Source organism: Streptomyces longwoodensis (assembly GCF_001514125.1).
GTDB lineage: Bacteria > Actinomycetota > Actinomycetes > Streptomycetales > Streptomycetaceae > Streptomyces > Streptomyces longwoodensis.
Genome location: NZ_KQ948550.1, coordinates 664,776 through 722,446 on the forward strand (window position 1 = coordinate 664,776; position 57,671 = coordinate 722,446).

48 protein-coding genes (2 of these 48 cut by a window edge) are annotated in these 57,671 nt (G+C 73.7%); 24 read left to right on the top strand and 24 right to left on the bottom strand.

Annotated features, from left to right (window positions below):
* From AQJ30_RS39755 to AQJ30_RS07795, 8 genes are all read right to left on the bottom strand, one after another.
* On the bottom strand, positions 1–1,289 hold the 5' portion of the coding sequence (locus AQJ30_RS39755; RefSeq protein WP_067230276.1) for an FAD-dependent oxidoreductase. The gene continues 691 nt to the left of window position 1, outside the view; the window shows 1,289 of its 1,980 coding nt (coding positions 1–1,289); the start codon lies at positions 1,287–1,289; its stop codon lies beyond the left edge, outside the window.
* Positions 1,286–2,539, bottom strand: coding sequence for an MFS transporter (locus AQJ30_RS07770; protein WP_067230279.1), 1,254 nt, complete (start codon positions 2,537–2,539; stop codon positions 1,286–1,288). The genes AQJ30_RS39755 and AQJ30_RS07770 overlap by 4 nt, the downstream gene beginning before the upstream one ends.
* A 53-nt stretch (positions 2,540–2,592) precedes the next feature.
* Entirely contained in the window at positions 2,593–3,039 is a 447-nt protein-coding gene (locus AQJ30_RS40075) for an SAM-dependent methyltransferase (protein ID WP_067231000.1), read from the bottom strand.
* Between the two features lie 388 nt (positions 3,040–3,427).
* Entirely contained in the window at positions 3,428–4,225 is a 798-nt protein-coding gene (locus AQJ30_RS07780; protein WP_211278939.1) for a class I SAM-dependent methyltransferase, read from the bottom strand.
* Positions 4,226–4,253: 28 nt separating this feature from the next.
* Positions 4,254–4,970, bottom strand: a complete 717-nt coding sequence (locus AQJ30_RS07785; protein WP_067230282.1) for an alpha/beta fold hydrolase — start codon at positions 4,968–4,970, stop codon at positions 4,254–4,256.
* Positions 4,971–4,974: 4 nt separating this feature from the next.
* The gene (locus AQJ30_RS07790) at positions 4,975–6,456 is read right to left on the bottom strand and encodes a coproporphyrinogen-III oxidase family protein (RefSeq protein ID WP_079083911.1); all 1,482 of its coding nucleotides are present in this window, start codon (positions 6,454–6,456) and stop codon (positions 4,975–4,977) included.
* A gap of 167 nt (positions 6,457–6,623) precedes the next feature.
* The gene (locus tag AQJ30_RS38385; protein WP_158690554.1) at positions 6,624–6,782 is read right to left on the bottom strand and encodes a hypothetical protein; all 159 of its coding nucleotides are present in this window, start codon (positions 6,780–6,782) and stop codon (positions 6,624–6,626) included.
* Between the two features lie 115 nt (positions 6,783–6,897).
* Complete coding sequence (locus AQJ30_RS07795) at positions 6,898–8,262, bottom strand: radical SAM/SPASM domain-containing protein (protein WP_067230284.1); 1,365 nt, start codon at positions 8,260–8,262, stop codon at positions 6,898–6,900.
* A gap of 147 nt (positions 8,263–8,409) precedes the next feature.
* On the opposite strand from AQJ30_RS07795, the gene AQJ30_RS07800 reads away from it, so the two are divergent.
* Positions 8,410–8,874 carry a DUF6278 family protein gene (locus AQJ30_RS07800; protein ID WP_067230286.1) on the top strand — a complete coding sequence of 155 codons (465 nt, stop codon included), beginning with the start codon at positions 8,410–8,412 and terminating at the stop codon, positions 8,872–8,874.
* Between the two features lie 704 nt (positions 8,875–9,578).
* Here AQJ30_RS07800 and AQJ30_RS07805 read toward each other — a convergent pair.
* Positions 9,579–10,343: a hypothetical protein gene (locus AQJ30_RS07805; RefSeq protein WP_211278940.1), complete on the bottom strand. Its 765-nt coding sequence runs from the start codon at positions 10,341–10,343 to the stop codon at positions 9,579–9,581.
* Between the two features lie 149 nt (positions 10,344–10,492).
* Here AQJ30_RS07805 and ggt point away from each other — a divergent pair, with 149 nt between their 5' ends.
* Positions 10,493–12,292, top strand: a complete 1,800-nt coding sequence (ggt, locus tag AQJ30_RS07810) for a gamma-glutamyltransferase (protein WP_067231009.1) — start codon at positions 10,493–10,495, stop codon at positions 12,290–12,292.
* 12 nt (positions 12,293–12,304) lie between these two features.
* Here ggt and AQJ30_RS07815 read toward each other — a convergent pair whose 3' ends face one another.
* Positions 12,305–14,854 carry an ATP-dependent Clp protease ATP-binding subunit gene (locus AQJ30_RS07815; RefSeq protein ID WP_067230289.1) on the bottom strand — a complete coding sequence of 850 codons (2,550 nt, stop codon included), beginning with the start codon at positions 14,852–14,854 and terminating at the stop codon, positions 12,305–12,307.
* 154 nt (positions 14,855–15,008) lie between these two features.
* The gene (map, locus tag AQJ30_RS07820; protein ID WP_067230291.1) at positions 15,009–15,779 is read right to left on the bottom strand and encodes a type I methionyl aminopeptidase; all 771 of its coding nucleotides are present in this window, start codon (positions 15,777–15,779) and stop codon (positions 15,009–15,011) included.
* A 32-nt stretch (positions 15,780–15,811) separates the two neighbouring features.
* Between map and AQJ30_RS07825 the strand changes: the two genes are divergently transcribed.
* The 9 genes from AQJ30_RS07825 to AQJ30_RS07865 all read left to right on the top strand — a co-directional run bounded on the left by AQJ30_RS07825 (position 15,812) and on the right by AQJ30_RS07865 (position 27,219).
* The gene (locus tag AQJ30_RS07825) at positions 15,812–16,063 is read left to right on the top strand and encodes a helix-turn-helix domain-containing protein (protein WP_067230293.1); all 252 of its coding nucleotides are present in this window, start codon (positions 15,812–15,814) and stop codon (positions 16,061–16,063) included.
* 121 nt (positions 16,064–16,184) lie between these two features.
* The gene (locus AQJ30_RS07830) at positions 16,185–17,849 is read left to right on the top strand and encodes a hypothetical protein (RefSeq protein WP_067230296.1); all 1,665 of its coding nucleotides are present in this window, start codon (positions 16,185–16,187) and stop codon (positions 17,847–17,849) included.
* A gap of 188 nt (positions 17,850–18,037) precedes the next feature.
* The gene (locus tag AQJ30_RS07835) at positions 18,038–18,880 is read left to right on the top strand and encodes a nitrilase-related carbon-nitrogen hydrolase (protein ID WP_067230298.1); all 843 of its coding nucleotides are present in this window, start codon (positions 18,038–18,040) and stop codon (positions 18,878–18,880) included.
* Positions 18,877–20,160 carry an aspartate aminotransferase family protein gene (locus AQJ30_RS07840; RefSeq protein WP_067230300.1) on the top strand — a complete coding sequence of 428 codons (1,284 nt, stop codon included), beginning with the start codon at positions 18,877–18,879 and terminating at the stop codon, positions 20,158–20,160. The genes AQJ30_RS07835 and AQJ30_RS07840 overlap by 4 nt, the downstream gene beginning before the upstream one ends.
* A 61-nt stretch (positions 20,161–20,221) precedes the next feature.
* Positions 20,222–21,856 (top strand): PucR family transcriptional regulator, encoded by a 1,635-nt coding sequence (locus AQJ30_RS07845; protein ID WP_067230303.1) that lies wholly within the window; start codon positions 20,222–20,224, stop codon positions 21,854–21,856.
* A 161-nt stretch (positions 21,857–22,017) separates the two neighbouring features.
* Positions 22,018–22,860, top strand: coding sequence for a nitrilase-related carbon-nitrogen hydrolase (locus AQJ30_RS07850; protein WP_067230305.1), 843 nt, complete (start codon positions 22,018–22,020; stop codon positions 22,858–22,860).
* A gap of 220 nt (positions 22,861–23,080) precedes the next feature.
* Positions 23,081–24,484: a dihydropyrimidinase gene (gene hydA, locus AQJ30_RS07855; protein ID WP_067230307.1), complete on the top strand. Its 1,404-nt coding sequence runs from the start codon at positions 23,081–23,083 to the stop codon at positions 24,482–24,484.
* Positions 24,485–24,495: 11 nt separating this feature from the next.
* Positions 24,496–25,518: a TIGR03842 family LLM class F420-dependent oxidoreductase gene (locus AQJ30_RS07860; RefSeq protein ID WP_067230309.1), complete on the top strand. Its 1,023-nt coding sequence runs from the start codon at positions 24,496–24,498 to the stop codon at positions 25,516–25,518.
* Between the two features lie 147 nt (positions 25,519–25,665).
* Positions 25,666–27,219: an NCS1 family nucleobase:cation symporter-1 gene (locus AQJ30_RS07865; RefSeq protein ID WP_067230312.1), complete on the top strand. Its 1,554-nt coding sequence runs from the start codon at positions 25,666–25,668 to the stop codon at positions 27,217–27,219.
* A 3-nt stretch (positions 27,220–27,222) separates the two neighbouring features.
* Here AQJ30_RS07865 and AQJ30_RS07870 read toward each other — a convergent pair whose 3' ends face one another.
* Complete coding sequence (locus AQJ30_RS07870) at positions 27,223–27,927, bottom strand: hypothetical protein (protein ID WP_067230314.1); 705 nt, start codon at positions 27,925–27,927, stop codon at positions 27,223–27,225.
* 152 nt (positions 27,928–28,079) lie between these two features.
* Entirely contained in the window at positions 28,080–29,138 is a 1,059-nt protein-coding gene (locus tag AQJ30_RS07875) for a carboxymuconolactone decarboxylase family protein (protein WP_067230316.1), read from the bottom strand.
* A gap of 166 nt (positions 29,139–29,304) precedes the next feature.
* Between AQJ30_RS07875 and AQJ30_RS07880 the strand changes: the two genes are divergently transcribed.
* From AQJ30_RS07880 to AQJ30_RS07930, 11 genes are all read left to right on the top strand, one after another.
* Positions 29,305–30,474: a sensor histidine kinase gene (locus AQJ30_RS07880; RefSeq protein ID WP_067230318.1), complete on the top strand. Its 1,170-nt coding sequence runs from the start codon at positions 29,305–29,307 to the stop codon at positions 30,472–30,474.
* On the top strand, positions 30,471–31,142 hold the full coding sequence (locus AQJ30_RS07885; RefSeq protein ID WP_067230320.1) for a response regulator: 672 nt from the start codon (positions 30,471–30,473) through the stop codon (positions 31,140–31,142). Before AQJ30_RS07880 ends, AQJ30_RS07885 begins: the two co-directional genes overlap by 4 nt.
* Positions 31,143–31,224: 82 nt before the next feature.
* Positions 31,225–33,009: a gamma-glutamyltransferase family protein gene (locus AQJ30_RS07890; protein WP_067230323.1), complete on the top strand. Its 1,785-nt coding sequence runs from the start codon at positions 31,225–31,227 to the stop codon at positions 33,007–33,009.
* 129 nt (positions 33,010–33,138) lie between these two features.
* On the top strand, positions 33,139–33,981 hold the full coding sequence (locus tag AQJ30_RS07895; protein ID WP_067230326.1) for an inositol monophosphatase family protein: 843 nt from the start codon (positions 33,139–33,141) through the stop codon (positions 33,979–33,981).
* 165 nt (positions 33,982–34,146) lie between these two features.
* On the top strand, positions 34,147–35,559 hold the full coding sequence (locus tag AQJ30_RS07900) for a phytoene desaturase family protein (protein WP_067231011.1): 1,413 nt from the start codon (positions 34,147–34,149) through the stop codon (positions 35,557–35,559).
* 63 nt (positions 35,560–35,622) lie between these two features.
* The gene (locus tag AQJ30_RS07905; RefSeq protein WP_067230328.1) at positions 35,623–36,132 is read left to right on the top strand and encodes an O-acetyl-ADP-ribose deacetylase; all 510 of its coding nucleotides are present in this window, start codon (positions 35,623–35,625) and stop codon (positions 36,130–36,132) included.
* Positions 36,133–36,310: 178 nt separating this feature from the next.
* Positions 36,311–40,180: a glycoside hydrolase family 2 TIM barrel-domain containing protein gene (locus AQJ30_RS07910; RefSeq protein WP_067230331.1), complete on the top strand. Its 3,870-nt coding sequence runs from the start codon at positions 36,311–36,313 to the stop codon at positions 40,178–40,180.
* Between the two features lie 164 nt (positions 40,181–40,344).
* Positions 40,345–41,757, top strand: a complete 1,413-nt coding sequence (gene lpdA / locus AQJ30_RS07915) for a dihydrolipoyl dehydrogenase (protein ID WP_067230334.1) — start codon at positions 40,345–40,347, stop codon at positions 41,755–41,757.
* Between the two features lie 113 nt (positions 41,758–41,870).
* A complete protein-coding gene (locus AQJ30_RS07920; protein WP_067230336.1) occupies positions 41,871–42,350 on the top strand; it encodes a DUF7144 family membrane protein in 480 nt (159 codons plus the stop codon).
* 76 nt (positions 42,351–42,426) lie between these two features.
* Positions 42,427–43,914: a DNA-3-methyladenine glycosylase 2 family protein gene (locus tag AQJ30_RS07925; RefSeq protein ID WP_281200922.1), complete on the top strand. Its 1,488-nt coding sequence runs from the start codon at positions 42,427–42,429 to the stop codon at positions 43,912–43,914.
* Between the two features lie 10 nt (positions 43,915–43,924).
* Positions 43,925–44,413: a methylated-DNA--[protein]-cysteine S-methyltransferase gene (locus tag AQJ30_RS07930; RefSeq protein WP_067230339.1), complete on the top strand. Its 489-nt coding sequence runs from the start codon at positions 43,925–43,927 to the stop codon at positions 44,411–44,413.
* Here the strand turns inward: AQJ30_RS07930 and AQJ30_RS07935 are convergent.
* From AQJ30_RS07935 to AQJ30_RS07945, 3 genes are all read right to left on the bottom strand, one after another.
* A complete protein-coding gene (locus AQJ30_RS07935; RefSeq protein WP_067230342.1) occupies positions 44,410–45,144 on the bottom strand; it encodes an SIR2 family NAD-dependent protein deacylase in 735 nt (244 codons plus the stop codon). The two genes, AQJ30_RS07930 and AQJ30_RS07935, sit on opposite strands and share 4 nt — an antisense overlap.
* Positions 45,145–45,224: 80 nt before the next feature.
* The gene (locus tag AQJ30_RS07940; protein WP_067230344.1) at positions 45,225–45,716 is read right to left on the bottom strand and encodes an NUDIX domain-containing protein; all 492 of its coding nucleotides are present in this window, start codon (positions 45,714–45,716) and stop codon (positions 45,225–45,227) included.
* A gap of 59 nt (positions 45,717–45,775) precedes the next feature.
* Positions 45,776–46,849 (bottom strand): ADP-ribosylglycohydrolase family protein, encoded by a 1,074-nt coding sequence (locus tag AQJ30_RS07945; RefSeq protein WP_067230347.1) that lies wholly within the window; start codon positions 46,847–46,849, stop codon positions 45,776–45,778.
* A 208-nt stretch (positions 46,850–47,057) separates the two neighbouring features.
* On the opposite strand from AQJ30_RS07945, the gene AQJ30_RS07950 reads away from it, so the two are divergent.
* Positions 47,058–48,176 (top strand): glycerate kinase, encoded by a 1,119-nt coding sequence (locus AQJ30_RS07950; RefSeq protein ID WP_067230349.1) that lies wholly within the window; start codon positions 47,058–47,060, stop codon positions 48,174–48,176.
* A 46-nt stretch (positions 48,177–48,222) separates the two neighbouring features.
* Complete coding sequence (locus tag AQJ30_RS07955) at positions 48,223–49,050, top strand: helix-turn-helix domain-containing protein (RefSeq protein ID WP_067230352.1); 828 nt, start codon at positions 48,223–48,225, stop codon at positions 49,048–49,050.
* A 105-nt stretch (positions 49,051–49,155) separates the two neighbouring features.
* On the opposite strand, the gene pssA is transcribed toward AQJ30_RS07955, so the two are convergent.
* The 8 genes from pssA to AQJ30_RS07995 form a co-directional block, all read right to left on the bottom strand.
* Positions 49,156–50,007 (bottom strand): CDP-diacylglycerol--serine O-phosphatidyltransferase, encoded by an 852-nt coding sequence (gene pssA / locus AQJ30_RS07960; RefSeq protein WP_067230354.1) that lies wholly within the window; start codon positions 50,005–50,007, stop codon positions 49,156–49,158.
* Entirely contained in the window at positions 49,994–50,650 is a 657-nt protein-coding gene (locus AQJ30_RS07965) for a phosphatidylserine decarboxylase (RefSeq protein WP_067230356.1), read from the bottom strand. Before AQJ30_RS07965 ends, pssA begins: the two co-directional genes overlap by 14 nt.
* A gap of 171 nt (positions 50,651–50,821) precedes the next feature.
* Positions 50,822–52,027 carry an acyl-CoA dehydrogenase family protein gene (locus AQJ30_RS07970; RefSeq protein WP_067230359.1) on the bottom strand — a complete coding sequence of 402 codons (1,206 nt, stop codon included), beginning with the start codon at positions 52,025–52,027 and terminating at the stop codon, positions 50,822–50,824.
* A 2-nt stretch (positions 52,028–52,029) separates the two neighbouring features.
* A complete protein-coding gene (locus AQJ30_RS07975; RefSeq protein ID WP_067230363.1) occupies positions 52,030–52,542 on the bottom strand; it encodes a MaoC family dehydratase in 513 nt (170 codons plus the stop codon).
* A 2-nt stretch (positions 52,543–52,544) separates the two neighbouring features.
* Positions 52,545–53,510 carry an HpcH/HpaI aldolase/citrate lyase family protein gene (locus AQJ30_RS07980; RefSeq protein ID WP_067230366.1) on the bottom strand — a complete coding sequence of 322 codons (966 nt, stop codon included), beginning with the start codon at positions 53,508–53,510 and terminating at the stop codon, positions 52,545–52,547.
* The gene (locus AQJ30_RS07985; protein WP_067230368.1) at positions 53,507–55,552 is read right to left on the bottom strand and encodes a protein meaA; all 2,046 of its coding nucleotides are present in this window, start codon (positions 55,550–55,552) and stop codon (positions 53,507–53,509) included. Before AQJ30_RS07985 ends, AQJ30_RS07980 begins: the two co-directional genes overlap by 4 nt.
* Before the next feature lie 19 nt (positions 55,553–55,571).
* Entirely contained in the window at positions 55,572–56,909 is a 1,338-nt protein-coding gene (gene ccrA, locus AQJ30_RS07990; RefSeq protein WP_211278953.1) for a crotonyl-CoA carboxylase/reductase, read from the bottom strand.
* 431 nt (positions 56,910–57,340) lie between these two features.
* Positions 57,341–57,671, bottom strand: partial view of a TetR family transcriptional regulator gene (locus AQJ30_RS07995; protein WP_067231017.1) — the end only. The gene runs 479 nt beyond the window's last position; 331 of the gene's 810 nt are visible here — the last part of the coding sequence; the start codon falls outside the window, past its right edge — the gene reads right to left on this strand; the stop codon is at positions 57,341–57,343.

Genomic DNA, 57,671 nt, shown 5'->3' on the forward strand with positions numbered 1-57,671 from the left:
GTGAGGTCGAGCAGCAGGAAACGGCCGTCGCGCATCAGCTCGTAGAGGCGGACCGGGGTCGCGCCCGGGCGGCGTACCGTCAGGTCCGGCACCCGCTGCCCGGCGCGCAGCGCGCGGCCGCCGCCGCGGCGGGCGTAGTCCGAGCGCAGCCCGGAGATCGCCTCGCCGGCGACGCGGCGGACCCGGCGGCTGCCGAGGAGCCGGGCCAGCGCGGTGCGCCGCAGCGCGGTGAGCGCGGGGGAGGGGCTGGTGGCGATCCAGGTGGCCCGGTCGGTGGCCCGCAGGATCCGCGCGGCCTGCGGGCGGCGCTCGGCCTCGTAGGAGTCGAGCAGCCCGGGCGGGGCCCAGCCCTGTATGCGCGCGGCGAGCTTCCAGCCGAGGTTGACGGCGTCCTGGATGCCGAGGTTGAGCCCCTGGCCGCCCAGCGGCGAGTGCAGGTGCGCGGCGTCCCCGGCGAGCAGCACGCGCCCGGTGCGGTAGTGGTCGGCCAGCCGCTGGTGGATCTTGAACCGGGCCAGCCAGGCCGGTTCGTACGGCTCCGGGTCGAAGCCCAGCGAGAGGGACATCAGCTCGCCCAGCTCCTCCAGCGTCACCGGCTCCCGGGTCCAGGGCCGGTCCCGGCGGGCGACCGCCACCCGGTACAGGCCGTCACCGTAGGGCACGGTGACCATCACCGCGCCGTTCCCGGCGAGCACCACCACGTCGTCGACGGGCGGCGGCTTGCGCAGCCGCACGTCCGCGAGGACCGGTGCGATGTCGTACGTCCGGCCGCGGAAGGCGATCCCGGACAGTTCTCGGACCGCGCTGTGCGCGCCGTCGCAGCCGACGACGTAGTCCGCGGTCTCCTCCCACTCCTCGCCGCCCGCGCGGACCTGGAGGGTGACGCCGCTGTCGTCCTGCTCCAGGCCGAACACCTCCGCGTCGCGCACCAGGGTGACGCCGAGCTTCAGCGCGTGGTCCTGCAGCACCTCCTCGGTGCGGCTCTGCGGCACGACGTGCAGGGCGGGGAAGCGGGTGTCCAGCTCGGTGAAGTCGACGACGGCTCCGCGCGCGGGGTGCAGCCGGCCCACGGGGCGTCCGTACGCGGTCAGCGCGTCGGCGTGGCCGCGCAGGTCCAGCACCTCCAGCGTGCGCGCGTACAGGCCCATCGCGCGGGACTGCGCGGAGGTGGTGAGCCGGCGTTCCAGCACCGTGCAGGAGACGCCGGCGGCGGCCAGTTCGCAGGCCAGGGCGAGGCCGGTGGGCCCCGCCCCGACGACGATGACGGAGTGGTCGGGAGTGGTGGTCATGGTTTCCTCCTGGAGACGTCGGGCAGGGGCAGGGCAGGCGCGGCGGCCCCGGCGGGCACGGCCGGCTCGCGTCCGATCCGGGCCGCCCAGGCGCCGGCACCGAGCACCAGCGCGCCGAGCAGCAGCCAGCCCGGCGCGCCCTGCCGGACCACCAGGAAGGTGACGACCAGCGGTCCGTAGGTGTTGCGGGCGGCGTTGCCCAGGCTGAAGAAGGCCAGGTAGACCTGGCGGCGGTCGTCCGGGGCGAGGTCGTAGGAGATGGCCCAGGACCCCGCCTGCTGGTGCATCTCCGCGAACGCCTGGAACGCCACGGCGACGAGCAGGACGGCCACGGCGGCGGGCGTCGGCAGTGCGCCGGTCAGGGCGAGCCCCGCGCAGCACACGGCCAGCAGCAGCCCGCTCAGCCGGAGCGCCCGGCCGCCCTCCTCGGCGGTGCGGGTGGATCGGGTGGCCCGCACCTGGAACAGCACCACCACCGCCGTATTGAGCACCAGCGTCCAGGCGATCACCGGCCGGGGCAGCGCGTCGTGCGCCAGCACCCACAGTGGTACGCCCGCCGTCAGCACGGTCACGTGCAGGCTGACGGCGGAGTTGAGCGCGGTCAGCGCGGCGAACCGGCGGTCGCGGAACACCCCGAGCCGCCGCCGCAGCGGCAACGGGCCCCCGCCACGCGCCCGTTCGCCCTCCGTGGTGCGCAACCGGGCGACCAGGACGGCGGCGAGCACGAACGACAGCGCGTTGGCGAGGACGACGGCCACGTACACGGCGTCGGCGTCGCGCACCAGCGCCGCGCCCGCGCCCAGCCCGCCGAGGGCCAGCCCCAGGTTCTGCAGGGACCGCGCCCGGCCCATCGCCCGCACCCGCTCCGCCTCGCCCACCGCGACCGCGAACAGGCCCTGCACCAGCGGGGAGGCGGCCCGGTCGGCGACGGCGAGCAGCGCCACCACGACCAGGAAGGACCCGAAGCCGGGCACGAACGGGTAGCAGACGAGCAGCGCCGCCCGCGCCAGGTGCGCGGCGACGAGCGTACGGCGGGGCCCCACCCGGTCGGCCAGCACCCCGGTGGGCACCAGCAGCGCGAAGGACGCCGCGCCCGCGACGGACAGGCCGACGCCCACCTGGCCCGCGCCCAGGCCGAGGTAGCGGGTGAAGAACACGACGGAGACGGACATGTACAGCCCGCTGCCGAGCGCGTCGACGAAGACCGCGACGAGCAGGGCCGTCGCGGTCGTGCGCACCGGGGTCCTCATGTCCCCTCCGTTCACTGTCGTCCGGGTGGCTGCCGCGCACGCGGTGCGGCCGGTCAGTAGTAGCGGCGCATGACCTCGTCCGCCCACGCGGGCTGGAAGACCTCCTCGCGCGGCCCGAACTCCCTGAGCCACGGCTTGAGGTCGAGCACCGGGGTGCCGTCCACCGCGTCGAGCCCGGCGACGTGCACGTCGAGTCCGGCGACCTTCAGCAGCCGGCAGCGCGAGACGCCGATCCGGTTGGGCCGGTTCTTGCCGCGCTGGGCGAAGATCCCGGTCAGCGGCCAGTCGGGGTTGCCGCGCGGGTGCCGGGCGCCGGTCTGCACCTGGTGCGGCGGCACCCGGTGGAAGCGGAAGACGACCTCGGCGTGGGAGAACGTGTCGAGGCCGAGCAGCGCCTCGGGCGTGAAGCGGGCCGCGTCGAGCCGGACGACCGAACGGACGTCTCCCCAGTCGTCGTCGGTGAGTTCACGCCGCTCGCTGTGCACGAACCCGATGGGCAGCACGTCGGTGAGGGCGTCGGGAGCGGAGGGCTCCCCTGCCCCGATCCCGTCGCGCACCAGCAACTCGCCCGCCGCGGCCCGCTGCACGGTCAGGTACACCTCCTCCGGGCGCACCCCGAGCAGGTCGACCAGCCGCCGCTGCAGCAGCCGCAGCAGCGCCCCGACCTGCTCGGTCCCGTAGGTCTCCCGGCACGTCACGAAGCCGACCGGGGCGGCGGAACCGGCCCGCCACTCGGGCCGGTGGGCCTCGTCGGGATCCAGCCGGTGCCACCACACCCAGCAGTGCCCGGCGGGCAGGCCCAGCAGCGCGGTGACCTCGTCCGCGAGCCGGCCGAGGGCGGCGCCGCCCGGTCCCGCGGCCGGCGAGTACAGCCTGATCACCGGCATCTCAGCGCACCTCGTTCAGCGCTTTGACGCCGATCACCATGCAGGTGCGCACCGGGATCAGGAACTCCCCGCCGTCCTCGCGGATGCCCAGCGCGTCCCGGTGGGCGGCGGGCGCCGCGGCCAGCCGGGCGCGGATCGCCCGCTCGGCCTCCTCACCGGACGACGCGATCTGGCACCAGCGGGCCACCGGCACGCCGGTGCGGCTCTCGGCCTGACCGCCGCGCGCGACCGGCACGTTGAGGCCGGCGCCGAGCAGGGCGTCCACCCACTCGGTGAGGGTGTGGCTGCGCACGTGCGTGGGGTCGTGCAGGACCTCCAGCTCGTGGTTGAGGGCGTCGACCTCCGGGTCCTCGTGGCCCTCCAGGTCGATCACGGCGAGCCGGCCGCCCGGGCGCAGCAGCCGTGCCATCTCGCGCACGGCGAGCGGCAGGCTGGGGAAGTGGTGGGGCGCGAGCCGGGACACCACCAGGTCGAACGAGGCGTCCGGGAAGGGCAGTTCGTCGACGGTGGCGCGCACGGCCTCCACCTCGGCGCCCCGCTCGGCGGCGAGCGCGCGGAAGGAGTCGAGCATCGAGGGCGCCGGGTCCACGCCCACCAGCCGGGCGGGCCCGTCGGCGGCGAAGGACAGCGCCAGGTGGCCGGCCCCGCAGGCGACGTCACAGATCGCGGCCCCGGTCTGCGGGCCGAGCGTCTCGTGCAGCGCCTCCATCGTCGGGCTCGACCGGTGCACCTCGCTGGTCGCGAAGTTCGCGGCGATCTTGTCGAACCGCCTGCTGGAGAGCGTCTCACTGCCGGGCATGGGTCCCCTTCCGTCGTCCGGCCGGATCTCAGGTGGCGGCGCCCGCGAGGGCCGCGAGCGTCGTGAGCGGGTCCCGGGCCGGACCGGGACCGCACGGGTGGAGGGTGTGCCCGAGCCCCGCGAGCACGTGGACGCGCACGCCCAGCGGGCGGGGCCCGATCAGCCGGCGGGCCGACCAGTCGGCGTACAGCAGCGGCTCGAAGACGGCGGGCGGCAGCGTGGCGTCGTGCTCGTCGGCGAGGTAGCCGACCAGGTCGTGGCCGCCGTAGACGAGGTCGAGCGTGTCCACGCGGGAGGTGACGAAGGCGTCCTCCTCGATCACCGTGCCGACCAGGACGACGCGTTCGGCCCGTGGCGGCGTGCCGGTGCACAGCAGCCGCAGCAGGGCATGCCCGCCCAGGGAGAAGCCGATCAGGGTCAGCGGGCCGGCCAGGAGGTGGCGGTGCGCGTCGAGGAGCCCGGCGAGACGGGCGGCGCGGGCGTCGCGGTCGGCCTCGGTGGCGGGCGCGCGGCGGTCGCGGGCGGGCATGTCGCACTGGAGCACCTGGGCACCGGAGGCGACCAGACGGTCCGTCAGCCGGGCCAGCAGCAGGTCGTCCCGGCCGTCGCCGTCCAGGACGGAGACGCTGCCGGGGCCCGCGAGCAGCACGGTGGCGCACGCCGGTCCGGGCGGGAAGGTCCGGCCGAGGCGGTACGTCGGTCCGGCCGGGTCGGTGCGCCAGGTCAGGCGCCGGTGCGCGCTCACCGGCTCACCGGCGGCAGACGGCCTCGGCGAAGTCGCCGATGCGCTGGTGGAAGTAGACGCTGATGATCTCCTCGTGCAGGGCCTCGCCGTCCAGCGTCGGCACCACGGCCTCCGGCTCGTCCGGCACCGGTGCGACGAACCCGCGCTCGGCGAGCTCGGCGAAGACGGAGGCGAACGGCTCGTCGTGGAAGATCTCGACGCCGAACCGGCGGCGGAAGCGCTCGGCGCGGATCGGCTGGTTGGCCTTGAACGCGAACCCGAGGACCATGCCCATGGCCTGGTGGCCCGTCAGTCGGCGTCCCGGCGCGAGGGGCAGGCCGGGGCCCGCCTTCATCCGGCGGGCGTAGCCGGTGATGTCGGCGGTGTTGTGGGTCTGCACGACCGTGTCGTCGTCGCGGGTCAGCCAGCCGTAGGCGCCGGGCCCGAAGGCGATCATCGTGTCGTGGCGCTGCCACTTGTTGCGCGAGACCCGCGGGATGTTGCCGTCCGGGTAGGTGCCGGGCCGGTTCCACCAGCCGCACGGGCTCGGGTGGTACCCGGCGTCCAGCAGCAGCTCCACGACCGCCTCGCGCATCGCGTAGGTCTCGCCCACGCTCGGGAAGGCGTACTGCGCGTCGAGGCGGCTCTTGACGCTCGGCACGTTCCACACGGCCCGGTTGCCGATGCCCATGCCGGCCCGGTCCGCGTTGCGCAGCCGGTAGACGGTGATGGTGGGCACGCCGAGGTCGACCAGCCGCCGGATGTCGTCGGCGACCGTCGCGGTGGTCTGCTGCGGCAGCCCGAACATCATGTCGACGTTGTACGGCTTGCCGGTCGCCCGCAGCTTCTCGATCGCGCGCAGCGACATCACCGCGTCGTGCCCGCGGCCCGCGAACGCGTTGACCTCGCTCTGCAGCGACTGCACGCCGACGCTGAACCGGTTGAAGCCCAGCGCGCACGCCTCGGCCAGCTCGTCGCCGAGGAAGTTGTCGGGGTTGCCCTCCAGGGAGATCTCGCAGTCGTCGCCGAGCCGGTAGTGCTCCCTCATGTGCGCGACCAGCCGCGCCAGTTGCTCGGTGCCGAGCAGCGAGGCGGTGCCGCCGCCGAGGTAGACCGACTCGATGGGCGCCCGCTCCAGCCAGGGGGCGTGGGCGAGGCGGCGGGCGGACTCCTCGAGGAGCAGGTCGGTCCACACCCGCGGGGCGCGCGCGCCCTCGGCGCCGTCGGGGACCTTGCGCTTGACGTAGTTGCAGAAGTGGCAGACGTACGCGCACAGCGGGACGTGGAAGTACAGGTGGGCCGGCCGGCCGGCGCCCGGGTGGGTGCGCAGGGCCTCGGCGACCTCGTCCTCGGAGAGCCGTTCGCCATAGTTGGCGGTGACGTTGATGTTGTAGTCGTCCTGGTCGATGCGCAGGGCGGGGTTCTCCCGGAGCAGCCGCGCCAGTCCGGTGCCGGGGCGCGCGGCCGGGGTGCGGCGCACGGCGGTGGTGGTGCCGGTGGTGCTCATCGCGACCTCGTCTCCTTCGGGGCTGTGCGCGACGGTCGCCCTCCCGGCCCGCGCCAGGGAGGCGGGCCGGGAGGGAGGCGCCGTACGCCGACGGGGGGTCGGAGACGTACGGCGGCCTCTTCACGGCCCGTCCCTCAGCGGGCCGCGAAGTCTTCGGCGAGCGCCGGTCAGACCTCGACCTCGATGACCGTGGCCTCGGTGATGTTGGTGGCCTCGACCAGCGTCTCGGCGGGCGCGGTGGCCGACGCGGCGCCCACCGCGCTCAGCGTCACGCCCTCCTGGCCGGGCTCCAGGTGGATGCGGATGACCTTCTTCTCCTCGGGCATGGCTCGTTCCCTTTCGTGGTGGGGCGGCACGGGTGGTGCCGCCCGGACAGGGGCCCGCTCACGTCGTCGGGAGCGGGGGCGCTGGGCGCCCGGCCGGTCGCCGGGCGGCTGCGGCCTACGGCGTAGCGGCCGGACGCGGGGTGAGCGTCAGCGTGACGCCCCGCTCCCGGCGTTCGCGCCAGTAGCGGCCGGCCCGCAGAGTGAACTCCTGGAGGTACTCGGTGGCCCCGCAGCCCTTCTCGTCGCCGGTGATGTTGCGGGCCAGCGGCGGGCAGCGGAACTGGCACCAGATGTCCTCCCGCGCGACGGGGCAGGTGCCGCACACGGTGTGGTCCTCGAAGCGGATGTCGCGGAAGGCGTCGAAGCCGTTCTCCCAGATCTCGGCGAACGGCTGCCGGGTGACGTTGCCGGCCCGGTGGAGCTGGCCGGACATGCAGTTGCTGCACGGGTAGACGTCGCCGCGGCTGTTGACGTAGACCACCGAGCGGCCGCACTTCTCCTGGCCGACGGCGCGTTCGAGGCGCTGGCAGAACTGGATGGTGTCCACCCCGCGGATCTCGTCCGCGGCCCGCCGCGCGGCGGGGGCCCGCGGGCCGTCCGGGGCCGGCGGTCCGGCGGGGACGGAGACGTCCTCGGACGCGCCCTCGGACGCGTCCTCGGGCTCGCCCGAGTAACGGTCCATGCAGCGCCGGTAGACCGCGAACACCTCGTCGAGGTCGCCGGGGCGCAGCAGCATGTCCGGGTGGAGCAGGGCCCGGCCCACCGGGTGGGTCTCCAGCCACTGCGGCCGCGGATAGCCGTTGCGGGCGCACCAGTCGAAGATCTCCTCGGCGTCCTGGATGTTGTGCCGGTGCACGGAGATCGCCGTGCGGAACACGTGCCCGTGCGCGCGCATCGCCTCGAACGCCCGCTTCAGCTTGGGGAAGTCCATCCGGCCGCGCACGGTGCGCTCGGGGTCGGCGGTGTCGAAGCTGATGAAGAACGACTGGCCCGGCGGGATCGCCGCGAGCTTCTCCTCGGTGACCAGCAGTCCGTTGGTGAAGATCTGCGTGCTGAACGGCTTGCTCCGCGCGTGCCGGATGATCTCCACGGCGTCGCGGTGGGAGAAGATCTCACCGCCCGTCAGGAACACCTGGAGCACGCCCGCGTCGGCGAAGTCGTCCAGCAGCGATGTGATCATCGGGGTGGACATCTCGTCCGGCCGCTTGAGCGCGGAGTCCGCGTAGCAGTGCCGACAGCGCAGGTTGCACAGGTTGGTCGTCTCCACGAACGCGATGGCCGGGGCGGGCAGGTGGAACCGGTCCAGCGTCACCAGTGGATCGCTCAGCGCGTGGGTCATCAACTCCTCAGCGGGCACCGGCGATCCGCCGTTGTGGCGGTGGATCAGCGGCTCGGCCGAGGCGGCGAGGAACTCGACGTGCCCGTTCGGCAGGAGGGCGACCAGGCCGCCCTCGTTCACCTGGAAGGGAATCTTCTGCACGAGCCCTGCCTTCCGGCCACATGAAGTCAACAGGTGTTGAACTCATTACGTGTTGAACTCTACGAGCCGGGCATTCCCTTGGCAAGGGCCCCGCCACGGCTCGCGCGCCTGTGGTGTGCGCGGCGGTACGAATGCCACGCTGGATCCATGGACCTCCCTTTTCTGTCCAAGTGGCGCAAGAGGCGTGAGACGGCCACCGCGGTCGCGGTGTTCCCGGACAGCGACAGCGGCGGCGACGCAGACGGCGGGGCCGGTCGTGGCGGGTACGCCGCACTGCTCGGCGAGTGCGAACTGCTGCGCTCCCTGGCGTCCCGCGCGGGGGTCCGGCTCGACCACACCCCGGCCTCGCTGGAGGCGCTGGACCAGCTGGTGCCACGCTGGCGCGACGACGAGGAGATGCTGCCCTGGCTCGGCAACGACGCGGGCCTCTACCTCGGCACCGTCGTCGTGCGCACCGTGCCCGGCGCCGGCTGGCGGATCCTGCCGGAGGGGCGCCCGGTGGTCCGGCTGGCCTCCGGCCGGGAGGTCGACGTGGTCCTCGAGGGCCGTACCTGGGCGATGACCGGCAGCCCCGAACTCTTCCAGGTGTACGCCGAGATCGCGGAGGCGTGACACCGTGCCGACGCGGGGGAGCGGGAGTCGGTGAACCCCTGGCCCGATCTGCGGCTTAAATACGGCTAATGCCTGAAAAGTGCGTGTCGTGCCTGTGGGTCCTCCCGGGCTGGATAGTTTGCGGCAGCACGACACAGCTGAGAGTGAGTAGGGCCGGGCATGGCTGTCGATCGTTTGATCGCGTCGCGTGACGTCAACGAGCACTCCGGGGAGCCATCGGGCGACATCGAGGACCGCCGCAGCACGCATCACGGGCACTGTCCGGGGCCCGTGCGCCCACGCTGTCCGTGCCGCGCGTGTGTTCCGTGCCGCCGCCGTGCACAACGAGCGCCGTGCGCCCGTCAGTTGGGGGCCAGACCTTTCGCCGCGCCCCGCCCGCCCCTGGGGGCCGGCGCTGCCGGTGTCCGCCCGAGCAGGACCGTCGCGCCGGGCCTCGACTAGGATGTGCCGTTCATCCCTGTGGTGGGGGTGATGTCGCCGGTCCTCCGGGAAGGGCGACGGGGAGACTGCCGCCGGGGAGGGGACCCTCGCGCAGGGGGGCGGCAGTTCACGAGAGCCATACCCGCCCGGTCGCGCGGCCGGAGATCACTGCTCGCGTGGCGGGACCGTCGGACACGGCGGATCGCCGCCGGCGAGGAGAAGGTCAGCCGCGCGCCGGTCGGGTTGCGCTCGAAGGAGTGCCCCGGTGCCGCCGGGGTGCGCCGTCAGGACGCCCGGTGCGAGGCCCGGTTCGGGGTGGCCGTGCGGTCCGGCAGCGCGGTTCGGGCCGCCTGGGTCACGTCCGCCACCAGCTCCACCACGTCCGGCCCGTACGCCTGCGAGTTGACGACCCTCAGCAGCAGGGCGAACGAGGAGTTGCCGTACTTGCGGGCCAACCACTCGTGGTGGCGGGCCAGGTAGCGGGTCGCCGCCTGGTTGGTGATCGCGCGCTGCCCGCAGAACAGGAACACCGGCCGCGCCTCCCGCCGCTCACCGGCCGTCAGCCGGGCCAGCAGCACGTACTCGCTCACCCCCGGCTCCATCCGGTACCGCTCGCCGCCGATCTGGAACGCCCCGCGGTCCGGGCCGGGTTCCGGGTCCACGTTGACCCGCACGCCCGGCAGCAGCGACGCCAGGTGGGCGAGCATCCGCCGGTTGGAGGCGGGACCGCCCACGCAGAACTCGGTGCGCTCGCCGAACCCCTGCTGGGCCGCGTCGTGCGCGACGACCTGCGCGTGCGCGCGGCAGTCCTTGATCAGCGCGGCCAGTTCGAGCAGCGCGAAGACGTCGAAGCGGGTCACCGTGAGGTCGGGGCCGCCCGCGTCGCGGTTGACCACCAGCAGTGACTCGGAGTTGTCCGGCAGGCCGAAGAAGGCCTGTTTGCGCCGCAGCCTGCGCTTCCAGAGGTAGGTGCGGGCCACCCAGCCGAGCGCGGCCGATATGCCCGCGGCCACCACGCCCAGGACGATGTTGCGCACGTCGTCGTTCATGGGCGCGCATGCTAGCGGTCACCCGCGCCTCGGACGTACCCGTGTTCGACGTGTGGCGGTCGTATGACAGAGCCCGGGAGGGTCTGTCCGGACCGGGGCGGATGTCGTTACGCTGCGCTGACGTTCCTGCACTGGAGGTACGGATGCGTCTGCGTCGCCCTGTCGCGCGGAAACTGTCGGTACTGGCGGTCTCGGCCGCCGTCGTCTCGGTGGGAGCGGCGGCGCCGCCCGCCGCCCAGCGAACGGCCGGGGAGAAGGTCCCGGTCGCCGTCGGCTACGGCGGCGCCGTCTCCAGCGTCGACGCCGACGCGTCCGCGGCCGGCATCGAGGTACTGCGCAAGGGCGGCAACGCCGTCGACGCGGCCGTCGCCACCGCCGCCGCCCTCGGTGTCACCGAGCCCTACTCCGCCGGCGTCGGCGGAGGCGGCTACTTCGTCTACTACGACGCCAAGTCCCGCACCGTGCACACCATCGACGGCCGCGAGACCGCGCCCCTGAGTGCCGACCAGAACTTGTTCACCGAGAACGGCAAGCCCCTCGCCTTCGCCGACGCCGTCACCAGCGGCCTGAGCGTCGGCACCCCCGGCACGCCCGCCACCTGGGCGACCGCGCTGTCCCACTGGGGCAGCAGGAAGCTCGGCACCGTGCTGCGGCCCGCCGAGCGCCTCGCCCGCGACGGGTTCACCGTCGACAGCACCTTCCGCAGCCAGACCGCCGCCAACGAGACCCGCTTCCGCTCCTTCCCGGACACGGCGGAGCTGTTCCTGCCCGGCGGGGCGCTCCCGGTCGTCGGCTCGACCTTCAAGAACCCCGACCTCGCCCGCACCTACGAGGAACTGGGCCGCAAGGGCGTCGACGCCCTCTACCGCGGCGACCTCGGCCGGGACGTCGTCGCCACGGTGAACAAGCCGCCCGTGGACCCGGCGTCGGGCTGGAACGCCCGCCCCGGCCGGCTGACCACCGCCGACCTCGCGGCCTACCGCGCCAAGCTCCAGGCGCCCACCAGGACCAACTACCGCGGGCTGGACGTCTACTCCATCGCGCCCTCCTCCTCCGGCGGCACCACCGTCGGCGAGGCCCTCAACATCCTGGAGCGGACCGACCTGTCCAGGGCGAGCGAGGCGCAGTACCTGCACCGCTACATCGAGGCCAGCCGCATCTCGTTCGCCGACCGCGGGCGCTGGGTCGGCGACCCCGCCTTCGAGGACGTCCCGACCAGGGAACTGCTCTCCCAGCGCTACGCCGACTCGCGCGCCTGCCTGATCAAGGACGACGCGGTGCTCACCAGCCCCCTCGCCCCGGGCGACCCGCGCCACCCGGCGGCCTGCGCCGGCCCCGGCACCGCGGCGCCGACGACGTACGAGGGCGAGAACACCACGCACCTCACCGTCGCCGACAAGTGGGGCAACGTCGTCGCCTACACCCTCACCATCGAGCAGACCGGCGGCAGCGGCATCACCGTCCCGGGACGCGGCTTCCTGCTCAACAACGAGCTGACCGACTTCTCCTTCGCCCCGGCCAACCCGGCCGTCCACGACCCGAACCTGCCCGGCCCGGGCAAGCGGCCGCGGTCCTCGATCTCCCCGACGATCGTCCTGGACCGCCACGGCCGGCCGGTCGTCGCGCTCGGCTCGCCGGGCGGCTCCACCATCATCACCACCGTGCTCCAGGTGCTCACCGAGTTCCTCGACCGCGGCCTGCCGCTCGTCGACGCCATCGCCACTCCCCGCGCCAGCCAGCGCAACGCCGCCCAGACCGAACTCGAACCCGGCCTCTACGACAGCCCGCTGCGGGCACAACTGGAGGGGATCGGCCACTCGTTCAAGCTCAACCCGGAGATCGGGGCGGCCACCGGCGTGCAGCGGCTGGCGGACGGCCGGTGGCTGGCCGCCGCCGAGACCGTGCGCCGCGGCGGCGGCTCCGCCCAGGTGGTGCGCCCGGCGCGGTAGGGGACCCGCTGGTCACAACTCCGGTGCGGGGACGGAGGGTTCGTCGGTGCGGAAGACGAGCCCTGCGTCCCCCACGTCCACCGTGACCCGGTCGCCCTCCTTGACCCGCCCGTCGAGCAGCAGCCGCGACAGCTGGTTGTCGACCTCCCGCTGGATCGTGCGGCGCAGCGGGCGGGCCCCGTACTCCGGCTGGTAGCCGCGCCCGGCCAGCCAGTCCACGGCCGCCGCGGTGAAGGTCGCGGTGATGCCCTGCGCCTGGAGCAGCCGGCGGGTCTTCTCCAGCAACAGGTCGGTGATCCGGCGCAGTTGCTCGGTGGACAGCTGCCGGAACACCACGATCTCGTCGATCCGGTTGAGGAACTCGGGCCGGAAGTGGTCGCGCAGCGGCCGCAGCACCTGCTCGCGCCGCGCCTCCTCGTCCGCGTCGGTGCCGCCCGCGCCGAACCCGATCCCGGCGCCGCGCCGGGTGATCGCCTCCGAGCCGAGGTTGCTCGTCATCACCACGACCGTGTTGGTGAAGTCCACCGTGCGGCCCTGCGCGTCGGTGAGCCGTCCGTCGTCCAGCACCTGCAGCAGGACGTTGAAGACGTCCGGGTGCGCCTTCTCCACCTCGTCGAGCAGCAGTAGCGAGTACGGGTGCCGGCGCACCACCTCGGTGAGCTGGCCGGCCTCCTCGTGGCCGATGTACCCGGGCGGGGCGCCGACCAGGCGGCTGACCGTGTGCCGCTCCTGGTACTCGCTCATGTCGAGCCGCACCATGCGCTCCTCGCTGCCGAACAGCGCCTCGGCGAGCGCCCGGGCCAGCTCGGTCTTGCCGACGCCGGTCGGCCCGAGGAACAGGAAGCTGCCGATGGGGCGGTCGGGGCTGGCGAGCCCGGCCCGCGAGCGCAGCACGGCGTCGGACACCACCCGCACCGCCTCGTCCTGGCCGACCACCCGCTGGTGCAGGTGCTCCTCCAGGCCCAGCAGGCGGTCCTTCTCCTCCTGGGTGAGGCTGCTGAGCGGGATGTGCGTCAGCCGCGAGACGACCTCGGCGACGGCCTCCGCCGTGACCTCCAGCTCGTTGCCCTCGTCCACCGTGCCGTCCTGGGCGGCGTCCGCGATGCGCTGCTTCAACTCGGTGATGCGGTCCCGCAGTTGGGTCGCCGTCTCGTACTGCTCGTCGGCGACCGCCTGGTCCTTGTCCAGGGTGAGCTGCTCGACCTCGCGCTCCATGGCGCGCACGTCGGTGCCCTTGCTGCGGGCGCCCAGCCGTACCCGCGCCCCGGCCTGGTCGATCAGGTCGATCGCCTTGTCCGGCAGGCGTCGGTCGGTCAGGTAGCGGTCGGACAGCTCCACCGCCGCCACCAGCGCCTCGTCGGCGTAGCGGACCTGGTGGTGGGCCTCGTAGCGGTCGCGCAGGCCCCGCAGGATCTCGATGGCGTCCGGCACCGACGGCTCCGGCACCAGGATCGGCTGGAAGCGGCGGGCCAGCGCCGCGTCCTTCTCGATGCGCCGGTACTCCTCCAGCGTGGTCGCCCCCACGATGTGCAGCTCGCCGCGGGCCAGCGCCGGCTTGAGGATGTTCCCGGCGTCCATCGACCCGCCCTCGCCGCCCCCGCCCGCGCCGACGACTGTGTGCAGCTCGTCGATGAAGACGATCAGCCGGTCGGAGTGGGCGCGGATCTCGTCGACGATGGTGGTGAGCCGTTCCTCGAAGTCGCCGCGGTATCGGGTGCCGGCCACCACGCCCGTCAGGTCCAGCGCCACCACCCGCCGTCCGGCGAGGATGTCGGGCACGTCGTTGTCCGCGATGCGCTGCGCGAGGCCCTCCACGATCGCGGTCTTGCCGACGCCGGCGTCACCGATCAGCACCGGGTTGTTCTTGCCGCGCCGGGACAGCACCTCGATCGTCTGCTCGATCTCCTCGTCCCGGCCGATCACCGGGTCGATGCGGCCCTGGCGGGCCATGTCGGTGAGGTCGCGGCCGTACTTGTCGAGGGTCGGCGTGGACGTCGGGCGCTGCCCCTGGGCACGGGCCGCCGCGGGCGGCGCCTCGGGCGTCTCGGCGGGGCCGCCGGGCGCGAACCGGGCCTGGTTGAGGATGTGCCCCGCCGCCGAGTCCGGGTTCGCGGCCAGCGCGCTCAGCACGTGCTCCGGGCCGATGTAGCCCGCGCCGCGGGACCGGGCCAGGTCGTGGGCGTCCAGCAGGGCGCGCTTGGCGGCCGGGGTGAGGGACAGCGAGGTGGGCGGCGGCGCCTCGGCCGGCGGCTGCTGCGCCGGGCCCGAGCGCTCGTCGATCTCCGAGGCGAGCGAGTCGGGATCGGCGCCGGCCCGGCTGAGCAGCGACCTGGTCGGCTCCGCCGCGAGCGCCGCCCGCAGCAGGTGCTCGGTGTCCAGGTCGCGGCTGCCGTGCTCGGCGGCGTACTGGGCGGCGCCGCGCACCAGTTCCCTCGCGGGCTGGCTGAGGAGCTGGCCTATGTTGATCTGCCGGGGGCCGGGGCGGGGCCCGCCGAAGAAGCGGGCCAGGAACTCGCCGAAGGGGTCGCCGTAGCCCTCCGGGCTGGTGAAGCCGCTGGTCATGGCGTTCCGTTCGTTGACTGCGCGGGCTGGCCGGGTGCCCGGTCCGTGCCGGACTTACACCACCATGGCACGGTACGTACGGAACGGCGCGTCCTGCCTGGTGGGGCGCCGTGCGCCCCGGTCGGCCGGGGCTCTCGGTGCCTCTCAGTGCCTCTCAGTGCCGCTCGGTCAGCACCCTCGGGCCGCTCTCGGTGATCGCCACCGTGTGTTCCGCGTGGGCCGCGCGCGAGCCGTCGTTGGTGCGCAGCGTCCAGCCGTCCGGGGCCACGTGGTAGTCGTCGCGGCCGCCCGCGAGCAGCATCGGCTCGATCGCCAGGACCATACCGGGGCGCAGCGGCAGCCCGCGGCCGGGGCGGCCCTCGTTGGGCACCGGCGGGTCCTCGTGCATACGACGGCCGATGCCGTGGCCGCCGAAGTCGTCCAGGATGCCGTAGCCGGCCGAGCGGCAGACGGTGCCGATGGCGTGGCCGATGTCGCCCATGCGGTTGCCCGGCACGGCGGCCGCGATGCCCGCGGCCAGGGCCCGCTCGGCCGTCTCGACGAGGCGGGCGTCCTCCGGGCGCGGCGTGCCCACCACGAAGCTGAGCGCGGAGTCGCCGGCCCAGCCGTGCAGCTGGGCGCCGAAGTCCAGCGAGACCAGGTCGCCGTCGCGCAGCCGGTAGCCGGTCGGGACGCCGTGGACGATCGCGTCGTTCACGGAGGTGCACAGCACCGCCGGGAACGGTGTCGGCGCGAAGGACGGCCGGTAGCCGAGGAACGGCGACGTCGCGCCCGCCTCCCGCAGCACCCCGTGGGCCAGCTCGTCCAGCTCCAGCAGGGAAACGCCCACGTCGGCGGCATCGCGCGCGGCCGTCAGGGCCCGGGCGACGACCTGGCCCGCCTCGTACATCGCGTCGATCGAGGTCTTCGTCTTCAGTTCCACCATGACAATTATTATACCGGTATTAGAATGGTGGCATGGTGCGCACCCCCTTGACCCCCGAAGAGCGTGAACGCGGCGAGCGGCTCGGCCGTTTCCTCCGTGAGGCCCGCGGTGGGCGGAGCATGGCCGACGTCGCCGCCGCCGCGGGCGTCTCCGCCGAGACCCTGCGCAAGATCGAGACCGGCCGGGCCCCGACGCCCGCCTTCTTCACGGTCGCCGCGCTCGCCGGTGCCCTCGGCCTGTCCATGGACGAGCTGGCGGGGCGGTGCGCGTTCGTGGGGGCGTGAACGCGCGGGCCGCGCGCCGCCCGGGTGCGTTCGCGTCCCCTTCGAAAACTCCCCGTAGCCGGTCCGTAACACGGCTGGTGTTTTCTCGGAGCTGAGTGTTCCGGTCGGGTGGGGGACGGCGATGACGGTGGATCAGCTCCCGGAGGAGGCGCGGGAGTTCGCGCTCCGCCTGGGCGGCCTCTTGGCGCGCGTCGACCAGGACGCCGGCTGGGCCGGGGTGTTCTGGCGGCGCGACCCCGACGGCATGCGCGAGTGCGTGGAGGGACGCGAGGTGCCGCCCTGGGACGTGGTGGAGGCGCTGCTCCAGGACGTCGCCGCGGCCTACGGCGCCCGGGCCGCCGAGCAGGAGGCCGAGCGGCTCCGCCCGCTGCACGCCGCCGCGCTCGTCGCCCACGACGACCGGCCCGGCGGCCGCGACGCCCTGGGGGACCGCCTCGACGTCATGCTCCGCGAGCAGCGCTACGCCGCCGAGCGCCAGGCCGAACTCGGCCGCCTCCTCGCCGCCGCGACCACCCCCGAGGAGAGCGAGGCCCTCCGCCTCGACCTGGCCTGGGCCCAGGACGACCACGCACGCGCCACGGCCCGCTGCGCCGAGCTCCGCCGCCGCATGGCGCAGTGGGACGACCGCGCCAGGGAGCACCCCGGCCGGCGCGCCGACCCCGGCCGCACACCCCCGGCCCACCCCACCGCCCCGCCGGCCGCGAGCGGCCCATGGGACCCGGCGTACGGGGCGGGGACCGGCGGACCGGCGGAGGCGCCGGACGTCACCGGCGGCTACGCGGCCCCCGGCACCGACCGGTCGGCTGCGGCTCGGCACGCCGCCGCCCAAGCAGGTCGGGTCGCCGCGCACGCGTACGGCGTCACCGCGGACGACCGGCCGACCGGGGGCGGCCCCGCGTCCACCGGCCCCGACCGGACGCGTGCGGACGCAGACCCGGACGCGGCCCGCAGGGACGCCGGACACCCACCCCACCCGCACACGGACGGCCCCCACGGAACCCCCGCCGAACCCCCCACCCCCACCGTCCCCAAGCAGCGCAAGCGCCGGCGGGGCAGTGCCCGGTTCGCCGGAATGGCGGAGGACGTAGCCGTGGCCGTACCGGCGCAGGCGGACGGGAACCCCGCGCTGCCCGGGCTCGGGCCCGCACCCGCCCCCGTCGGCCGCCGTGGCCTGCGGGGCGCGCGCTTCGCCGGGGCCGCCGCCGAGCCGGAGACGCCGTCGGCCCCCGGGCCGCGGGAGACCGGACCGGGGGACGACCGGGCGCGGCAGGAGGCGGCCGAGGCCGTGCAGCGGCTGGTGGCGCTGCGGGCGCGGGGGCTCAGCGGCGAGGCGCACGCCCTGCTCGTGGAGCTGGCGTACTGGCCGGCGGCCCGCGTGCCGCTGCTCGCCGCGGAGCTCCAGCACGCCGGGCTGGGCGCCGACTGGGCCACCCTGCTGTGGGAGGCGGCGTCGCTGCCGGTCGAGCGGCTGGTCGCGGCCGCGGACGCGCTGCTCGCGGCCGGGCGCGCGGACGACGCCGAGCGGATCCTGCGGCAGGGCGTCGGCCGCCCCGCCGAGGAGATGGGGCAGGCCGTACGGGACCTGGCCGCCCAGAGCCGCCACCGCGAGGTGCGCGCGCTGCTCGACGCGTACGTCCGGGTCCGCGCCCCCGAGGAGGCCGCCCGCAGTGCCGCACCCGACCCGCGCACCCTGGTGCCGCTGCTGCTGGAGGCCGCCCGGGACGTCTCGGACGCCCGGTACCTGGACCTGGTGCACGCGCTCCGGGTGGCGGGCCACCACACCTGAGCAGCCGGGGCGGCCACGGTGCGTACGCCGTACGCCCCACGGCTCACCCACCGGAGTGTGAAACGCGATCGACTCACCGGGTTGACGACGATGGTCTTGGCAAGGCCGTCCGAGAGGCTTACGTTCGTCCCTCTAAGGCCTGTTCTACGGGCGTAGAGGCTCTGACGGTCCCGTCGAAGGAGCAGCTCATGGCCAACGTCGTACGTGCCGCACTGGTCCAGGCCACCTGGACCGGCGACACCGAGTCCATGGTGGCGAAACACGAGGAGCACGCCCGCGCGGCGGCCCGGCAGGGCGCGAAGGTCATCGGCTTCCAGGAGGTCTTCAACGCGCCCTACTTCTGCCAGGTGCAGGAACCGGAGCACTACCGCTGGGCCGAGCCGGTGCCCGACGGTCCGACCGTCCGCCGGATGCGGGAGCTGGCGCGCGAGACCGGCATGGTGATCGTGGTCCCGGTCTTCGAGGTCGAGCAGTCCGGGTTCTACTACAACACCGCCGCCGTGATCGACGCCGACGGCTCCTACCTCGGCAAGTACCGCAAGCACCACATCCCGCAGGTGCGCGGCTTCTGGGAGAAGTACTACTTCAAGCCCGGCAACCTCGGCTGGCCCGTCTTCGACACCGCCGTCGGCAAGGTCGGCGTCTACATCTGCTACGACCGCCACTTCCCCGAGGGCTGGCGCCAACTCGGCCTGAACGGGGCCCAGCTGGTCTACAACCCGTCGGCCACGCACCGCGGCCTGTCGTCCTACCTGTGGCGGCTGGAGCAGCCCGCCGCGGCCGTCGCCAACGAGTACTTCGTCGCCGCGATCAACCGCGTCGGCCAGGAGATCTACGGCGACAACGACTTCTACGGCACGAGCTACTTCGTCGACCCGCGCGGCCAGGTCGTCGGCGACACCGCCAGCGACACCAAGGAGGAACTCCTCATCCGCGACCTCGACTTCGACGTGATCGAGGAGGTCCGGCAGCAGTGGGCGTTCTACCGCGACCGCCGGCCCGACGCCTACGAGGGGCTGGTGCAGCCGTGAACGACCTGTACGCCCGCCACCGCACCGTCCTGCCCGACTGGCTGGCCCTCTACTACGAGGACCCGCTGGAGATCACCCACGGCGAGGGCCGGTACGTCTGGGACGCCCACGGCAACCGGTACCTGGACTTCTTCGGCGGCATCCTCACCACGATGACCGCGCACGCCCTGCCCGAGGTGACCAAGGCGGTCGCCGAACAGGCGGGGCGGATCGTCCACTCCTCCACCCTCTACCTGAACCGCCCGATGGTGGAACTCGCCGAGCGCGTCGCCCAGATCAGCGCCATCCCCGACGCCCGGGTCTTCTTCACCACCTCCGGCACCGAGGCCAACGACACCGCGCTGCTGCTCGCCACCACCTACCGGCGCAGCAACACGGTCCTGGCGATGCGCAACAGCTACCACGGCCGGTCCTTCAGCGCGGTCGGCATCACCGGCAACCGCGGCTGGTCGCCCACCTCGCTGTCCCCGCTGCAGACGCTCTACGTCCACGGCGGCGTCCGCACCCGCGGCCCGTACGCCCACCTCGACGACGAGGCGTTCACCGCCGCCTGCGTCGAGGACCTGCGCGACCTGCTCGGCCACACCCGTCCGCCCGCCGCGCTGATCGCCGAACCGATCCAGGGGGTCGGCGGGTTCACCTCGCCCCCCGACGGCCTCTACGCCGCCTTCCGCGAGGTGCTGCACGAGCGGGGCGTGCTGTGGATCGCCGACGAGGTGCAGACCGGCTGGGGCCGCACCGGCGACCACTTCTGGGGCTGGCAGGCGCACGGGCGCAGCGGTCCGCCCGACATCGTGACCTTCGCCAAGGGCATCGGCAACGGCATGTCCATCGGCGGCGTCATCGCCCGCTCCGAGATCATGAACTGCCTCGACGCCAACAGCATCTCCACCTTCGGCGGCACCCAGATCACCATGGCGGCGGGCCTGGCGAACCTGACGTACCTGCTGGAGCACGACCTCCAGGGCAACGCGCGGCGCGTCGGCGGGCTGCTCCTGGAGCGGCTTCGGGCCGTCGCCGCGCAGGTCGACGGGGTGCGCGAAGTGCGCGGCCGCGGCCTGATGATCGGAATCGAGCTGGTCAGGCCGGGCACCGACCGGGCCGACCCGGACCGGGCCGCCGCAGTGCTGGAGGCGGCCCGCGCGGGCGGGCTGCTCATCGGCAAGGGCGGCGGGCACGACACCAGCGCGCTGCGCGTCGCGCCGCCGCTGTCCCTGACCGTCGCGGAGGCCGAGGAGGGCGCCGCGATCCTCGAGGACGCCCTGCGGAGCACGCAGTAGCGCGGCACGGGCTCCGGCGCCCGTCGGGCGCCGCGGGCCACGGAAGCGAAGGGGAACCGTCATGACGGCCACGTCGGATTCCTGGGGACGCACCGAACGGGAACGCGCCGAACGGGGCCGCGCCGAACCGCTCGACGCGCTGTCGGTCCGTCAGGTCCTGTCCCTGGAGCGGGTCCTGGCCGGGGAGCCGGAGGTGGTGGCCGGGGCGGCGCACCTGGACCGGCCCGTGCGCTGGGTGCACGTCGCCGAGGCCGCCGACGTCGGCGTGATGCTCAGCGGCGGCGAGATGGTGCTCACCACGGGCGTCCTGCTCGCCGGGGACGAGGGCAAGCAGACCGAGTACGTGCGGTCCCTGCACCGCGCCGAGGCGGCGGCCGTCGTCCTCGGCCTGGGACGGGCGTTCCCCGCGCCGCCGGACGCCATGCGCCGGGCCGCCGAGCGGTGCGGGCTGCCCATGGTCGTGCTGCACCGGCCGTTCCCGTTCGCCGAGCTGACCGAGGAGGTGCAGTCCCGGCTGGTGCGGCGCAAGTTCGCCGCCGTCAGCCTGTCGGAGTCGGTGCGCACCGCCCTCACCCGGCTGATCACGGCGGGCGCCCCGCTGCAGCGCCTGCTCGACGAGGTCGCAAGGCACAGCGGCTGCCCCGTCGTCGTCACCAACCTCGCCCACCGTGTGCTGGCCACGGCGGGGGAGCGGCCGGCCGTCGACGACGTGCTGCGCGACTGGGAGCGCATCGCCCGCCAGGCCGGGGGCAGCGAGGGCGACGGCTGGATCCGCGCCGAGCTGGGCGGGCGCGGGGAGCAGTGGGGCCGCATCACGTTGTGCGGCTACCGCGGCGACGGTGCGGGCGGGCGGCTGCTCGCCGACCGGGCCGCCGAGGCGCTCGTGCTGCACCGCATGCTCGGCGGCGGCTCCGCCTCCTCGTGGGAGGAGCAGTCCGCGCAGGGCCTGCTCACCGACCTGGTCTCCGGCGCCGTACCGGCCCGCCAGCTGCTGCCGCGGGCGCGGGCGGCCGGGCTGCCCGTGAACCGCCGCACCTTCCTCCCGTTGGTCGTCCGCGACGGCGACCCCGCCCGGCTCGACCGGACGCTGCGCCTGCTGGGCCTGCCCGGGCTGGTCGCCGACCTGGGCGACGGGGCCACCGCCGTCCTGCTCAGCCTCGCCCGCGACCAGGACGCCGACGCGCTGGCGGCCCACTTCGCGGCGCGGCTGCGCGGCGGGGCGGACGAGCCGCGCCCGGTCGTCGCCGCGGCCGGACCGCGCACCGCCTGGGACGACGTACCGGCCGGGCTGCGCGAGGCCCGGCACGTCGCCGAGGCCGTCGCCGACTCCGCCGCCGCCCTCGACCTGCCGCCCGTGGTCCGGCTGCGCGACGTCCACCTGCGCGGCCTGGTACGGCTGTTGCGCGACGACCCGCACGTGCAGTCCTTCGCCGAGCGGGAGCTGGACGGGCTGCTGCGGGCCGGCGACGACGACCTGCTGTCCGTGCTGCGCACCTATCTCGCGACCGGCCGCAACAAGTCCCGCACCGCCCAGCTCCACCACGTCTCCCGCCCCGCCCTGTACCGCCGGCTGGAGGCGATACGGGCCCGCCTCGGCGTCGACCTCGACGACTTCGAGCAGGCGGCCTCCGTCCACATCGCGCTCCTCGCGCACGACGCGCAGCAGGGCGGCACCGCCCCCGCGCAACCGCACTGAAACACCGAACCACCTGGGAAAACGACGGTGAAACATGGTCCCTCGCGAGCGTGACACGGTGACATGCCGCACGGGTGCGGACGTGACACGCTGCACCTCAAGGACGACCTCCCCGGTTCCTACGCTCCTTCAGCGAGCACACCGAGCGACCGGAGGTCCCGATGAGCAGAGTGATCCGCGCCGCCGTCTTCCAGACCGCGTGGACGGGCGACAAGGAGTCGATGATCGAGGTGCACGAGCAGGCCGTGCGCGACGCGGCCGCCCAGGGCGCCCAGGTGCTGTGCTTCCAGGAGCTGTTCTACGGGCCCTACTTCTGCCAGGTCCAGGACCCGGCCTTCTACGCGTACGCCGAACGCGTCCCCGACGGGCCGGTCGTGGAGCGCTTCCGGGCCCTCGCCCGGGAGCACGGCATCGTCCTGGTCCTGCCGGTGTACGAGGAGGAGCAGCCCGGCGTCCTGTACAACACGGCGGCCGTGATCGACGCGGACGGCTCCTACCTCGGCAAGTACCGCAAGCACCACATCCCGCAGGTGCGGGGCTTCTGGGAGAAGTTCTACTTCAAGCCGGGCAACGCCGGCTGGCCCGTCTTCGACACCGCCGTCGGCAAGGTCGGTGTCTACATCTGCTACGACCGCCACTTCCCCGAGGGCTGGCGGGCGTTGGGCCTCGCGGGCGCCGAGATCGTGTTCAACCCGTCGGCCACCTCGCGCGGACTGTCCCGCTACCTGTGGCAGCTGGAGCAGCCGGCGGCGGCCGCGGCCAACGAGTACTTCGTCGGCGCGATCAACCGGGTCGGCGTGGAGGACCTGGGCGACAACGACTTCTACGGCACGAGCTACTTCGTCGACCCGGAGGCCCAGTTCGTCGGCGAGGTCGCGAGCGACAAGGAGACCGAGCTGGTCGTGCGCGACCTGGACCTGGGCAAGCTGCGCGAGGTGCGCGACCGCTGGCAGTTCTACCGGGACCGCCGCCCGGAGGCGTACGAGCCGCTGACCGCGCCGTAGCCGGGCCCGGCCGTGCGGACCCTCCCGGACGTCTCCCGAGACGCCCGTCCGGGCACCGCACCGGACCTCCCCCCGCGTCCCCGCCGGGCCGGGCGCCCGCGGGGACGCGGGGACCCCCGCGACCGGCCCCCGCAGGACCGGCACCCGGCCGGCCCCCCGCCCTTGGTCCCCTCCTCTCCCTCCCGCGTCCTGCCGACCCCGACCCAGCGGAGCGTCCCGCATGAGCAGCCGTACCGTGATCCGCGGTGGCCTCGTCGTCACCGCGTCCGACGAGACCCACGCCGACGTCCTGATCGAGGACGGCCGTGTCGCCGCCCTCGCCGCCTCCGGCACCCCGGCCGCCGCGGCCTGGACCGGCGACCGCGTCATCGACGCCACCGGGAAGTACGTGATCCCGGGCGGCGTCGACGTCCACACCCACATGGAGCTGCCGTTCGGCGGCACCTTCGCCTCCGACACCTTCGAGACCGGCACCCGGGCCGCCGCCTGGGGCGGCACCACCACGATCGTCGACTTCGCGGTGCAGGGCGTCGGCCGCTCCCTGCGCGAGGGCCTGGACGCCTGGCACGCCAAGGCGGAGGGCAACTGCGCGATCGACTACGGCTTCCACATGATCGTCTCCGACGTCAACCAGGAGACGCTGAAGGAGATGGACCTCCTCGTCGAGGAGGGCGTGACCAGCTTCAAGCAGTTCATGGCCTACCCGGGCGTCTTCTACTCCGACGACGGCCAGATCCTGCGCGCCATGCAGCGCTCCGCCGAGAACGGCGGCCTGATCATGATGCACGCCGAGAACGGCATCGCCATCGACGTGCTGGTGGAGCAGGCCCTGGCCCGCGGCGAGACCGACCCCCGGTACCACGGCGAGGTCCGCAAGGCCCTGCTGGAGGCCGAGGCCACCCACCGCGCCATCCGGCTCGCCCAGGTCGCGGGCGCGCCCCTGTACGTCGTGCACGTCTCGGCCATGGAGGCGGTCGCCGAGCTGGCGCGCGCCCGCGACGAGGGGCTGAACGTCTTCGGCGAGACCTGCCCGCAGTACCTGTTCCTGTCCACGGACAACCTCGCCGAACCGGACTTCGAGGGCGCCAAGTACGTGTGCTCCACGCCCCTTCGCCCCAGGGAGCACCAGGCCCGGCTGTGGCGGGGCCTGCGCACCAACGACCTCCAGGTGGTCTCCACCGACCACTGCCCCTTCTGCTTCGTGGGCCAGAAGGAGCTCGGCCGGGGCGACTTCTCCAAGATCCCCAACGGCCTGCCGGGTGTGGAGAACCGCATGGACCTGCTCCACCAGGCCGTCGTGGACGGGCACATCTCCCGGCGCCGCTGGATCGAGATCGCCTGCGCCACCCCGGCCCGCATGTTCGGCCTGTACCCGAAGAAGGGCACCCTCGCCCCGGGCGCCGACGCCGACGTCGTGATCTACGACCCGCACGCCGAGCAGGTGCTGTCCGCCGAGACCCACCACATGAACGTCGACTACTCGGCCTACGAGGGCAGGCGCGTCACCGGCCGCGTCGAGACCGTCCTGTCACGCGGTGAACCCGTCATCGACCAGCGGGAGTACACCGGACGCGCCGGCCACGGCGCCTACCTCCCGCGCTCGACCTGTCAGTACCTCACCTAGGAGCGGCGCCCATGGACTTCGGACTCGTCCTGCAGACGGACCCGCCCGCATCGAGGGTCGTCGACCTCATGCGGCGGGCGGAACGCAACGGCTTCACCTACGGCTGGACCTTCGACTCCGCCGTGCTCTGGCAGGAGCCGTTCGTCATCTACAGCCAGATCCTCGCCCAGACCGAGCGGCTGACCGTCGGCCCGATGGTCACCAACCCCGGCACCCGCACCTGGGAGGTCACCGCCTCCACCTTCGCCACCCTGAACGACATGTTCGGCAACCGCACGGTGTGCGGCATCGGCCGGGGCGACTCCGCGATGCGCGTCGCGGGCCGCAAGCCCAACACCCTGGCCCGCATCAGCGAGGCGATGAAGGTCATCCGCGCCCTCGGCGGGGGCGAGGAGGCCGACCTCGGCGGCGGCACGGTCGTGCGGTTCCCGTGGATCAGGCCGGGCGCCCGCCTGCCCGTGTGGATGGCGGCGTACGGCCCCAAGGCGCTGAAGATGACCGGGGAGGAGGCCGACGGGTTCATCCTCCAGCTCGCCGACCTCTACCTCACCGAGTACATGGTGAAGGCCGTCAAGGACGCGGCCGCGGCGGCCGGACGCGCCCCGTCCGAGGTCACCGTGTGCGTCGCCGCCCCCGCCTACGTCACCGCGGACGACTCGCCCGAGGCGCTCGCCCACGCCCGTGAGCAGTGCCGGTGGTTCGGCGGCATGGTCGGCAACCACGTCGCCGACCTGGTCGCCAAGTACGGCGAGCACTCGGCGGCCGTCCCCGACGAACTCACCGACTACATCAAGGCCCGGCAGGGCTACGACTACGCCCACCACGGCCGCAGCGGCAACCCGGACACCCAGTTCGTGCCAGACGAGATCGTCGACCGGTTCTGCCTGATCGGCCCCGTCGAGCGGCACGTCGAGAAACTGAGGGCGCTGCGCGACCTGGGCGTCGACCAGTTCGCCGTCTACGACATGCACGACGCGCAGGAGGCGGTCATCGACGCCTACGGCGCCGAGGTGATCCCGGCGCTGCAGACCTGACCGACCGTCACCCCCCCCCTTCCGCCTCCCACTGTTGGTCTCCCCTTCCCGTCCCGTGGCGGGAAGGGGGCACAGGGCGCTCCCCACGCGCGCACCCCCTCACGCCCGCACCGGCCTCTCCCGTCCCACCTCCTGATTGGCCTGCCCATGACCGACACCGCTCCCACGGCGATACCGCCGTCCGCACAGGTCACCCTCCCCGACGGCCGGGTGGAGCTCGCCCCCGGCACACCGCCGCCCAGCGGCCCCTACGCCAACGAGGACCTGCTCCCGGTCCCCGTCGAGAAGCGCACCTGGACCACGTACAACTTCTCCGCGCTGTGGGTCGGCATGGCCCACAACACGGCCTCCTGGACGCTGGCCTCCGGGCTCATCGCGGTCGGCATGGACTGGAAGCAGGCGGTGTTCACCATCGCCCTCGCCAACGTGATCGTCCTGGTGCCGATGCTGCTCACCGGCCACGCCGGACCCAAGTACGGCATCCCCTTCCCGGTGTTCGCCCGGGCCTCCTTCGGGGTGCGCGGCGCCAACCTGCCCGCCGTGGTCAGGGCGTTGGTGGCGTGCGGCTGGTTCGGCATCCAGACCTGGATCGGCGGTGAGGCGATCTACTTCCTGGCCGGCAAGCTGATCGGCGACAGCTGGGCCGACGCGGGGCGGATCGGCGGCTACGCGTGGACGATGTGGCTGTCGTTCGCGCTCTTCTGGGCGCTCCAAGTGGCCATCATCCACCGGGGCATGGAGACGATCCGCCGCTTCGAGAACTGGGCGGCGCCCTTCGTCCTGGTGGGCGCGTTCGTCATGCTGTGGTGGATGAGCAGCAAGGCCGGCGGCCTCGGTCCGCTCTTCGACCAGCCCTCCCGGCTCGGCTGGGGCGGCGACTTCTGGAAGCTGTTCTGGCCGTCGCTGATGGGCATGATCGGCTTCTGGTCGACGCTCTCGCTGAACATCCCCGACTTCACCCGGTACGGCCGGAGCCAGAAGGCGCAGACCCGCGGCCAGGCCCTCGGCCTGCCGACCACGATGACGCTGTTCGCCTTCCTGTCGGTCCTCGTCACCTCCGGCTCCCAGGCCGTCTACGGCGAACCCGTCTGGGACCCGGTGCAACTGGCCGCCAAGACCGACAACGTGGTGGGCCTGCTGTACGCGCTGGTGACCGTCCTGGTGGCGACGCTCTCCGTGAACATCGCGGCCAACCTGGTCTCGCCGGCCTTCGACTTCTCCAACGTCGCGCCCCGCAAGGTGAGTTTCCGCGCCGGCGCGCTCGTCACCTCCGTGCTCGCGGTGCTGATCTTCCCGTGGAAGCTGTACTCCGACCCGCAGGGCTACATCTTCACCTGGCTGGGCCTGGTCGGCGGCCTGCTCGGCACCGTCGCCGGCATCCTCATCGCCGACTACTGGCTGCTGCGCCGCGCCCGACTGCACCTGGCCGACCTGTACCGCGCCGGCGGCCGCTACTGGTACGCGGGCGGCTGGAACTGGCGGGCCGTCGTCGCCTTCGTGGTCGGCGGCGTCCTCGCGATCGGCGGCGCGAGCTTCAGGCCGCTGGTCGACGGCCGCCCGATCCCGGCCCTGGAACCGCTCGCCGACTACGGCTGGGCCGTGGGCCTGGGCACGTCGATGCTCCTGTACCTGCTCCTCATGCTCCCGCGCGCGTCCCGCGAGCGGGAGCCGGCGCCGACGGACGCCGTGGACGCGTCGTAGCGGTCAGCTGTCGGCGGCGGGCGGCGTGCTGCTGCCCGCCGCCGCCCCCGCGCCGCTCCTGAGCGCGGCCACCGCGTCCTTCGCCGCCTTGATCGCGCCCTTGTTGATCTCGTCCGTGCTGGGCGCCTTCTTCGACTCGAAGTCGCTGCCGTTGTACGTGATGACGACCAGCGCGTTGGCCGCGCGCACGATCACCACGCCCTCCCGGGTCTGCTGCTTGTCCTCGGTCGTCAGGTCCACCACCGAGTACGCCTCGTCGCCGAGGCCCGGCACCGCCCCGCCGCCGCTCTTCTCGGCGATCCGGTCCCGGTACGAGCCGGCCGCCGCGTCGTCCGAGCCCATGATCTCGAAGGAGACGTCCAGCCAGCGGTAGTCGTACCCCTTGAGCGCGTTCCACGAGCAGGTGCGGCGCAGGTCCGTGTCGGTGGACGGTATCTCCTTGCCGGCCGTCTTCGCCCCCGGCACCAGCGCGGACACCGTCTTCACCGCGACGCTCCCGCAGGGCGGGGGCGCGGCGGAGTACGTCTTCGACACGGCCGTCGAGGAGGGCGCGGACGACGACTGCGCCTGCGGTCTGTCCACGTCCCGGGCCCCGGCGTCCTTCGCGGGGGCGAGCGGCCCCGACGACAGGGCCCAGCCCATGCAGGCGAGTACGGCCACCGGTGACAGGCGCGCGGTCAGGGCGAGCGGCAGGGGGAGAGAACGCACGGCGCACTTCTTCGTGGGGGAGGGTGCGGAGCCAGTCCACACTGCGGACAGGTGGACGCCAGTGAAGCACGACTCCCCGGGGCACGGAAGGGTCACCTCGCTCCGTACCCGGGCGGTCACAACGCCCCGCCCCTGACGGGCTGTCTGTCCGGTTATGTCCCCGGGGGTGTCCGGGCCGGGGAGCGGCCGGGGGCGCGGCCGAGGGTCGATTCCAGTCGGTCCACCGCGAGGAACGCGCCGAAGGCCACGAGGCGGACCAAGGAGTCGTCGAAGGCCACGAGGCGGACCGGGGAGTCGTCGGAGTGTCCCGGCCGGCGCCAGGCCGCCACGTCCTCGTCCGTGATCCGGTACGGCGCGAGGGCCGCCAGCAGCGCGAGGCGCGCCCCCGGCCGCTCCCGCCGGTCAGGGAACCCCGTCAGGGCGAGCGGCGGGTGCGAGCCGTCCCAGTCGTGGAGGACCTCCTCCACGAGGTCCTGGTCGTCGGTGTCCAGCAGGCCCGCCCCCGCCATGGCCGCCCGCAGCAGCGCCGCGTACGCCAGGCCGACGGGGGTGCCGCCCGCCCACGCGGGGGCCTCGCCGGGTTCGGGCCGGTCGAGCAGCGCCAGGGCGTCGCCCGGCGCGGCGGTGCGGCGCACGGTCCGCGCCAGCGCCCGGCCGCCGAGGCTGCGCACCGGCCGCAGCCGCTGGGCGCCGCCCGGCAGCAGGCTCTCGCCGACCAGGGCGGAGACGACACGGTTGATGAAGTGGAAGGCCAGTGCCGTGCCCAGGTACCCGGGCAGGTGCGCGCGCGGGAAGGGGTACGGCCCGTCGTCGAGGGCGCCGGGCACCCGGGACCGCTCGCCCCACTCCAGCACGCGCGCGTGACGCTCGTCGGCGGGGCGTTCCCCGCGGGCCAGGCGTTCGGCGAGGGCGTGGTCGCCGGTGGCGTGCAGCAGCATGGTGTGCGCGTCGACGCAGAACGGGCACCGGTTGGCGAGGGACACCCCGAGTGCCACCAGCTCCTTGCCCGTGCGGTCCCCGGGGCCGGCGATCAGCGACTCGCGCATCAACGCCCACACTCCGGTGAGCAGTTCGGGGGCGGACGAGAGTACGACGAAGGTGTCCGGGGCCCGCAGGCCGAAGTCGCGGGCCAGTTGCCCGTACACCTCGGCGACGCGGCCCGTGGCCGCCCGGGGAGACGGGGGTGCGGTGAAACGGAAGCGTGTGGACATGGACCGCAGCCTGCGCCCCGGGGGCGGCCCGGGTCGTCGTACGGCCGGAGTGGATCGGCGCTGCTGCGCGGGAGGCCGGGACGGCGCCGGCTACTTCCCCGGGAGTAGTCCGGGAGCCGTCCCCAGGTCGGACGCCGCCCCCGGCGACGGCCCCTAGGGTGGCACCATGGGCGGGCTTCGGGCGAAGAAGGTGACGGACGGGACGAGGGAGCGGATCACCGACGCGACCCTCGCCGTCGTGGTGGGCGCGCTGACCCTCGGCGTCGCCGCGGCCGACCCCGACACCACGGCCCTCGACGTCGTCCTCCTCGCCGTCGCCTGCGCCGCGCTGGCCCGCTACCGGACCGCCCCGCGCGCCGTGCTGGCCGTCGCAACCGCCGCCGGCACGGCCCACGTCCTGCACGCCCACCCCGGCCCGCTCGCCGCCCTGCCCGTCCTCGGCGCCGTGCACACCGCGGCCCGCGCCGGACACCGGGGCCTGGCGGCCGGCGCGGGCGCGGTGTTCCTCGCGGGCTGCGTCGCGACCGGACCCGGCACGCACATGGTGCTCGAACGCACCGCGCTGCTGACCGGCTGGTTCCTGTGCGCCGTGGTCACCGGCCTCGCCGACCGCAACTGGCAGGCCTACCTGCGCCAGACGGAACAGCGCGCCCTGGAGGCCGAACGCACCCGCGAGGAGGCCGCGCTGCGCCGCGCCGGGGAGGAACGGCTGCGCATCGCCCGCGAGTTGCACGACTCGCTCACCCACAGCATCTCCATCGTCAAGCTCCAGGCCGGCGTCGCCGTGCACCTGGCCCGCAAGCGCGGCGACGAGGTGCCCGCCCCGCTGCTCGCCATCCAGGAGGCGAGCGGCGAGGCGATGCGCGAACTGCGCGCCACCCTGGAGGTGTTGCGCACCGACGAGCCGAGCGGGACGCCCGCGCTGCTGGTGGAGCGCGCCCGCGCCGCCGGACTCGCGGCCGCACTGACCGTGACCGGCAGGGAACGCCCCCTGCGCGCACCGGTGGAGCGGGCCGCGTACCGGATCGTCCAGGAGGCGCTGACCAACGCCGCCCGCCACGCCGGGCCCGCCGAGGTCGCCGTGCACCTCGCCTACCACGACGACCGGTTGACGGTCCGCGTCGAGGACGACGGCCTCGCCGACCCGGACCGCCCGCCGGTCCCCGGGATCGGCCTGACCGGCATGCGCGAGCGCGTCACGGCCCTCGGCGGCACTCTGGAGGCGGCGCCCCGCCCGGGCGGCGGCTTCCGCGTGCACGCCGAACTGCCCCTGGACGGCGCGGAGGCGGGGGCACCGGACGACCGGGACCCCGCGCCGGCCGAGGTCCCGCGGTGATCAGGGTCGCCCTCGTCGACGACCAGGCACTGATGCGCGCGGGCTTCCGCGCCCTGCTGGACGCCGAGGACGGCATCGAGGTGGTCGGCGAGGCCGCCGACGGACGGGCCGGCCTGGACCTGGTCCGCGCCGAGGTGCCCGACGTCGCGCTGATCGACGTGCAGATGCCGGTGATGACGGGCATCGAGGTGACCCGCCGCATCGTCGCCGACCCCGCGCTGGCCGGCGTGCGGGTCGTCATCCTCACCAACTACGGCCTCGACGAGTACGTCTTCGACGCCCTGCGCGCGGGTGCGAGCGGCTTCCTGCTGAAGGACACCGAGCCGGCCGACCTGCTCCAGGCGATCGAGGTCGTCGCGCGCGGCGAGGCCCTGCTGTCCCCGGCCGTCACCCGCACCCTCATCGGGGAGTTCGTCTCCCGGCCCCCCGACCGCGCCGACGCCCCCGGCCTGGAGTGCCTCACCCGCCGCGAACGCGAGGTCACCGCGCTGGCCGCCCGGGGCCTGACCAACGAGGAGATCGCCGCCCACATGGTCATCAGCCCCCTGACGGCCAAGACCCACATCAGCCGCGCCATGACCAAGCTGGGCGCCCGCGACCGGGCCCAACTGGTCGTCTTCGCGTACGAGTCGGGCCTGGTCACGGCGCGCGGCCGGGCCGGCACCTGAGACCCGAAGGGCCCGCGGGGGCCGGGTAGCCTGACCGGCGACCGGTCCGGCCGACGCACCACCACAGCGAGGTGACAGCCCCGTGTTCACCACCCGCCCCACGCTCCAGGGCACCCACGGCATGGTCTCGTCCACGCACTGGCTGGCCTCCCAGTCGGCGATGGCCGTGCTGGAGGACGGCGGCAACGCCTACGACGCCGTGGTGGCCGGCGCGTTCGTGCTGCACGTCGTCGAGCCGCACCTCAACGGCCCGGCCGGGGAGGTGCCGATCCTGCTCGCCCCCGCGGGCGGCCGGGTGCGGGTGCTGTGCGGGCAGGGCGTCGCACCGGCCGGGGCGAGCGTCGCCCACTACCGCGGCCTGGGCCTCGACCTGGTGCCCGGCACCGGGCCGCTCGCCGCCGCCGTGCCGGGCGCCTTCGACGCCTGGATGGTGCTGCTGCGCGACCACGGCACCCGCTCCCTGGACGACGTCCTGAAGTACGCCGTCGGCTACGCCGAGCACGGCCACGCGCCCGTGGAGAACCTCGGCGCCACCGTCGAGACCGTCCGTGAGCTGTTCGAGACCGAGTGGACGTCGTCCGCCGAGCTGTACCTGCCCGGCGGACGGCCGCCCCGGCCCGGACGGCTGCTGCGCAACCCCGCCCTCGCCGCCACCTGGCGCAGGCTGCTCGCCGAGACCGCGGGCGCCGGTGACCGCGAGGCGCGCATCGAGGCAGCGCGGGAGGTGTGGCGGTCCGGGTTCGTCGCCGAGGCGCTGGTCCGCCAGGCCGCCCGGCCCACCCTCGACACCAGCGGCGCCCGCCACACCGGCACGCTCACCGCCGACGACCTGGCCGGCTGGTCCGCGGCCTACGAGACGCCGGCGACGTACGACTGGAACGGCTGGACCGTGTGCAAGGCCGGGCCCTGGAGCCAGGGCCCGGCGCTCCTGCAGCAACTGGCGCTGCTCCCGCCCGAGCTGCCCGAGCCCGGCTCCGCGGACTACGTCCACCTGCTGGTCGAGGGCTGCAAGCTCGCCATGGCCGACCGGGAGGCCTGGTACGGGGACGCGGCGCCGGTGCCGCTGGCCGAGCTGCTGTCGCCGGAGTACAACGCCGGGCGGCGGGCCCTCGTCGGCGCCGGGGCGTCGCTGGAGCTGCGGCCCGGCAGCCCCGGCGGGCGGGCGCCCCGGCTGAGCGCGCACGCGCACGTGGTCGCCGACGACGACCCCGGCTTCAGCCCCATGGGCGTCGGCGAGCCCACGGTCGCCCGCAACGGACGCGTCGCGGGGGACACCTGCCACATCGACGTGGCCGACCGCTGGGGCAACCTGGTCGCCGCCACACCCAGCGGCGGCTGGCTCCAGTCCAACCCCGTGGTGCCCGAGCTGGGCTTCCCGCTCGGCACCCGGCTGCAGATGACCTGGCTGGAGGACGGCCTGCCGAACTCCCTCACGCCCGGCCGCCGCCCCCGCACCACCCTCACCCCGTCGATCGCCCTGCGCGACGGGGTGCCGGTGCTGGCGTTCGGCACGCCCGGCGGCGACCAGCAGGACCAGTGGCAGCTGCACTTCTTCCTGGAGGCCGCCCGGCGCGCGCCCGTGCGCGGGGGACTCGACCTCCAGGGCGCGATCGACGCACCGAACTGGCACACCGACGGCTTCCCCGGCTCGTTCTGGCCGCGCGGGATGCGGCCCGGCAGCCTCACCGTCGAGTCCCGCACGCCCGCCGCCGTGGTCGAGGAGCTGCGGCGCCGCGGCCACCGGGTGACCGTCGGGCCCGCCTGGTCCGAGGGCCGCCTGTGCGCGGTCGCCCGCGACCCGGAGACCGGCGTCCTGTCGGCGGCGGCCAACCCGCGGGGCATGCAGGGGTACGCGGTGGGCCGCTGAGGGCCGTCCTCGGGGGCCGGGTGCCGGACGGTCCCGCCGGTACGCGCCGAAGACGGGAGTTCATGCGTTTTCCACCCGGTGTACACGGGCCCGGCGGGGATTGTCAGTGGGCCGTGTTCTCATGGAGGCATGATCGTGAACACGGAAACCATCGACGAGTTTCTCGCCCGCCGCTCCGCCGACGTCGAGGACGCCGTCCGCACGGCGGCCGAGACCGAGATCCTGCCCCGCTTCCGGCACCTCGCGCAGCACGAGGTCGACCAGAAGACCGGCCCGCACGACCTGGTCACGGACGCCGACCGAAACGCCGAGCTGTACCTGACCGGAGTGCTCGGCGCCCTGCTGCCCGGCTCCATCGTCGTCGGCGAGGAAGCGGTCCACGCCGACCCCGCCGTCTACGGCGCGATCCAGGGCGACGCGCCCGTCTGGATCGTCGACCCGGTCGACGGCACCCGCCAGTTCGTGCACGGCGACGACGGCTTCTGCACCCTGGTCGCGCTGGCCCGGCACGGCGAACTGCTCGCCTCCTGGATCCACGCCCCGGCCCGCGGCCAGCTGGCCACCGCCGTGCGGGGCGGCGGCGCCTTCCTGAACGGCGAGCGGCTGCACGCGGGTCCGCCCGCGGCCGGCCGCGACCTGGAGGTGGCCACCTCCCACCCCGACTTCACGACCGACGAGCAGAAGCGCGCCCTGCTCGCCCTGCGGACCGACGGCGTGGCCCCCCGCCCCTGCGGCTCGGCCGGCCTGGAGTACCTGGCCGTCGCCCGGGGCCTGTTGGACGCCACCGTGTTCTCCTGGGAGGCCGCCTGGGACCACGCGGCCGGTCTGCTGCTCGTCGAGGAGGCGGGCGGCGCCCACCTCACCCTCACCGGCGAGCCCTTCCGCATCACCGGCGGCAACGCCCTGCCGTTCACCACGGCCCGCGACGAGGCCACGGCCAAGCGGATACGGGGGCTGCTGACGGCCTCGTGAGGCCCGGGCCGTCCGCTCCCCACCCCGCTCCCCGCCCTCGCCCCGCCCCGCCCCGCACGCCGACGCGTGCGCCGTTCGCCCCCCGCCCCGCGGGTGCCGTTCCACCCCCGGCATATCCTGATCCCCCAGAGGCCACCGGCTGACGAAGGGGTCCAAGTGCCGTCGATGCTCGATGCGGTCGTGGTGGGAGCGGGGCCGAACGGACTGACCGCTGCCGTGGAGCTGGCCCGCCGCGGGTTCTCCGTGGCCCTCTTCGAGGCGCGCGACACCGTGGGCGGGGGAGCCCGCACCGAGGAGCTCACCCTGCCGGGCTTCCGGCACGACCCGTGCTCGGCCGCCCACCCCCTCGCGGTCAACTCGCCCGCGTTCCGCGCGATGCCGCTGGAGCGGTACGGCCTGCGGTGGCTGCACGCCGAGCTGCCCATGGCGCACCCCTTCCCGGACGGCACGGCCGCCGTGCTGGCCCGCTCGGTCGCCGAGACGGCCGCCTCCTTCGGCCCGCGCGACGCGGGGGCGTACCGCAGGCTGGTCGAGCCCTTCCTCGCCAAGTGGGACACGCTGGTCCGCGACTTCATGTCCCTGCCCTCCACCGGGCTGCCCCGCGACCCGCTGACCCTCGCCCGCTTCGGCCTCGCCGGCCTGCCCCCGTCGACCTGGCTGACCAGCCGGTTCCGCGACGAGCGGGCCCGCACCCTGTTCGCGGGCCTGGTCGCCCACGTCATGGCCCCGCTGAACGGTGTCGCCACCGGCGCGGTCGGCCTGGTCTTCGCGCTGTCCGCGCACGCCCGCGGCTGGCCCCTGGCCCGCGGCGGCTCCCAGTCGATCTCCGACGCCCTCGCCGCCTACCTGACGGACCTCGGCGGCAGCATCCACACCGACTACGAGGTCAAGCGCCTCGACGACCTGCCCCCGGCCCGCGCCTACGTCTTCGACACCTCGCCCACCGCACTCGCCCGGATCGCCGGCTTCGGCCGCTACTACGACGGCTTCCGGTACGGCCCCGCCGCCTTCAAGGTCGACTACGCCCTCGACGGCCCCGTCCCCTGGACCGCGCCCGAGGCGCGCGCCGCGGGCACCGTGCAGATCGGTGCGAACAGCGCGGAGATCGGCGCCGCCCTGCGCGCCGCGTCCCGGGAGGGCCGCGCCCCCGACCGGCCGTTCCTGATCACCGTGCAGCCCAGTGTGGTGGATCCCACCCGCGCCCCCGAGGGCAAGCACGTGTTCTGGGCGTACGGCCACGTGCCCAACGGCTGGACCGGCGACCTCACCGACGCCCTGGAGGCCCAACTGGAGCGGTTCGCACCGGGGTTCCGGGACCGCGTCCTGGCCCGCGCCGTCGCCGGCCCCGCCGAGCTCGCCGCCCGCAACGCCAACTACGTCGGCGGCGACATCGCCACCGGCGCGGCGTCCGGACTCCAGCTGCTGCTGCGCCCCAAGCTGTCCCTCTTCCCGTACGGCACCCCGCACCCGGCGGTCTTCCTCTGCTCCTCGGCCACCCCGCCGGGCCCCGGCGTGCACGGCATGTCCGGCCACAACGCGGCCAAGGCGGTGTGGCGGCACCTGCGCCGGCAGGGCTGACGGCGCCGCCGCGACCCCGGGAAAGGACGGGCGCTCCCGGTCGCCGCGGGCTACAAAGGGCCCATGACCACCCTCACCCTGGTCCAGGGCGACATCACCCGGCAGTCCGTCGACGCGATCGTCAACGCGGCCAACTCCTCCCTGCTCGGCGGCGGAGGCGTCGACGGCGCCATCCACCGCCGCGGTGGCCCCGACATCCTCGCGGAGTGCCGCCGGCTGCGCGCCTCCCGGTACGGCCGGGGCCTGCCCACCGGCCGGGCGGTCGCGACCACCGCCGGGAACCTGGACGCGCGCTGGGTGATCCACACCGTCGGCCCCGTCTGGTCGGACACCGAGGACCGCTCCGAGCTGCTGGCGTCCTGCTACCGCCAGTCCCTGCGCGTCGCCGACGAGCTGGGCGCCCGCACGGTGGCGTTCCCGGCCATCTCCACCGGGATCTACGGCTGGCCGCTCGACGACGGGGCCCGGATCGCCGTCGCGACGGTACGTGCCGCGGACACGGCCGTCGAGGAGGTCCGCTTCGTCCTCTTCGACGAGCGTGCCCACGCCGCGTTCGCCCGCCAGGCCGGCTGACGCGCCGCCCCGGTCACCGGCCCGCGGGAACCGGCCACCAGCTCAAGAAGCGGTTGCGCACACAGAGTTGAAATCCGGTCAGGTCGGCGCGTTGATGGTCGTTTCATCAACACAATCCGACAAGATCTGACTGCCGTACTCAGTGCTGCACAGTCCGCCCCCGAGGAAGGCCACGGTCATGCCGCACCCCCACGTGTCACCCGTGCACCGTTCCGTCAGCCGCCGCCGTCTGCTGGAGGGCTCCGCCGCCGTGCTCGGCGCCCTCGCCCTGTCCGCGCCGACCGGCGGCCGGCCCGCCCGGGCGGCGGAGCCCGGCCCCGAGTGGAACGGCCGCATCGACCTCTTCCGGGTCGGCACCCAGCCCCCGCACACCACCCTCATGCCGTACGCCGACCTCGCCCAGGCCCTGGCCGCCGACCGCACCCGCTCGCCGTACCGCCTCAGCCTGGACGGCACGTGGAGGTTCGCCCACGCCGAGCGCCCCGACGACCGCGACCCCGACTTCCACCGTACCGACCTCGACGACTCCGGCTGGGACACGATCCCGGTCCCCTCGGCCTGGCAGCTGCACGGCTACGACCGCCCGATCTACGTCAACATCACCTACCCCTGGTGGGGCCCCAACGGCCTCGGCGAGGACGCCCGGCCGCCCGCCGCGCCGACCCGCTTCAACCCCGTCGGCCAGTACCGGCGCACCTTCACCGTGCCCCGCGGCTGGGCGGGCCGGCGGACCTTCCTGCACTTCGAGGGCGTGAAGTCGGCGCACTACGTGTGGATCAACGGCACCCTGGTCGGGTACAGCGAGGACTCCTACACGCCCGCCGAGTACGACATCACCGCCCACCTCAGGCCGGGCACCAACCAGATCGCCGTCGAGGTGTACCGCTTCTCCGACGGCGACTGGCTGGAGGACCAGGACATGATCCGGCTGAGCGGCATCTTCCGCTCGGTCCACCTCTACTCCACCCCCGCCGTGCACCTGCGCGACTTCCGGCTGCGGACCCCGCTCGGCGACGGCCACACCTCCGCCGCACTGGAGGTCACCGCGCACGTGCGCGACTACGGCGGCCACGGCGGCGGCCGGTACACCGTCGAGACCCAGCTCTACGACGCCCGCGGGCACGCCGTGTGGCCGCGCCCGCTCCAGCAGTCCCTGGACGTCGCGGACGGCGCCGAGGCCACCGCCGGGGCGGCCCGCGCCGTCCCCGCGCCCAAGCTCTGGTCGGCCGAGGACCCGTACCTCTACACCGCCGTCCTCCAGCTGCGCGACCCGGAGGGCCGGGTGACCGAGACCCTCTCGCACCGCGTCGGCCTGCGCGAGTTCGCCCTGAAGGACGGCCTGATGCGCATCAACGGCAAACCGGTCTCCTTCCGCGGCACCAACCGCCACGAGATGCACCCCGAGCGCGGCTCGGCCCTCACCCGGGCGGACCTGGTGAAGGACATCACGCTCATCAAGCGCCTGAACATCAACAGCGTCCGCACCTCGCACTACCCCAACAACCCGCTGTGGCTCGAACTCGCCGACGAGTACGGGCTGTACCTGGTCGACGAGACCAACCTGGAGACCCACGGCATCCGCGGCGAGTACCCCGGCGACCACGCCGAGTGGACCCGCGCGTGCGTGGCCCGCGCGCAGAACATGGTGCACCGGGACAAGAACCACGCCTCGGTCGTCATCTGGTCGCTCGGCAACGAGGCCGGCGGCGGCAGCACCTTCACCGCCATGCACGACTGGATCCGCTCCTACGACCCGACCCGCGTCATCCAGTACGAGGGCGACGACCGCCCCGGCATCAGCGACATCCGCTCCGAGATGTACGACACCCCCGCCCGCGTCGAGGCCCGCGCCCAGGACACCGCCGACACCCGGCCGTACGTGATGATCGAGTACTCCCACGCGATGGGGAACTCCAACGGCAACTTCAAGACCTACTGGGACGTCGTGCGCCGCCACGACGTGCTCCAGGGCGGCTGGATCTGGGACTTCGTCGACCAGGCCCTCAGCTGGCCCACGCCCACCCGCAAGCTGCTCACCGAGAGCGGCCCGGCCCGGCTGCGCGGCGAGGTCATGGCCCCCAGCGGCGGCTTCGACCGGCACCGGGGCGTCTGCGGCGGCACCGTCTTCACCCGCGACCCGCGCCTGGACCTCACCGGGTCGCTCACCCTGGAGGCCTGGGTCACCCCGCACGTCACCGGCTACCACCAGCCGATCCTCGCCAAGGGCGACACCCAGTACGCGCTGAAGCAGACCAACGGGACGCTGGAGTTCTTCATCCACGGCGACGGCCAGTGGATCACCGCCGACTGGACGCTGCCCGACGACTGGACCGGCCGGGAGCACCACGTCGCCGGGGTCTTCGACGCGGACGCCGGCACGCTCACCCTCCACGTCGACGGCGTGGTGCGCGCCATCCGCGCCACCACCCGGCGGCCCGGCAGCACCACCGCCCCGCTCGCGCTGGCCACCGATGTCGACAACCCCACCCGGGAGTTCAGCGGCACGATCCGCGCCGCCCGCGTGTACGCCCGCGCGCTCGGCGCCGCCGAACTCGCCTCCGACCGCCGCGGCCCCGGCGACGACGGCGTGCGCTTCTGGTTCGACGCCGCCACGGTCCGGTTCACCGAGAAGCGGCCCCGCGCGAAGACCTTCCACGCCTACGGCGGCGACTGGGGCGACAACCCCAACGACGGCGCCTTCTCCGGCGACGGCATCGTCACCGCCGACCGCGGCCACACCGGCAAGGCCGCGGAGGTCAAGCAGGTCTACCAGGCGATCCAGGTCACCCCCGCCGCGGGCGGCCCGGGTGCGGTCCGGCTCACCAACGAGTACCTGTTCACCCATCTCCGCCGGTTCGACAGCCGGTGGTCCCTCGTCGCCGACGGCAAGGTCGTCCAGCGCGGCAGCCTCACCCGCGAGCAACTGGACGTCGCCCCGCTGTCCCACAAGGACGTCACCCTGCCCGTGCGGCTGCCGCGCGACCCCGGGCCCGGCACCGAGTACTTCCTGCAGCTGTCCTTCACCACCAAGGAGGCCACGCCTTGGGCGAAGGCCGGGTTCGAGGTGGCCAAGCAGCAACTCCGGCTCGACGCGCGCGTCCCGGCCGTGACCCCCGCACCCCTGGGCAGCGTCCCGGCGCTGCGCCACGAGGACCGGGAGAAGACCGTCACGGTCACCGGCCGGGACTTCTCCGTCGTCGTCGACAAGCGCGGCGGCACCCTCGCGTCGTACGAGGCGGGCGGCCGCCGGCTGATCACCTCCGGCCCGGTGCCCAACTTCTGGCGGGCGCCCACCGACAACGACCGGGGCAACGGCCAGCACACCCGCAACCAGACCTGGAGGGACGCCGGAGCGGCCCGTACCGTCAGCGGCGTCCGGGTCGCTCCGCTCGGCGACCGGGCCGTACGGGTCGAGGTGACCGGCACCCTGCCCACCACCGTCGCGTCCACCTGGTCCACTACTTACACCGTCTTCGGCAACGGCGAGCTCAAGGTCGACCACACCCTGCACCCGGGCGCGGGCCTGCCCTACCTCCCCGAGGTCGGCGCCCTGCTGTTCCTGCCCCGCCGCCTGGACCACCTGCACTACTACGGGCGCGGCCCCGAGGAGAACCACTGGGACCGCAACAACGGCACCGACGTGGGCCTGTACTCCGGCACCGTCGCCGCCCAGTGGAGCGGCTACCTGCGCCCGCAGGAGAACGGCAACAAGACCGACGTGCGCTGGGCGGCGCTGACCGACGCCGACGGACGCGGCCTGCTCGTCAGCGGTGAGCCCCTGCTGGAGGTCAACGCCTCCCACTTCACCCCGGAGGACCTCTCGGTCGGCGCCCGCCACGACTACCAGCTCACCCCCCGCGACGCGGTCGTGCTCCGGGTGAACCACCGGCAGATGGGCGTCGGCGGTGACAACAGCTGGGGCGCCCACACCCACGACGAGTACAAGCTGTTCGCGGACCGCGCCTACGCCTACACCTACCGGCTGCGGCCGCTGACGGACCTGGCGGACGCCACGGCGGCCGCGCGCCGGCCCACCGCGGAGCGGTAGCGCGAGGACACCGGGAACAGCGGGGGGCCCGGTTCCGTTCCCCGTTCCGTGTGACGCCCCGCACGCCCGGATGATCTCTGTGGCGGCGGGTGCCGAACAGCGGAACAATCCACCACGGAACGGGAAACGGACCGGTCCACATCCCGAGGGAAGGGGAGCCACCCATGGCCGAGCAGGACGAACGCTTCGACGTCGTGGTCCTCGGCGCCGGCCCCGGCGGCTACGTCGCCGCCGTGCGCGCCGCCCAGCTGGGCAAGCGCGTCGCGGTCGTCGAGGAGAAGTACTGGGGCGGCGTCTGCCTGAACGTGGGCTGCATCCCCACCAAGGCCCTGCTGCGCAACGCCGAACTGGCGCACATCGTCACGCGCGAGGCGAAGACCTTCGGCATCAAGGTCGACGGAGAGGTCTCCTTCGACTACGGCGAGGCGTTCCGCCGCAGCCGCAAGGTCGCCGACGGCCGGGTCAAGGGCGTCCACTACCTGATGAAGAAGAACAAGATCACCGAGTTCGACGGCCGCGGCACGTTCCTCGACGACCACACCCTCCAGGTCACGGGCTACGACGGCGACACCCGCACCCTCGGCTTCGACCACTGCATCATCGCCACCGGCGCCACGCCCAGGCTGCTGCCCGGCACCAAGCGCAGCGCGCGCGTGGTGACGTACGAGGAGCAGATCCTCGCGGACGACCTGCCGCGGTCGATCGTCATCGCGGGCGCCGGCGCGATCGGCATCGAGTTCGCCTACGTCCTGCACAACTACGGCGTGAAGGTCACCATCGTCGAGTTCCTGGACCGGGTGACGCCGCTGGAGGACGCCGAGGTCTCCGCCGAACTCGCCCGCCAGTACCGCAAGCTGGGCATCGACGTGCTCACCTCCACCCGGGTCGAGAGCATCGACGAGTCCGGGCCGCAGGTCCGGGTCACCGTCACCGCCAAGGACGGCTCCCAGCAGGTCCTGGAGGCCGACAAGGTCCTCCAGGCGATCGGCTTCGCCCCGAACGTCACCGGCTACGGCCTGGAGAACACCGGCGTGAAGCTCACCGACCGGGGCGCCATCGACGTCGACGGCCGCTGCCGCACCTCCGTCCCGCACCTGTTCGCCATCGGCGACGTGACCGCCAAGCTGATGCTCGCGCACGCCGCCGAGGCGATGGGCGTGATCGCCGCCGAGACGATCGCCGACGCCGAGACCATGGAGCTGGACTACGCCATGATCCCGCGCGCCACCTACTGCCAGCCGCAGGTCGCCAGCTTCGGCTACACCGAGGCGCAGGCCCGCGAGCTCGGGCACGACGTCAAGGTCGCCAAGTTCCCGTTCACGGCCAACGGCAAGTCGCACGGCCTCGGCGACACCACCGGCTTCGTCAAGCTGATCAGCGACGCCAAGTACGGCGAGCTGCTCGGCGGCCACCTCATCGGCCCGGACGTCACCGAGCTGCTGCCCGAGCTGACCCTGGCCCAGCAGTGGGACCTCACGGTGCACGAGGTCGCCCGCAACGTCCACGCCCACCCGACGCTGGGCGAGGCCGTCAAGGAGGCCGTCCACGGCCTCGCCGGCCACATGATCAACATGTGACGCCCGCCGGCGGGGCCGTTCACCCGGACGGCCCCGCCGCGCTCGCCCCCGCCGTGCGCCCGGGATGTCCTGCAACGGAGCCCCCACGTCCCACGGGAAGGGAGCGCCCGTCGATGACCTCCGGCCCGCAGTCCGCGCCCGGCGAGCCGCGGGGCGAGATCGGCACCGCCTGGTCGGTCCCGCGCGGCGGCCCCCGGCCGCCCGCCCCGCCGCCCCCGCCCGCGCCCCCCGCCGACGGCGGCGCCGCGCTCGCCGCCGTGCTGATGCTGTGCAGCGGCCTGCTCGCCGTGCTCCAGGGCGTGGCCGCGGTCGCCGGGGACGACGTCTACGCCCACACCGGCGGCTACGCCTTCCGGCTCGGCCTCGCCGGCTGGGGCTGGATCCACCTCACCCTCGGCGCACTCCTCGCGCTCACCGGCGCCGGCGTCCTCAGGGGCGTCGCGCGGGCCCGCACGGCCGGCGTCGTCCTGGCCGCGCTCGGCCTGGTCGCCCAGTTCCTGTTCCTGCCCTACGAGCCGCTGTGGTCGGTCGTGGTGATGGGCCTGGACCTGTTCGTGATCCGGGCCCTGGTGGTCACCCGGCCCCGGGGCTGAGGGCGCCGCTGGTCCCGGAAGGTCGATGTCGGAATCCTGCCAGCCAGGCCCCCGCCGGGTACCCGATGCTGGACGCATGCAGAACGGGATGCACACCGACCGCGAGCACTGCGTCCGCGCCGTGCAGTCGAAGGACGCGCGCTTCGACGGCTGGTTCTTCACCGCCGTCCTCACCACCCGCATCTACTGCCGGCCCAGCTGCCCCGTGGTGCCGCCCAAGCCCGAGAACATGACCTTCTACGCCAGCGCCGCCGCCTGCCAGCAGGCCGGCTTCCGGGCCTGCAAGCGCTGCCGCCCCGACACCAGCCCCGGCTCCCCGGAGTGGAGCGGCCGGGCCGACCTGGTCGCCCGCGCCATGCGGCTGATCGCCGACGGCGTCGTGGACCGCGAGGGCGTGCCCGGCCTCGCCGCCCGCCTCGGCTACAGCACCCGCCAGGTCGAACGGCACCTGCGCGCCGAGCTGGGCGCCGGCCCGCTCGCCCTGGCCCGCGCCCAGCGCGCCCAGACCGCCCGCGTCCTCATCGAGACGACCCGGCTGCCGCTCGCCGACGTGGCGTTCGCGGCGGGCTTCTCCTCCGTGCGCAGCTTCAACGACACCGTGCGCGAGGTCTTCGCGCTGTCCCCGACCGAGCTGCGCGCCCGGCTCCCGCAGCACGACCACGCCGCCCCGGCCACCCCCGGCACGCTCCAGCTGCGGCTGCCGTTCCGCGCCCCGCTGCACCCCGACAACCTCTTCGGGCACCTCGCGGCGACCGCCGTGCCCGGCGTCGAGGAGTGGCGGGACGGCGCCTACCGGCGCACGCTGCGGCTGCCGTACGGCCACGGCATCGTCGCGCTCGCCCCCGCCCCCGACCACGTGGCCTGCCGCCTCACCCTCGGCGACCTGCGCGACCTGACCGTGGCCATCAGCCGCTGCCGGCGCCTGCTCGACCTGGACGCCGACCCGGTCGCCGTCGACGACCAGCTGCGCACCGACCCGCTGCTCGCTCCGCTGGTCGACAAGGCGCCCGGCCGCCGGGTGCCGCGCACCGTGGACGAGGCCGAGTTCGCGGTCCGCGCGGTGCTCGGCCAGCAGGTCTCCACCGCCGCCGCCCGCACCCACGCGGCCCGCCTGGTCACCGCCCACGGGGACCCGGTCGAGGACCCCGCGGGCGGCCTCACCCACCTCTTCCCCGAGCCGGCCGCGCTGGCCGCCGTGGACCCCGCCGCGCTGGCCATGCCCGGCACCCGCCGCGCCACCCTGACCGGCCTGGTCGGCCGGCTGGCCGACGGCAGCCTGCACCTGGGCGTCGAGAGCGACTGGGCCGAGGCCCGCGCCACGCTCCTCGCCCTGCCCGGGTTCGGGCCGTGGACCGTCGAGGTCATCGCCATGCGCGCGCTCGGCGACCCCGACGCCTTCCTGCCCACCGACCTGGGGGTGCGCACCGCGGCCCGCCGGCTCGGCCTGCCGGCCACGCCCGCCGCGCTCACCGCCCGCGCGGCGGCCTGGCGCCCGTGGCGGGCCTACGCCGTGCAGCACCTGTGGGCGACCGACAGCCACCCCATCAACTCCCTTCCCGCTTGAGGACACCCGCGTGAAAGCCCACACCGTCATCGACAGCCCCTACGGCCCGCTGACCCTCGTCGCCGACGACGGCGTCCTGTGCGGCCTCTACATGACCGACCAGCGCCACCGCCCGCCCGAGGAGAGCTTCGGCCCGCCCGACCCCACCCCGTTCGCGGAGGCCGAGGAGCAGCTGGAGGCGTACTTCGCGGGCCGGTTGACCGAGTTCAGCCTCGAACTACGGCTGCACGGCACCCCGTTCCAGCGCTCCGTCTGGTCCGCCCTGCGCGCCATCCCCTACGGCGAGACCCGCACCTACGGCCAACTCGCCGCGCTCCTCGGGCAGCCGACCGCCTCCCGCGCGGTGGGCCTCGCCAACGGCAGGAACCCCGTCGGCATCATCGTCCCCTGCCACCGGGTCGTCGGCGCGAACGGCGACCTCACCGGCTACGGCGGCGGCCTGCACCGCAAGCGCCGCCTGCTGGACCTGGAACGCGGGGCGGCTCCGGCCCTCTTCTAGACCTCCTGCGCGGCCAGCTCCCGCAGCAGCCTGGGCAGTGCCGTGCCGATCGGCTCGCGCACCACCTCGTCCGCGAGGTCGTCGTACGGGGTGGGCTCGGCGTTGACCACGATCAGCCGGGCGCCGTGGTCGACGGCGACCCGGGCGAGGCCCGCGGCCGGCTCGACCTGGAGGCTGGTGCCGACGGCGAGGAAGACCTGGCACGCCTTGGTGATGGCGACGGCCTCACCGAGGACGGCCGGGTCGAGCCGCTCGCCGAACATCACGGTGGCCGGCTTCAGGACGCCGCCGCACTCCAGGCACGGCGGGTCGTCCTCGCCGGCCTCGACCCGCGCCAGGGCGTCGCGCATCGAGCCGCGCGCGTGGCACCGGGTGCACACCACGCTCCGGGCGCTGCCGTGCAGTTCGAGCACCTTGCGGGCGGGCATCCCGGCGAGCTGGTGCAGCCCGTCGACGTTCTGCGTGAGCACCCGCACCGGCACCCCGGACCGCTCCAGCTCGGCGACGGCGCGGTGCGCGGCGTTCGGCTCGGCGCCCAGCGCCCCGGCGTCGCGCCGCATCAGCCACGCGCGGCGCCGGATGTCCGGGTCGGCCATGTAGAAGGAGTGGGTGACGAGTTTCTCCGCCTCCGGGTCCCGGCGCCACAGTCCGCCGGGGCCGCGGTAGTCGGGGATCCCGGAGTCGGTGGAGATGCCCGCCCCGCTCAGCAGGGCCACGAGTGGCTTGCTCATGGGGCGAGCGTAGGGCGGGGCGTCCGGGGACGGCGAACGGATATCCGGCCCCGGCCCCAGCCGACCTGACCCCCGGCGCCTCAGCCGGCCGGACGCCCGGCCTCCAGTTCCACCGGGCCCGAGCCGTCGGCGAGGGCGTCCAGCGCGGCCAGGACGCGCCTGCCGAGGCTGCCCAGCAGGTATTCGGTGAGGTCCTCGCGCGGCACCAGCCGCCAGGACAGCAGCTCCTCCTCCTGGAGGCGGATCGCCTTGAGGTCGTCCTCGTCGAGCACCCCGCCGTCGTACAGGTACGCCACCAGCGGCGGCCGGTCCGTACCCGGCACCCAGTCCACGGCCAGCAGCCGGCCGACCGGGCGGTCGAGGCCGATCTCCTCCAGGGTCTCCCGGCGGGCGCCCTGGCGCGGGGTCTCGCCGTCGTCCGACTCGACGGTGCCGCCCGGCAGCGCCCAGCCCTCGCGGTAGTTGGGCTCCACGAGCAGCACCCGCCCCCCGGCGTCCCGGAAGAGCGCGGCCGCCCCGACGAGCACACGGGGCAGGGAGGCGATGTACGCGGCGTAGTTCTCACTGGTCACCCCGGAAGGGTAACCACCGGGCGGCCCCCCACACGGCACTCGTACGGCGGCGCCGGCCCCTACACCCCGGCGCGCGCCAACCGCGCCGTCCGCTCGGCCAGTTCGCTGATCCGCACCCCGTCGAAGCCGAACACCGCGCTGCGCACGGTGTCCTCCAGCGGCTCGGTCCACTGCGCCGGGATGGCCCGCGCGCCGGTGAGCACCCCGGCCACCGAGCCGGCCGTGGCCCCGTTGGAGTCGGTGTCCAGGCCCCCGCGCACGGTGAGCGCGATGGTGCGGGTGAAGTCGCCGTCGCCGTACAGCAGTCCCGCGGTCAGCACGGCCGCGTTGGGCACCGTGTGGATCCAGCCGAGCCCGGCCGTCTCCTCGGCGACCGTGGCCAGCGTCTCCTCCCAGGGCAGCCGCGTCGCGTGCAGGGAGACCACCCGGCGGACCGTCCGGGCCAGGCGGCAGCTCGCCGGGACCACCGCGAGCGCTTGGTCCAGGGCGTCGCGGACGCCCGGCGCGGTGAACGCGGCGGCGATCAGCGCGGCCGCGAACATCGCCCCGTACACCCCGTTGCCGGTGTGCGACAGCACCGCGTCCCGGCGGGCCAGCGCGGCGGCGCGGCGCGGGTCGCCCGGCGAGGTCCAGCCGTAGGCGTCGGCGCGGATCAGGGCGCCGATCCACTCCTGGTAGGGGTTGTCGTAGGTGGCCGTCAGCGGCGGCTTCAGCCCGTTCGCGAGGTTGCGGTACGCGGCCCGCTCGGCGGTGAAGGTCTGCAGGTACGGCAGCCGCAGCAGCCACAGGTCGCCGACCTGCTCGGTGCTGAAGCCGAAGCCGTGCGTCTCCAGCAGGTGCAGGCCGAGGACGGCGTAGTCGACGTCGTCGTCGCGGCAGCTGCCGTGGATGCGGCCGCGCACGCACTGGCGCCACTCCGGGCGCAGCGCGCCGGCCAGGTCCTCGTCGGCGGGTTCGGGGAGGTAGTCGGTCAGCGGCAGGGCCGCCGCCCGGCGCAGGTAGCGGTCGATGCGGTCGCGCGTCCACAGGTCGCCCTGCTCGACCGGCTTGCCGAGCATGTTGCCCGCGATCCGGCCGAGCCAGCCCCCCAGGATGCGGTCGTCGAGCTCCGGCTCGGTGCCCACAGGGGTCATGGGAACGGTGTACCCGGTACGGGCCCACCCGTGCCCCCGGCGTGCGGACGGCGCCCGTCAGCCGCCCGTCCAGGGTCCGGGCAGGGCATGACGGCGGGGGCGTCCTGAGGTTAAGGTCACTGCGGCGCGACTGGCCCCGACGTGCGCGGGGCCCGGAGAGCAAGGGGATGACCAGGTGGCTGAGGCTTCTGGACACGGCACCCGACGGGTGCTGGTGGCCGCGGACAAGTTCAAGGGGTCGCTGACGGCGGTGCAGGTCGCCGAGCGGGTCTCGGCGGGGCTGCGGCGGGTCGTGCCGGACGTGGAGGTCGAGGCGCTGCCCGTCGCCGACGGCGGCGACGGCACGGTGGACGCGGCGGTCGCCGCCGGGTTCGAGCGCCGTGAGGTGCGGGTCGCCGGGCCCCTCGGGGACGAGGTGACGGCCGCGTTCGCGCTGCGCGGCGACACCGCGGTCGTGGAGATGGCGGAGGCGAGCGGCCTCCAGCGGCTGCCGGCGGGCGTGTTCGCACCGCTCACGGCGTCGACGTACGGCTCCGGGGAACTGCTGCGCGCCGCGCTGGACGCCGGGGTGCGCACGATCGTGTTCGGCGTCGGGGGGAGCGCGACGACCGACGGCGGCGCGGGCATGCTGTCCGCGCTCGGGGCGCGCTTCCTGGACGCCGACGGTGAGCCGGTGCCGCCCGGCGGGGGCGGCCTCGCGCAGGTGGCCCGGGCCGACCTGTCCGGCCTCGACCCGCGCCTCGGGTCGGTGGACCTGGTCCTCGCCAGCGACGTCGACAACCCGCTGACCGGCCCCAAGGGCGCACCGGCGGTCTACGGCCCGCAGAAGGGCGCCTCGCCGGACGACGTGGCGGCCCTGGACGCGGCGCTCTCGCGCTACGTGGAGGTGCTGGAGGCGACGCTCGGGTCGCGCGCCGCCGAGTACGCCGGGTCACCGGGTGCCGGTGCCGCGGGCGGCATCGGGTACGGGGCGCTGCTGCTCGGCGCGCGGTTCCGGGCCGGGATCGAGGTCATGCTCGACGTGCTGGGCTTCGCGCCGGCGCTGGAGCGGGCCCAGCTGGTGATCACCGGCGAGGGGTCGCTGGACCAGCAGACGCTGCACGGGAAGGCACCGGCGGGCGTGGCGACGGCCGCGCGGGCCGCCGGCAAGGAGGTCGTCGCGGTGTGCGGCCGGCTGGCCCTGCCGCCGGAGGCGCTGGGGCGGGCCGGGATCCGGCGCGCGTACCCGCTGACCGACGCGGAGCCCGACGTGGCGCGGTGCATCGCGGAGGCCGGACCCCTCCTGGAGCGGGTCGCCGAGCGCATCGGGCGCGACTTCCTGACCTGAGCCCGGCGCCTTCGGCCCCCCGCCGCCGTCGCCGTACGGTGGACCCATGGATGTCTCGAACGCCCTCGGGGAGTTCCTGCGGGCCCGGCGGGCGCTGGTGCGCCCCGAGGACGTGGGGCTGCGCGGCGGGGGGATCCGGCGGGTGCCGGGGCTGCGGCGCGAGGAGGTCGCGCTGCTCGCCGGCATCAGTTCCGACTACTACCTGCGCCTGGAGCAGGGCCGGGACCGCAACCCGTCCGCCCAGGTGCTGCGCTCCGTGGCGCGCGTGCTGCGTCTGGACGCCGGCGCCACCGCCCACCTGCTCGCGCTGGCCCGGCCGCCCGGGGCACCGCGGACGGCCGCCCCGCAGGCGCCCGACGCGGTGCCCGCGAGTGTGCGCGGGCTCATCGACGGCTGGACCCGCAACCCCGCCTACGTCCAGAACCGGTACGCCGACGCCCTCGCCGTCAACCGGCTGGCGACCGCCCTGTCCCCGAACTACGCCCCCGGCGTGAACCTCCTGCGCGCCGTCTTCCTCGACCCCGCCGAGCGCGCGCTGCGCCGGGACTGGGAGGAGCTGACCGAGGAGGGCGTGGCCGTGCTGCGCGGCGCCGTCGGGCCCGACCTGGACCGGCCGCGGCTCGGGGAGCTGGTGGCCGAGCTGTCCGCGGCCAGCGAGCGCTTCCGCCGGCTGTGGGAGCGGCACGACGTGCAGCCCCGGCGCGGGCGGATCAGCAGGCTCCGGCACCCGGAGGTCGGCGACCTCGACCTGTACTCGAACAAACTGTCGATCGACGGTACCGACGGCCTCACCCTGGTCGTCTTCCACGCCGAGCCCGGCAGCCCGAGCGAGGAGCGGCTGGAGGCCCTCGGCGCCCCCGCCGCGGCCCCCTGAGCCGCCCCCTGGCCCCGCCGGGCCGGTCCCCCGGCCCCGGACACGACGAAGGGCCTCGGACCGAGCAGGTCCGAGGCCCTTCACGTCGTACGACGGCGGCGGCCGCTAGGGCAGCTGGGCCGCCCGCGCCTCGCGGCGGTTGTCGCGGAAGGTGTTCACCCGGCGGGCCGTGGCGAACAGCGGGATCACCGCGCCCATGACGAGCTGCAGCGCGCAGCCGGTCTGCAGCAGCAGCTGACCGCTCGGGGCGTCGAACGCCCAGGCCGCCAGCAGGCCCATCGACAGCACGATCCAGCCGAGCATCGCGCCGGCCAGGCGGCCCCGGGGCTTGGGGTACTCCACCCGGCTCACCATCAGCCAGGCGGTGCCGATGATGGCGAGCAGCGTCGCCACGAACGGCAGCTCCAGCAGCACGATGGAGACCACCGTCAGCGCGCCGAACGGCGAGGGCATGCCCTGGAACATGCCGTTCGGCGGCGTCACGCACGAGAAGCGCGCGAGTCTGAGCACCACCGCGAGGAGCACGACGATCGCGCCGACCGCCGCCACCCGCTGGTGCGCGTCGTCGGCGACCATGCCGTAGACCAGGACGAAGTAGGCCGGGGCCAGACCGAAGCTGATCAGGTCCGAGAGGTTGTCCAGCTCCGCGCCCATGGGGGAGGAGCGCAGCTTCCTCGCCACCAGCCCGTCGAAGAGGTCGAAGACCGCCGCGCAGAGCATCAGGATGACCGCCGTGGCCGCGCTGTGGCGGGCCATGCCGGCCTCCTGGTCACCCGTGAGGTGCGGGATCAGGATGCCCGTGGTGGTGAAGTACACCGCCATGAAGCCGCACGTGGCGTTGCCCAGTGTGAGGGTGTCCGCTATCGACAGCCGCAGCGAGAGGGGCATCTCCTCGTCGTCCGCGTCGTCGGCCTCGGGAACCCAGCCCGCCTGTGTCTCCGGGTCAATCACGGTCAATGCGAGTCACCCCAGCCACGGTCTTCTGGCCGACCTCGACCGCGACCTCCACGCCCTCGGGCAGGTAGAGGTCGACGCGCGAGCCGAACCGGATCAGACCGATGCGCTCGCCCTGCTCGACCTTCGTGCCCTGGGGCAGGTAGGGGACGATGCGGCGGGCGACGGCGCCGGCGATCTGGATCATCTCGATGTCACCGAGCTCGGTGTCGAAGTGCCAGACGACGCGCTCGTTGTTCTCGCTCTCCTTGTTGAACGCCGGGACGAACCCGCCCGGGACGTGCTCGACCGACGTCACGGTGCCGGCCAGCGGGGCGCGGTTGACGTGGACGTTCAGCGGGCTCATGAAGATCGCGACCCGGGTGCGTCCGTCCTTCCACGGCATGATGCTCTGCACCACACCGTCGGCGGGGGAGATGACCCTGCCCTGAGCGATCTCGCGCTCGGGGTCGCGGAAGAACCACAGCATGCCCGCCGCGAGAGCGGTGGCGGGCACGGCGACGGCCTTGGCGGCACCCGAGCGGCGGGCGCGGACCAGGCTGACGGCCGCGGTGGCGACGGTCGGCAGAAGCCACGGCGATGCTCCGCGCGCGAGGCGTACGCCGGCGAGGCTGTCGCGAGGTGCAGAGGTTTGGCTGTGGGGCATGGATGACCTTCGTAGCGGATGGTGCCGCGCTTCGACGGGGGGACGGCGGCTTTCCGGCGATCGTAGCGGTTAACGGCCACAACTGGGTAAGGCAGGAAGCCGAGTCGGCGGCTGGAGAAGATTGACGGGGTGTGATCTTCTTCTCGAAGAAAACACCCCCAACCCGGACATCTAGCCCTGGAACCGATACTCTTCGAGCAGCCTTCGCCCGATGATCATTTTCTGGATCTCGGCGGTGCCTTCACCGATCAGCAGCATCGGGGCCTCCCGGTAGAGGCGCTCGATCTCGTACTCCTTGGAGAAGCCGTAGCCGCCGTGGATCCGGAAGGCGTCCTCCACGACCTCCTTGCAGTACTCGGAAGCCAGGTACTTCGCCATCCCGGCCTCGAGGTCGTTTCGCTCCCCGGAGTCCTTTTTGCGTGCCGCGTTCACCATCATGGCATGCGCGGCCTCGACCTTGGTAGCCATCTCGGCCAGCTTGAACTGGATCGCCTGGTGCTGGGCGATGGGCTTGCCGAAGGTGTGGCGCTGCTGGGCGTACTGGACGCCCAGCTCGAAGGCGCGCTGGGCGACGCCGCAGCCGCGCGCCGCGACGTTGACCCGGCCGACCTCCACGCCGTCCATCATTTGGTAAAAACCGCGCCCGGTGACCCCGCCGAGCACCCGGTCGGCCGGTACCCGCAGGCCGTCCATGATCAGCTCGGTGGTGTCGACGCCCTTGTAGCCCATCTTGTCGATCTTGCCCGGGATGGTCAGACCGGGGCGGACCTCGCCGAAGCCGGGCTCCTTCTCCACCAGGAAGGTCGTCATCGACCGGTGGGGCGCGGTGCCCTCGGGGTGTCCTTCGTCACTGCGGACCAGGACGGCCACGAGCGAGGACGTGCCGCCGTTGGTCAGCCACATCTTCTGGCCGTTCAGGACGTACTCGTCGCCGTCCTTCACCGCCTTGGACGTGATGGCCGACACGTCCGAGCCCAGGCCCGGCTCCGACATGGAGAAGGCGCCGCGCACGTCGCCGGCCGCCATCCTGGGCAGGAAGTGGTCCTTCTGCTCCTGGGTGCCGTGCTGCTTGAGCATGTAGGCGACGATGAAGTGCGTGTTGATGATGCCGGACACCGACATCCAGCCGCGGGCGATCTCCTCGACGCACAGCGCGTAGGTGAGGAGCGACTCGCCGAGGCCCCCGTACTCCTCGGGGATCATCAGACCGAACAGGCCCAGCTCCTTGAGCCCGTCCACGATCTGCTGCGGGTACTCGTCGCGGTGCTCCAGCTCGGTGGCGACCGGGATGATCTCCTTGTCCACGAAGTCGCGGACGGTGGAGAGGATCTCCTGCTGGACGTCGGTCAGACCGGCGGTCTGGGCGAGTCGCGCCATGACTACTTCTCCTGCTCTCGCAGCTCCGGGCGGCCGGGCTGCTCGCCGCCGCGCTCCTTGATGTACGTCTCGGTGGGCACCATCACCTTGCGGCGGAACACGCACACCAGGGTGCCGTCCTGCTTGTAGCCCTTGGTCTCGACGTGCACGATGCCGCGGTCGTCCTTCGACTTCGACGGCCACTTGTCGAGCACGGTCGTCTGGCCGTAGATGGTGTCGCCGTGGAAGGTCGGCGCCACGTGCTTCAGCGACTCGATCTCCAGGTTGGCGATGGCCTTGCCGGAGACGTCCGGCACGCTCATGCCGAGCAGCAGGGAGTAGATGTAGTTGCCCACCACGACGTTCTTGCCGAAGTCCGTCGTCTTCTCGGCGTAGTTCGTGTCCATGTGGAGCGGGTGGTGGTTCATGGTGAGGAGACAGAACAGGTGGTCGTCGTACTCCGTGACCGTCTTGCCCGGCCAGTGCTTGTACGTCGCCCCGACCTCGAACTCCTCGTAGGTGCGTCCGAACTGCATGCTCACGCCTCCGGGATCTCGAACGACGAGGTACGCCGCATGCCGGCCGCCCGGCCCTTGCCGGAGATGACCAGGGCCATCTTGCGGCTGGCCTCGTCGATCATCTCGTCGCCGAGCATCGCCGAGCCCTTCTTGCCGCCCGCCTCGGACGTGTAGTAGTCGTACGCGTCCAGGATCAGCTCGGCGTGGTCGTAGTCCTCCTGCGAGGGCGAGAAGACCTCGTTGGCGGCGTCGACCTGGCCGGGGTGCAGCACCCACTTGCCGTCGAAGCCCAGCGCGGCGGCGCGGCCGGCCACCTCGCGGAAGCCGTCGACGTTGCGGATCTGCAGGTAGGGGCCGTCGATGGCCTGGAGGTCGTTGGCGCGGGCGGCCATCAGGATCTTCATCAGGATGTAGTGGTAGGCGTCCGCCGGGTAGCCGGGCGGCTGCTCGCCCACGACCAGCGACTTCATGTTGATCGACGCCATGAAGTCGGCCGGGCCGAAGATGATCGTCTCGATGCGCGGGGAGGCCTGCGCGATCGCGTTGACGTTGTTCAGGCCCTGCGCGTTCTCGATCTGCGCCTCGATGCCGATGCGCCCGACCTCGAAGCCCATGGTCTTCTCGATCTGGGTGAGCAGCAGGTCCAGCGCCACCACCTGCTCGGCGTTCTGCACCTTCGGCAGCATGATGCAGTCGAGGTTCGGCCCCGCGCCCTCGACGACCGTGACGACGTCGCGGTACGTCCACTCGGTGGTCCAGTCGTTGACCCGCACCACGCGCGTCTTGCCCGTCCAGTCGCCCTCGTTGAGGAACTTGACGATGGTGTGCCGCGCGTCGGGCTTGGCGAGCGGCGCGCACGCGTCCTCCAGGTCCAGGAAGACCTGGTCGGCCGGGAGGCCCTGCGCCTTCTCCAGGAAGCGGGGGTTCGAGCCCGGCACCGCCAGGCAGGAACGCCGGGGGCGAAGACGGTTGACAGGCGTCGTCATGCGGGGACCTCCAGGGGGTCGAGCTTGTTCGCTGTCCGGATCTCGTCGACGATGCGGCCGATGATGCCGGTGATGTCGAAGTCCTTCGGGGTGAAGACCGCCGCCACACCGGCGGCCCGCAGCTGTTCGGCGTCACCGCCAGGGATGATGCCACCTGCGATCACCGGGATGTCTGTGGCTCCGGCCACACGCAGCCGCTCCAGCACGTCCGGCACCAGCTGGGCGTGCGAACCGGAGAGGATCGACAGGCCCACCGCGTGCACGTCCTCGGCGAGGGCGGCGTCCACGATCTGCTCGGGGGTGAGCCGTATGCCCTGGTAGACCACCTCGAACCCGGCGTCGCGGGCCCGCACGGCGATCTGCTCGGCCCCGTTGGAGTGCCCGTCCAGGCCCGGCTTGCCGACCAGGAAGCGCAGCTTGCCCACCTCCAGCTCCTTGGCCGTCAGCTCCACCTTGCGGCGCACCTCGGCCAGCTGGGAGCCCTCCTCGGCGGGGACCGCCACGGGCGCGGAGGACACACCGGTCGGCGCCCGGAACTCGCCGAACACCTCGCGCAGCGCCCCGGCCCACTCGCCGGTGGTGACGCCGGCGCGGGCGCACTCCAGGGTGGCCTCCATGAGGTTGTCGGTGCCGCGCGCGGCCTCCTTCAGCTTCTCCAGCGCCTTGCAGGGGCGCGGGTGGTTGAAGGGCGGCTGGTAGCGGGTGTCGCGCCAGTGCTGGAGCGAGGCGATCACCTGGGCCTCGACCGCCGGGTCGACGGTCTGGATCGCGGTGTCCAGGTCGGCCGTGAGCGGGTTCGGCTCGGTGCCCTCGAAGATGTTCACACCGACGATCTTCTCCTCGCCGGACTCGATCCGCGCCCGGCGCTCCGCGTGCGAGGAGACCAGCTGCGACTTCAGGTAGCCCGACTCGACGGCGGCCAGCGCGCCGCCCATCTCCTGGATCCGCTCGATCTCCGCGAGCGAGTCCTGGACCAGCTCCTCGACCTTGGCCTCGACCACCTTCGAGCCCTCGAAGAGGTCGCCGTACTCCAGCAGGTCGCTCTCGTAGGCCAGGACCTGCTGGATGCGCAGCGACCACTGCTGGTCCCAGGGGCGGGGCAGGCCCAGCGCCTCGTTCCAGGCGGGCAGCTGCACGGCCCGCGCGCGGGCGTCCTTGGAGAGGGTGACGGCCAGCATCTCCAGCACGATCCGCTGGACGTTGTTCTCCGGCTGGGCCTCGGTCAGGCCGAGGGAGTTGACCTGGACGCCGTAGCGGAAGCGGCGGTGCTTGGGGTCCTCGATGCCGTACCGCTCGCGGGTGACCCGGTCCCAGATGCGGCCGAAGGCGCGCATCTTGCACATCTCCTCGACGAACCGGACGCCGGCGTTGACGAAGAAGGAGATGCGGCCGACGACGTCGCCCATGCGCTCCTGCGGCACCTGGCCGCTGTCGCGCACGGCGTCCAGCACGGCGATCGCGGTGGACATCGCGTACGCGATCTCCTGCACCGGCGTGGCGCCCGCCTCCTGCAGGTGGTAGCTGCAGATGTTGATCGGGTTCCACTTCGGCAGGTGGGAGACCGTGTACGCGATCATGTCCGTCGTCAGGCGCAGGCTAGGCCCCGGCGGGAACACGTGCGTGCCGCGGGACAGGTACTCCTTGACGATGTCGTTCTGGGTCGTGCCCTGGAGCCGGGTGACGTCCGCGCCCTGCTCCTCGGCGACGACCTGGTAGAGCGCCAGCAGCCACATGGCGGTGGCGTTGATGGTCATCGAGGTGTTCATCTGCTCCAGGGGGATGTCCTGGAACAGCCGGCGCATGTCACCGAGGTGCGCCACCGGCACGCCGACCCGGCCGACCTCGCCGCGGGCGAGGACGTGGTCGGAGTCGTAGCCGGTCTGCGTCGGCAGGTCGAACGCCACCGACAGACCGGTCTGGCCCTTGGCGAGGTTGCGCCGGTACAGCTCGTTGGACGCCTCCGCCGTGGAGTGACCGGCGTAGGTGCGCATGAGCCAGGGCCGGTCCTTCTCCCGCCGGCCGGCGGGCTGACGCTCAGTCATGGGGGGACCTCCGCTGTCCTCAGATGTTCCGGAAGCGGTTGATGGCGTCGAGGTGCCGCGCGCGCATCTCCTCGTCGCGCACGCCGAGGCCCTCCTCGGGGGCCAGGCACAGCACGCCGACCTTGCCCTGGTGGGCGTTGCGGTGCACGTCGTGGGCGGCCTGGCCGGTGTCCTCCAGGGAGTACACCTTCGACAGGGTCGGGTGGATCTTGCCCTTGGCGATCAGGCGGTTGGCCTCCCACGCCTCGCGGTAGTTGGCGAAGTGCGAGCCGATGATGCGCTTCAGCGACATCCACAGGTAGCGGTTGTCGTACTCGTGCATGTAGCCCGAGGTCGAGGCGCAGGTGGTGATGGTGCCGCCCTTGCGGGTGACGAACACCGAGGCGCCGAAGGTCTCGCGGCCGGGGTGCTCGAAGACGATGTCGATGTCCTCGCCGCCGGTGAGCTCGCGGATGCGCTTGCCGAAGCGCTTCCACTCCTTGGGGTCCTGGGTGGTCTCGTCCTTCCAGAACTTGTAGCCCTCGGCGGTGCGGTCGATGATCGCCTCGGCGCCCATGGACCGGCAGATCTCCGCCTTCTGCGGCGAGGAGACGACACAGATCGGGTTGGCGCCGCCGGCCAGCGCGAACTGCGTGGCGTAGGAGCCCAGGCCGCCGCTCGCGCCCCAGATGAGCACGTTGTCGCCCTGCTTCATGCCGGCGCCGTTGCGGGAGACCAGCTGGCGGTAGGCGGTGGAGTTCACCAGGCCCGGCGCCGCGGCCTCCTCCCAGCTGAGGTGGGCGGGCTTCGGCATGAGCTGGTTGGACTTCACCAGGGCGATCTCGGCGAGGCCGCCGAAGTTGGTCTCGAAGCCCCAGATGCGCTGCTCGGGGTCGAGCATGGTGTCGTTGTGGCCGTCGGAGGACTCCAGCTCGACGGACAGGCAGTGCGCGACGACCTCGTCGCCGGGCTTCCAGGCGTTGACGCCGGGGCCGGTGCGCAGCACGACGCCCGCGAGGTCGGAGCCGATGATGTGGTACGGCAGGTCGTGGCGCTTGGCCAGCTCGTTGGTGCGGCCGTAGCGCTCCAGGAAGCCGAAGGTGGACAGCGGCTCGAAGATCGAGGTCCACACCGAGTTGTAGTTCACCGAGGAGGCCATGACGGCCACCAGGGCCTCGCCCGGGCCGAGTTCCGGCACGGGGACCTCGTCGAGGTGGATCGACTTGCGCGGGTCCTTGTCGCGGGTCGCCATGCCCGCGAACATCTCCGTCTCGTCCTTGTGGACGGTGATCGCGCGGTACGACTCGGGGAGCGGCAGTGCGGCGAAGTCGGCGGGGGTGGATTCCGGCGACTGGATCGCGTCCAGGATGTCCTTCACGGTCACGGTGTTGCCTCCGGCGGTGAGCGCCCTGAGGGAGGGGCGCTGAGGGTTACGTCGGTGCTGCTTGAGGGTGAGGGGTGCCGTCGGTTCGGCGGGTGGGGCTGATCGGCGGCGCGGGTGGCGCGGGAGGGTGCCTGTGACGCAGGCGTCCGGGCGCGCGGGCCCGGGAGGGGGCCAGCGGGGACAGCCGGCGTTCGCATGGTCTCTGCACGCCGGCCGCCCGGACTCCTTCAACGTATGGCACACCGTGTCACCTGGCAAGGCACTCAGTGCCAGAACTTGCTCTCAGATGAAATCTTTACGCAACATATGAGCGATGATCGATCGAACGGGGCCGTGAATCTCCCCGAAAAGGGCCCCCGACATGCCAAAACGGCCACCCCGAGGGGTGGCCGTCGTCACAGCTGCGGGCGCAGCGGGAAGGTGCCTCAGCGCTCCTTGAGGGCCTGCTCGATGGTCCGCATGACCTCGTGCAGCGGCGCGTCGGTGCGCGCCACGGTCACCAGCACCTCGCCCTCGGCCGAGACCGCCGCCGGGGCCGGCCCCGGAGCCGTGGACCGGCCCGCTCCGATGCCCGTGCCGAAGGTGCGGCGCACGATCGCGAAGGCGTGGTCCAGCTGCGCCTCCACGTCGCCCTGGCCGCCCGCGCGCAGCCAGCGCCGCAGCACGTGGTTGTGGGCGGTGACCACGGCGGAGGCCGCGACTTCCGCGAGCAGCGGGTCGTCGTTGGCGTCGTCGTCGTGCGCGTGCTCGTCGAAG

Coding starts and splice junctions, on each gene's coding strand:
- AQJ30_RS07945 (WP_067230347.1), bottom strand. CDS start 46,849: ATGACCCCTGTGGGCACCGAGCCGGAGCTCGACGACCGCATCCTGGGG.
- AQJ30_RS07875 (WP_067230316.1), bottom strand. CDS start 29,138: ATGTCCACACGCTTCCGTTTCACCGCACCCCCGTCTCCCCGGGCGGCC.
- AQJ30_RS07980 (WP_067230366.1), bottom strand. CDS start 53,510: ATGACGACGCCTGTCAACCGTCTTCGCCCCCGGCGTTCCTGCCTGGCG.
- AQJ30_RS07865 (WP_067230312.1), top strand. CDS start 25,666: ATGACCGACACCGCTCCCACGGCGATACCGCCGTCCGCACAGGTCACC.
- AQJ30_RS07965 (WP_067230356.1), bottom strand. CDS start 50,650: ATGCCCCACAGCCAAACCTCTGCACCTCGCGACAGCCTCGCCGGCGTA.
- AQJ30_RS07800 (WP_067230286.1), top strand. CDS start 8,410: ATGGACCTCCCTTTTCTGTCCAAGTGGCGCAAGAGGCGTGAGACGGCC.
- AQJ30_RS07815 (WP_067230289.1), bottom strand. CDS start 14,854: ATGACCAGCGGCTTCACCAGCCCGGAGGGCTACGGCGACCCCTTCGGC.
- AQJ30_RS07920 (WP_067230336.1), top strand. CDS start 41,871: ATGACCTCCGGCCCGCAGTCCGCGCCCGGCGAGCCGCGGGGCGAGATC.
- hydA (WP_067230307.1), top strand. CDS start 23,081: ATGAGCAGCCGTACCGTGATCCGCGGTGGCCTCGTCGTCACCGCGTCC.
- AQJ30_RS07925 (WP_281200922.1), top strand. CDS start 42,427: ATGCAGAACGGGATGCACACCGACCGCGAGCACTGCGTCCGCGCCGTG.
- AQJ30_RS07845 (WP_067230303.1), top strand. CDS start 20,222: ATGACGGCCACGTCGGATTCCTGGGGACGCACCGAACGGGAACGCGCC.
- AQJ30_RS07905 (WP_067230328.1), top strand. CDS start 35,623: ATGACCACCCTCACCCTGGTCCAGGGCGACATCACCCGGCAGTCCGTC.
- AQJ30_RS38385 (WP_158690554.1), bottom strand. CDS start 6,782: ATGCCCGAGGAGAAGAAGGTCATCCGCATCCACCTGGAGCCCGGCCAG.
- AQJ30_RS07985 (WP_067230368.1), bottom strand. CDS start 55,552: ATGACTGAGCGTCAGCCCGCCGGCCGGCGGGAGAAGGACCGGCCCTGG.
- AQJ30_RS07955 (WP_067230352.1), top strand. CDS start 48,223: ATGGATGTCTCGAACGCCCTCGGGGAGTTCCTGCGGGCCCGGCGGGCG.
- AQJ30_RS07895 (WP_067230326.1), top strand. CDS start 33,139: ATGATCGTGAACACGGAAACCATCGACGAGTTTCTCGCCCGCCGCTCC.
- AQJ30_RS07830 (WP_067230296.1), top strand. CDS start 16,185: ATGACGGTGGATCAGCTCCCGGAGGAGGCGCGGGAGTTCGCGCTCCGC.
- AQJ30_RS07825 (WP_067230293.1), top strand. CDS start 15,812: ATGGTGCGCACCCCCTTGACCCCCGAAGAGCGTGAACGCGGCGAGCGG.
- AQJ30_RS07835 (WP_067230298.1), top strand. CDS start 18,038: ATGGCCAACGTCGTACGTGCCGCACTGGTCCAGGCCACCTGGACCGGC.
- AQJ30_RS07970 (WP_067230359.1), bottom strand. CDS start 52,027: ATGGCGCGACTCGCCCAGACCGCCGGTCTGACCGACGTCCAGCAGGAG.
- AQJ30_RS07910 (WP_067230331.1), top strand. CDS start 36,311: ATGCCGCACCCCCACGTGTCACCCGTGCACCGTTCCGTCAGCCGCCGC.
- AQJ30_RS07850 (WP_067230305.1), top strand. CDS start 22,018: ATGAGCAGAGTGATCCGCGCCGCCGTCTTCCAGACCGCGTGGACGGGC.
- AQJ30_RS07975 (WP_067230363.1), bottom strand. CDS start 52,542: ATGCAGTTCGGACGCACCTACGAGGAGTTCGAGGTCGGGGCGACGTAC.
- AQJ30_RS07805 (WP_211278940.1), bottom strand. CDS start 10,343: ATGAACGACGACGTGCGCAACATCGTCCTGGGCGTGGTGGCCGCGGGC.
- lpdA (WP_067230334.1), top strand. CDS start 40,345: ATGGCCGAGCAGGACGAACGCTTCGACGTCGTGGTCCTCGGCGCCGGC.
- AQJ30_RS07770 (WP_067230279.1), bottom strand. CDS start 2,539: ATGAGGACCCCGGTGCGCACGACCGCGACGGCCCTGCTCGTCGCGGTC.
- AQJ30_RS07780 (WP_211278939.1), bottom strand. CDS start 4,225: ATGCCCGGCAGTGAGACGCTCTCCAGCAGGCGGTTCGACAAGATCGCC.
- AQJ30_RS07880 (WP_067230318.1), top strand. CDS start 29,305: ATGGGCGGGCTTCGGGCGAAGAAGGTGACGGACGGGACGAGGGAGCGG.
- map (WP_067230291.1), bottom strand. CDS start 15,779: ATGGTGGAACTGAAGACGAAGACCTCGATCGACGCGATGTACGAGGCG.
- AQJ30_RS07900 (WP_067231011.1), top strand. CDS start 34,147: ATGCTCGATGCGGTCGTGGTGGGAGCGGGGCCGAACGGACTGACCGCT.
- AQJ30_RS07935 (WP_067230342.1), bottom strand. CDS start 45,144: ATGAGCAAGCCACTCGTGGCCCTGCTGAGCGGGGCGGGCATCTCCACC.
- AQJ30_RS07860 (WP_067230309.1), top strand. CDS start 24,496: ATGGACTTCGGACTCGTCCTGCAGACGGACCCGCCCGCATCGAGGGTC.
- AQJ30_RS07790 (WP_079083911.1), bottom strand. CDS start 6,456: ATGAGCACCACCGGCACCACCACCGCCGTGCGCCGCACCCCGGCCGCG.